Source organism: Arthrobacter cryoconiti, assembly GCF_020905375.1.
Taxonomy (GTDB): domain Bacteria; phylum Actinomycetota; class Actinomycetes; order Actinomycetales; family Micrococcaceae; genus Specibacter; species Specibacter cryoconiti.
Genome location: NZ_JAJJBU010000024.1, coordinates 1 through 57359 on the forward strand (window position 1 = coordinate 1; position 57359 = coordinate 57359).

Annotated in this window: 56 protein-coding genes and 1 tRNA gene; 42 read left to right on the forward strand and 15 right to left on the reverse strand. The window is 58.3% G+C overall.

Annotated elements, in window-relative coordinates:
* Window positions 1–207 precede the first annotated feature (207 nt).
* From LOH53_RS12575 to LOH53_RS12605, 7 genes are all read right to left on the reverse strand, one after another.
* The gene (locus LOH53_RS12575; protein WP_230068100.1) at window positions 208–1197 is read right to left on the reverse strand and encodes a WXG100 family type VII secretion target; all 990 of its coding nucleotides are present in this window, start codon (window positions 1195–1197) and stop codon (window positions 208–210) included.
* Window positions 1198–1284: 87 nt separating this feature from the next.
* Window positions 1285–1887 (reverse strand): dihydrofolate reductase, encoded by a 603-nt coding sequence (locus LOH53_RS12580; protein ID WP_230068101.1) that lies wholly within the window; start codon window positions 1885–1887, stop codon window positions 1285–1287.
* The gene (locus LOH53_RS12585) at window positions 1884–2702 is read right to left on the reverse strand and encodes a thymidylate synthase (protein WP_230068102.1); all 819 of its coding nucleotides are present in this window, start codon (window positions 2700–2702) and stop codon (window positions 1884–1886) included. Before LOH53_RS12585 ends, LOH53_RS12580 begins: the two co-directional genes overlap by 4 nt.
* 94 nt (window positions 2703–2796) lie before the next feature.
* A complete protein-coding gene (locus LOH53_RS12590) occupies window positions 2797–3765 on the reverse strand; it encodes an NUDIX hydrolase (protein WP_230068103.1) in 969 nt (322 codons plus the stop codon).
* Complete coding sequence (locus LOH53_RS12595) at window positions 3765–6008, reverse strand: RNA degradosome polyphosphate kinase (RefSeq protein WP_230068104.1); 2244 nt, start codon at window positions 6006–6008, stop codon at window positions 3765–3767. The genes LOH53_RS12590 and LOH53_RS12595 overlap by 1 nt, the downstream gene beginning before the upstream one ends.
* Window positions 6009–6060: 52 nt before the next feature.
* Window positions 6061–7041, reverse strand: coding sequence for a mycothiol synthase (gene mshD / locus LOH53_RS12600; RefSeq protein WP_230068105.1), 981 nt, complete (start codon window positions 7039–7041; stop codon window positions 6061–6063).
* Window positions 7042–7115: 74 nt separating this feature from the next.
* A complete protein-coding gene (locus tag LOH53_RS12605; protein ID WP_230068106.1) occupies window positions 7116–7814 on the reverse strand; it encodes a winged helix-turn-helix transcriptional regulator in 699 nt (232 codons plus the stop codon).
* A gap of 123 nt (window positions 7815–7937) precedes the next feature.
* Between LOH53_RS12605 and LOH53_RS12610 the strand changes: the two genes are divergently transcribed.
* The 5 genes from LOH53_RS12610 to LOH53_RS12630 all read left to right on the forward strand — a co-directional run bounded on the left by LOH53_RS12610 (window position 7938) and on the right by LOH53_RS12630 (window position 12862).
* Window positions 7938–8672 (forward strand): permease, encoded by a 735-nt coding sequence (locus LOH53_RS12610; RefSeq protein WP_230068107.1) that lies wholly within the window; start codon window positions 7938–7940, stop codon window positions 8670–8672.
* 150 nt (window positions 8673–8822) lie between these two features.
* On the forward strand, window positions 8823–9422 hold the full coding sequence (locus LOH53_RS12615; RefSeq protein WP_230068108.1) for a nitrobindin family protein: 600 nt from the start codon (window positions 8823–8825) through the stop codon (window positions 9420–9422).
* Window positions 9423–9500: 78 nt separating this feature from the next.
* Window positions 9501–10598 carry a CAF17-like 4Fe-4S cluster assembly/insertion protein YgfZ gene (gene ygfZ, locus LOH53_RS12620; protein ID WP_230068109.1) on the forward strand — a complete coding sequence of 366 codons (1098 nt, stop codon included), beginning with the start codon at window positions 9501–9503 and terminating at the stop codon, window positions 10596–10598.
* Between the two features lie 133 nt (window positions 10599–10731).
* Entirely contained in the window at window positions 10732–11337 is a 606-nt protein-coding gene (locus LOH53_RS12625; protein WP_230068110.1) for a PadR family transcriptional regulator, read from the forward strand.
* 10 nt (window positions 11338–11347) lie between these two features.
* Window positions 11348–12862, forward strand: a complete 1515-nt coding sequence (locus LOH53_RS12630) for a DHA2 family efflux MFS transporter permease subunit (protein ID WP_230068111.1) — start codon at window positions 11348–11350, stop codon at window positions 12860–12862.
* Here LOH53_RS12630 and LOH53_RS12635 read toward each other — a convergent pair.
* From LOH53_RS12635 to LOH53_RS12650, 4 genes are all read right to left on the reverse strand, one after another.
* The gene (locus LOH53_RS12635; RefSeq protein WP_230068112.1) at window positions 12807–13571 is read right to left on the reverse strand and encodes a GNAT family N-acetyltransferase; all 765 of its coding nucleotides are present in this window, start codon (window positions 13569–13571) and stop codon (window positions 12807–12809) included. The genes LOH53_RS12630 and LOH53_RS12635 overlap by 56 nt on opposite strands.
* 105 nt (window positions 13572–13676) lie before the next feature.
* The gene (locus tag LOH53_RS12640; protein WP_230068113.1) at window positions 13677–14702 is read right to left on the reverse strand and encodes a 6-phosphofructokinase; all 1026 of its coding nucleotides are present in this window, start codon (window positions 14700–14702) and stop codon (window positions 13677–13679) included.
* Window positions 14703–14837: 135 nt separating this feature from the next.
* Window positions 14838–15095, reverse strand: coding sequence for a hypothetical protein (locus LOH53_RS12645; RefSeq protein WP_230068114.1), 258 nt, complete (start codon window positions 15093–15095; stop codon window positions 14838–14840).
* 14 nt (window positions 15096–15109) lie between these two features.
* Window positions 15110–16450: a PspC domain-containing protein gene (locus LOH53_RS12650; RefSeq protein WP_230068115.1), complete on the reverse strand. Its 1341-nt coding sequence runs from the start codon at window positions 16448–16450 to the stop codon at window positions 15110–15112.
* A gap of 113 nt (window positions 16451–16563) precedes the next feature.
* Between LOH53_RS12650 and LOH53_RS12655 the strand changes: the two genes are divergently transcribed.
* The gene (locus LOH53_RS12655; protein WP_230068116.1) at window positions 16564–17853 is read left to right on the forward strand and encodes an ATP-binding protein; all 1290 of its coding nucleotides are present in this window, start codon (window positions 16564–16566) and stop codon (window positions 17851–17853) included.
* Window positions 17854–17855: 2 nt separating this feature from the next.
* Window positions 17856–18542, forward strand: a complete 687-nt coding sequence (locus LOH53_RS12660) for a response regulator transcription factor (RefSeq protein ID WP_326832789.1) — start codon at window positions 17856–17858, stop codon at window positions 18540–18542.
* A gap of 53 nt (window positions 18543–18595) precedes the next feature.
* On the opposite strand, the gene LOH53_RS12665 is transcribed toward LOH53_RS12660, so the two are convergent.
* The gene (locus LOH53_RS12665; protein ID WP_230068117.1) at window positions 18596–19828 is read right to left on the reverse strand and encodes a pyridoxal phosphate-dependent aminotransferase; all 1233 of its coding nucleotides are present in this window, start codon (window positions 19826–19828) and stop codon (window positions 18596–18598) included.
* A 247-nt stretch (window positions 19829–20075) separates the two neighbouring features.
* Between LOH53_RS12665 and LOH53_RS12670 the strand changes: the two genes are divergently transcribed.
* From LOH53_RS12670 to rplL, 8 genes are all read left to right on the forward strand, one after another.
* Window positions 20076–20148 (forward strand) — tRNA-Trp (locus LOH53_RS12670).
* A gap of 132 nt (window positions 20149–20280) precedes the next feature.
* A complete protein-coding gene (gene secE, locus LOH53_RS12675; protein ID WP_230068198.1) occupies window positions 20281–20565 on the forward strand; it encodes a preprotein translocase subunit SecE in 285 nt (94 codons plus the stop codon).
* A gap of 91 nt (window positions 20566–20656) precedes the next feature.
* Entirely contained in the window at window positions 20657–21475 is an 819-nt protein-coding gene (gene nusG / locus LOH53_RS12680) for a transcription termination/antitermination protein NusG (protein ID WP_230068118.1), read from the forward strand.
* Between the two features lie 130 nt (window positions 21476–21605).
* Window positions 21606–22037 (forward strand): 50S ribosomal protein L11, encoded by a 432-nt coding sequence (rplK, locus tag LOH53_RS12685; protein ID WP_230068119.1) that lies wholly within the window; start codon window positions 21606–21608, stop codon window positions 22035–22037.
* A gap of 169 nt (window positions 22038–22206) precedes the next feature.
* A complete protein-coding gene (gene rplA / locus LOH53_RS12690; RefSeq protein WP_230068120.1) occupies window positions 22207–22914 on the forward strand; it encodes a 50S ribosomal protein L1 in 708 nt (235 codons plus the stop codon).
* A gap of 151 nt (window positions 22915–23065) precedes the next feature.
* Window positions 23066–24145: a GNAT family N-acetyltransferase gene (locus tag LOH53_RS12695; RefSeq protein ID WP_230068121.1), complete on the forward strand. Its 1080-nt coding sequence runs from the start codon at window positions 23066–23068 to the stop codon at window positions 24143–24145.
* 332 nt (window positions 24146–24477) lie between these two features.
* Window positions 24478–25044, forward strand: a complete 567-nt coding sequence (rplJ, locus tag LOH53_RS12700; RefSeq protein ID WP_230068122.1) for a 50S ribosomal protein L10 — start codon at window positions 24478–24480, stop codon at window positions 25042–25044.
* Between the two features lie 92 nt (window positions 25045–25136).
* Window positions 25137–25511 (forward strand): 50S ribosomal protein L7/L12, encoded by a 375-nt coding sequence (gene rplL / locus LOH53_RS12705; protein WP_230068123.1) that lies wholly within the window; start codon window positions 25137–25139, stop codon window positions 25509–25511.
* A 316-nt stretch (window positions 25512–25827) separates the two neighbouring features.
* On the opposite strand, the gene LOH53_RS12710 is transcribed toward rplL, so the two are convergent.
* A complete protein-coding gene (locus LOH53_RS12710; protein WP_230068124.1) occupies window positions 25828–26307 on the reverse strand; it encodes an aminoacyl-tRNA deacylase in 480 nt (159 codons plus the stop codon).
* Window positions 26304–27503: an acetyl-CoA C-acetyltransferase gene (locus LOH53_RS12715; RefSeq protein WP_230068125.1), complete on the reverse strand. Its 1200-nt coding sequence runs from the start codon at window positions 27501–27503 to the stop codon at window positions 26304–26306. The genes LOH53_RS12710 and LOH53_RS12715 overlap by 4 nt, the downstream gene beginning before the upstream one ends.
* Before the next feature lie 432 nt (window positions 27504–27935).
* Here LOH53_RS12715 and rpoB point away from each other — a divergent pair, with 432 nt between their 5' ends.
* The 7 genes from rpoB (at window position 27936) to LOH53_RS12750 (ending at window position 44701) form a co-directional block, all read left to right on the forward strand.
* Window positions 27936–31454: a DNA-directed RNA polymerase subunit beta gene (gene rpoB / locus LOH53_RS12720; RefSeq protein ID WP_230068199.1), complete on the forward strand. Its 3519-nt coding sequence runs from the start codon at window positions 27936–27938 to the stop codon at window positions 31452–31454.
* Window positions 31455–31552: 98 nt separating this feature from the next.
* Entirely contained in the window at window positions 31553–35455 is a 3903-nt protein-coding gene (locus LOH53_RS12725; RefSeq protein WP_230068126.1) for a DNA-directed RNA polymerase subunit beta', read from the forward strand.
* Window positions 35456–35919: 464 nt separating this feature from the next.
* Complete coding sequence (gene rpsL / locus LOH53_RS12730; protein WP_038464715.1) at window positions 35920–36294, forward strand: 30S ribosomal protein S12; 375 nt, start codon at window positions 35920–35922, stop codon at window positions 36292–36294.
* A 1-nt stretch (window position 36295) separates the two neighbouring features.
* A complete protein-coding gene (gene rpsG, locus LOH53_RS12735) occupies window positions 36296–36766 on the forward strand; it encodes a 30S ribosomal protein S7 (protein ID WP_230068127.1) in 471 nt (156 codons plus the stop codon).
* Between the two features lie 69 nt (window positions 36767–36835).
* The gene (fusA, locus tag LOH53_RS12740) at window positions 36836–38950 is read left to right on the forward strand and encodes an elongation factor G (protein ID WP_230068128.1); all 2115 of its coding nucleotides are present in this window, start codon (window positions 36836–36838) and stop codon (window positions 38948–38950) included.
* A 163-nt stretch (window positions 38951–39113) separates the two neighbouring features.
* Entirely contained in the window at window positions 39114–40304 is a 1191-nt protein-coding gene (tuf, locus tag LOH53_RS12745) for an elongation factor Tu (protein WP_230068129.1), read from the forward strand.
* A 137-nt stretch (window positions 40305–40441) separates the two neighbouring features.
* Window positions 40442–44701 carry a hypothetical protein gene (locus LOH53_RS12750; protein WP_230068130.1) on the forward strand — a complete coding sequence of 1420 codons (4260 nt, stop codon included), beginning with the start codon at window positions 40442–40444 and terminating at the stop codon, window positions 44699–44701.
* A 35-nt stretch (window positions 44702–44736) separates the two neighbouring features.
* On the opposite strand, the gene LOH53_RS12755 is transcribed toward LOH53_RS12750, so the two are convergent.
* The gene (locus LOH53_RS12755; RefSeq protein ID WP_230068131.1) at window positions 44737–46029 is read right to left on the reverse strand and encodes an MFS transporter; all 1293 of its coding nucleotides are present in this window, start codon (window positions 46027–46029) and stop codon (window positions 44737–44739) included.
* Between the two features lie 426 nt (window positions 46030–46455).
* On the opposite strand from LOH53_RS12755, the gene rpsJ reads away from it, so the two are divergent.
* The 20 genes from rpsJ (at window position 46456) to rplO (ending at window position 57283) form a co-directional block, all read left to right on the forward strand.
* Window positions 46456–46764, forward strand: coding sequence for a 30S ribosomal protein S10 (rpsJ, locus tag LOH53_RS12760; RefSeq protein ID WP_038464699.1), 309 nt, complete (start codon window positions 46456–46458; stop codon window positions 46762–46764).
* A gap of 17 nt (window positions 46765–46781) precedes the next feature.
* A complete protein-coding gene (rplC, locus tag LOH53_RS12765) occupies window positions 46782–47432 on the forward strand; it encodes a 50S ribosomal protein L3 (protein WP_230068132.1) in 651 nt (216 codons plus the stop codon).
* A 5-nt stretch (window positions 47433–47437) separates the two neighbouring features.
* On the forward strand, window positions 47438–48289 hold the full coding sequence (gene rplD, locus LOH53_RS12770; protein ID WP_230068133.1) for a 50S ribosomal protein L4, sunset domain variant: 852 nt from the start codon (window positions 47438–47440) through the stop codon (window positions 48287–48289).
* Complete coding sequence (rplW, locus tag LOH53_RS12775; protein WP_230068134.1) at window positions 48286–48591, forward strand: 50S ribosomal protein L23; 306 nt, start codon at window positions 48286–48288, stop codon at window positions 48589–48591. The genes rplD and rplW overlap by 4 nt, the downstream gene beginning before the upstream one ends.
* 30 nt (window positions 48592–48621) lie before the next feature.
* Window positions 48622–49461, forward strand: coding sequence for a 50S ribosomal protein L2 (gene rplB, locus LOH53_RS12780; RefSeq protein WP_230068135.1), 840 nt, complete (start codon window positions 48622–48624; stop codon window positions 49459–49461).
* 12 nt (window positions 49462–49473) lie between these two features.
* The gene (gene rpsS, locus LOH53_RS12785) at window positions 49474–49755 is read left to right on the forward strand and encodes a 30S ribosomal protein S19 (RefSeq protein ID WP_003803803.1); all 282 of its coding nucleotides are present in this window, start codon (window positions 49474–49476) and stop codon (window positions 49753–49755) included.
* Between the two features lie 39 nt (window positions 49756–49794).
* Window positions 49795–50160, forward strand: coding sequence for a 50S ribosomal protein L22 (gene rplV, locus LOH53_RS12790; RefSeq protein ID WP_230068136.1), 366 nt, complete (start codon window positions 49795–49797; stop codon window positions 50158–50160).
* Window positions 50161–50994 carry a 30S ribosomal protein S3 gene (rpsC, locus tag LOH53_RS12795; protein WP_230068137.1) on the forward strand — a complete coding sequence of 278 codons (834 nt, stop codon included), beginning with the start codon at window positions 50161–50163 and terminating at the stop codon, window positions 50992–50994.
* Window positions 50995–51411, forward strand: coding sequence for a 50S ribosomal protein L16 (gene rplP / locus LOH53_RS12800; RefSeq protein ID WP_230068138.1), 417 nt, complete (start codon window positions 50995–50997; stop codon window positions 51409–51411).
* Window positions 51412–51413: 2 nt separating this feature from the next.
* The gene (gene rpmC, locus LOH53_RS12805) at window positions 51414–51737 is read left to right on the forward strand and encodes a 50S ribosomal protein L29 (RefSeq protein ID WP_230068139.1); all 324 of its coding nucleotides are present in this window, start codon (window positions 51414–51416) and stop codon (window positions 51735–51737) included.
* On the forward strand, window positions 51734–52030 hold the full coding sequence (gene rpsQ, locus LOH53_RS12810; RefSeq protein ID WP_376991619.1) for a 30S ribosomal protein S17: 297 nt from the start codon (window positions 51734–51736) through the stop codon (window positions 52028–52030). Before rpmC ends, rpsQ begins: the two co-directional genes overlap by 4 nt.
* A 1118-nt stretch (window positions 52031–53148) precedes the next feature.
* Complete coding sequence (gene rplN, locus LOH53_RS12815) at window positions 53149–53517, forward strand: 50S ribosomal protein L14 (RefSeq protein WP_230068140.1); 369 nt, start codon at window positions 53149–53151, stop codon at window positions 53515–53517.
* Window positions 53518–53520: 3 nt separating this feature from the next.
* Window positions 53521–53883 carry a 50S ribosomal protein L24 gene (gene rplX, locus LOH53_RS12820; RefSeq protein WP_230068141.1) on the forward strand — a complete coding sequence of 121 codons (363 nt, stop codon included), beginning with the start codon at window positions 53521–53523 and terminating at the stop codon, window positions 53881–53883.
* The gene (rplE, locus tag LOH53_RS12825; RefSeq protein WP_230068142.1) at window positions 53880–54464 is read left to right on the forward strand and encodes a 50S ribosomal protein L5; all 585 of its coding nucleotides are present in this window, start codon (window positions 53880–53882) and stop codon (window positions 54462–54464) included. Before rplX ends, rplE begins: the two co-directional genes overlap by 4 nt.
* Before the next feature lie 85 nt (window positions 54465–54549).
* Window positions 54550–54948 carry a 30S ribosomal protein S8 gene (gene rpsH, locus LOH53_RS12830; protein ID WP_230068143.1) on the forward strand — a complete coding sequence of 133 codons (399 nt, stop codon included), beginning with the start codon at window positions 54550–54552 and terminating at the stop codon, window positions 54946–54948.
* Window positions 54949–54968: 20 nt separating this feature from the next.
* Window positions 54969–55505: a 50S ribosomal protein L6 gene (gene rplF, locus LOH53_RS12835; RefSeq protein WP_230068144.1), complete on the forward strand. Its 537-nt coding sequence runs from the start codon at window positions 54969–54971 to the stop codon at window positions 55503–55505.
* 2 nt (window positions 55506–55507) lie between these two features.
* Window positions 55508–55879 (forward strand): 50S ribosomal protein L18, encoded by a 372-nt coding sequence (gene rplR / locus LOH53_RS12840; RefSeq protein ID WP_230068145.1) that lies wholly within the window; start codon window positions 55508–55510, stop codon window positions 55877–55879.
* A 26-nt stretch (window positions 55880–55905) separates the two neighbouring features.
* A complete protein-coding gene (rpsE, locus tag LOH53_RS12845; RefSeq protein ID WP_230068146.1) occupies window positions 55906–56589 on the forward strand; it encodes a 30S ribosomal protein S5 in 684 nt (227 codons plus the stop codon).
* Complete coding sequence (gene rpmD, locus LOH53_RS12850; protein ID WP_230068147.1) at window positions 56589–56801, forward strand: 50S ribosomal protein L30; 213 nt, start codon at window positions 56589–56591, stop codon at window positions 56799–56801. The genes rpsE and rpmD overlap by 1 nt, the downstream gene beginning before the upstream one ends.
* A gap of 2 nt (window positions 56802–56803) precedes the next feature.
* Entirely contained in the window at window positions 56804–57283 is a 480-nt protein-coding gene (gene rplO / locus LOH53_RS12855) for a 50S ribosomal protein L15 (RefSeq protein ID WP_230068148.1), read from the forward strand.
* The last annotated feature ends 76 nt before the right edge of the window (window positions 57284–57359 follow it).

Sequence of the window (57359 nt, forward strand, 5' to 3'; positions counted from 1 at the left end):
TTTGTCGTCATTGAGCTCGGCCTCAATGCGCAGCGCTGCAGCACTGGCAGTGCTTGCCTCGCCGCGGACCAGGTTCAACAGGGCCACGAGCTCCGCAAAACCGAAGCCGATGGCGTCAGGGAATCCTTGTTCACTCGCGGCATGTTCCGCAGTGGTTGCTTGAGTCAAAGTCTTATCTCCTTGTTGTTAGAAGCCAAAGAATTGTTGTTAGAAGCCAAAGAACTTGGCGACGTTCTTGGCACCGTCGGATACTGCGTCTCCCACGGCTACTGCACTATCGGCCACGGCACCGCCCACGGCTACTGCGCTATCAGCTATCTTTCCACCGACGTAGTTGACGGAATCGTGGATGACAGGGACGTTGTCATAGAGGAACAGGGCGCCGCTGGCAATTGCGGCTGCCGTGCCCACCGGCGGTGGAGCTAAGCTAACAAGCCCGAGGCCAGCCTTGACGGCGGAGTAGTATCCGTCAGCGGTCTTGCCTTCTGAAAAGGCGTTGAAGCTGTCCAGCGCATCCAGCCCGGCGCCGAAAACACCCAAGCCCTTGCCAGCCACGTTAAAGAATTTGGAGGCCTTGGAGCCTTCAGCCAGGCTGAAGACCTTGTTCCAACTGCCGTCAAAAAGGTCCGAGGACATATTAGCGAACTGGCTGAAGGCGCTACGGGCTTGGAAAGCCTTCCAAGCTTCTTTAGAGAAAAACCCTGCCCGGTTGGCCTTGGTGAGCATCGAGGCCGTGTCGAAAATACCAGCACGCATGTTGGGGATCAGCTTTGCCCAGTTATAGGCATTCCATCCATTTCTGAACGGTGACTTCTCATCTGCCAGCCAATCCGGACCTAGCTGGAAGGCTGGTGTCTTCCCGCCGGAGCCTGGACCGCCTGCGCCTGGGATGCCACCGCCGGGGCCGCCCGCGCTCAAGCTGGCAGAGGAGCTGGCCTGTTTTTGTTCGTCGGCGTTACGGCTGAGGTCTCCGGCTGTTGTTTCCAGCATGAGGGCGGCTCGGGAGATGACGCCGCGCTGTTGACCTCGCCAGTGCTGGGCAAAACGCTGTGCGTCAGGGCCCTGCCAGTAGCGCGGCAACTGGTTTACCGCGCCGTCGATGGTCATTTGCAGCGCCTTGAGTTTCTGGGAATTTCCAGAGAAGTCCTTAGCGAGTGCGCGTAGCTGCTCAACGTCGGCTCCAAGCATTTCAGACATTCTCACTCCGGTGTCTCAGATGGGGGTTGGCGATGCAACCACTATTTTACTTGAGTCTAAACGGGGGCAAGCATGGCGGCCATGGGGTCAACTCCCCATGGCTGACTCCGCTGCCCGAAGTTCGCCGGAACCTTTGGCCCACAGGGTGAAACGGTACTCTGTGCCATTCTTGGATGTGTGCCAGCCTTCGGACGGCGTGGCGCCTCGGAACGTCCACGCCGGGCCCAATGTGGGAGCTTGCGTGTCACCTGGTACATCTGTATTAATAACGGTGATGACGGCAACGTTGCAATCGCCCATGGCCTGCCGAAAGACCTCTCCGCCGCCAAGGACCCATACCTCCTCGCAGCCAGGAGAACGCTGTGCCTCCACGAGCGCTTGGGCTAGATCGGAGTGAACGACGGCGCCAGCCGCGTCAGGGGTACCAGCCCAGTTCTGCTGGCGGGTCACCACAATATTTGTGCGTTGCGGCAACGGGCGGAACCTCTGCGGGAATGATTCCCAGGTCCGCCGGCCCATGACCACTGGGTGGCCCGAAGTGACGCGCTTGAAGTGGGCCATGTCCTCGGGGAGATGCCAGGGCATGCCGCCGTCAGCGCCGATGATTCCCTGAACGGTCTGGGCCCAGATCATACCGACAATTGGTTGGTTGAAACTGTAAAGCTCTGGCACTGGCGTGGAATCACTCATACGGCAATCGGCGCCTTGATGGTGGGGTGATGTTGGTAGTTGACCAACTCGAAGTCCGCAAAGGTGTAATCGAAAATAGAGTCTGGTTTGCGGGAGAAGCGCAGCTGTGGAGACGAGTAGGGCTCGCGGGAAAGTTGCTCGTTGACCTGCCCTACGTGGTCATCATAAATATGTACATCCCCACCGGTCCAGATGAATTCGCCCGGCTCCATATCCAGTTGCTGTGCCATCATCATGGTCAGTAGCGCGTAGGAGGCAATATTGAAGGGAACTCCTAAGAAGGTGTCCGCGGAACGCTGGTAGAGCTGGCAACTGAGCTTGCCGCGGCCGTCTTTGGTGGGAGCCACATAGAACTGGAAGAAAGCATGGCATGGGGGGAGCGCCATGTTTTTCAACTCACCAACATTCCAAGCCGACACAATGTGGCGGCGAGAATCGGGGGATTGCCGCAAAGATTCCATGACCGCAGTGATTTGGTCGATGTGCTGTCCGTCCGGTGTGGGCCATGAGCGCCACTGGACTCCATAGACGGGGCCTAATTCTCCGGCGTCGTCCGCCCAGTCGTTCCAGATCTTCACACCATTTTCCTGGAGCCAGCGCACATTTGAATCGCCGCTCAGGAACCAAAGCAGTTCCATGGCCACGGACTTAAAATGCACTCGTTTGGTGGTGATCAGTGGGAAGCCCAATGCGAGATCGAAGCGAAGCTGGCGGCCAAAAACACTACGTGTGCCGGTCCCTGTGCGGTCCGACTTTTGTAGGCCGTTGGCCAAGACATCGCGGAGCAGGTCCTCATACGGGGTCAAAATAGTCACGCAGATAGTCTAGCGGTGAACTTCACTGCTTTGCCTGCCGGGGAAGCAGTGAGTCAAACGCCGTAGCGCCGCTGAAACAACCCTTGATTGAGACCTAATCCTCGTACGGCTTGTGCCGTTCAAGAGCCACAATTGCACCAGGTTCGGCGATGGAAACATGGGCCACCAAAACTTCGCCCGGAGCTAGATGCGGGTCGGAGAACGGCAATTTTGCCGCCAGCTCAGGGCCCATGTGGGTTGCCAGGGCCGCCAACACTGTGGGCAGCACAGGCCGGTGTGTGCACAGCGCCGCTGCAGTCGACTTGGCTAACAGCCGCTCAACCACGGCGGTAACCTTGGCCGGATTGCGTTTGTGATCCGCCTCAGTCAATGCTGGGACTACCTTCACCTTGGCTTTGGTTGCTTGGGCGTAAGGGGAAATGGTTGCAATGCAGCGCAGCCATCCACTCGTGAGAATCTTTACCGGGTGCCAGGACATCAGCAGCCGTTGCAGAAACAGCGCCTGCCGCTTCCCGGTAGCAGCCAAGGGACGTTCCCCTTCGGCCCGGGTCCAGGCTGATCGAGGCTTGGATTTGGCATGTCTGATGATCAGCAATGGCCAGGTCGCTAGCGTGCCAGCCTCGAACGCCTCCACGAGGAAGTCAAGCGGCTCCACATCCGAAGGATTGGAGAGGAGCCCGCGCGCCTTGTTGGGGCTGCACCAGACGGCCGTGTCCACTTCCTTACCGTCTGGCATGGGTGGCATGTCATCGACGGCAGCGGCCCAATAGTGCACCTCCTTGATCCCGGGCTTGACTGCATAGCGAATAAAGGGCAGCGGAATGCCCAAGGTGATGGGCAGCCCCACCTCCTCACACACTTCCCGTACGGCGCACTCGGCGAGGGTTTCGCCCCTATCCAGCTTGCCTTTGGGCCATGACCAATCGTCGTATCTCTGGCGGTGGATTATGAGTAGCTCGAGCTTCTTCTTTTTCACCCGCCAGCACAGCGCTCCGGCTGCGTACACGGAGACGCCCGTGCCGCCGTCGTCCGCGGTGTCGTCAAGGTGCTCTGTCGTACGCATTACCGGTGCAGGGCAGTGCGCACACGGGAACGGCTGGCCAGCAGCCATGACTGGACGTCCCCCAGTGGATTGCCATCGCTGTCTTGATGGTGGCGGGTCCACTGGCCGTCATTATCTAGGTGCCAGCTGGAGGTTTCGGAGTCAAGGTAGCGCTCAAGCAGATCGTTAATGTCAGCGATGTCGTCCTTGTTGCCCAGCTGCACCAGAGCCTCCACCCTGCGGTCAAGGTTGCGGTGCATCATGTCCGCTGAACCGATGTACACGATTGGATCCCCGGCATTGGCAAAGGTGAAAACCCGTGAGTGCTCCAAGAACCGTCCCAAGATGGAGCGGACTGTGATGTTCTCACTGAGCCCCGGGACGCCCGGACGCAACGAGCAGATGCCGCGGACTATCACTCCCACATCCACACCTGCCTGCGATGCCCGGTACAGGGAATCGATGATCGCTTCATCAACCATGGAGTTGACCTTGATACGTACTTTTGCTGGTATCCCGGCTCGCTGGTTCGCGATTTCCTTGTCGATGCGTTCGATCAGCCCTGAGCGCACGGAGCGTGGTGCCACCAGAAGCCGCTCAAAGTTGGACTTCGGCGCGTACCCGGAAAGTTGGTTAAAGAGTGTTGAAAGGTCCTCGCCCACCTGGTTGTCAGCCGTGAGCAGGCCCAAGTCCTCGTAGTAGCGGGCAGTGCGCGGGTGATAGTTGCCGGTGCCGATGTGGCAATAGCGGCGTAGTCCGTCCTGTTCCTGACGGACGACCAAGGAAACCTTGCAGTGAGTTTTGAGTCCCACGATGCCGTAGACAACGTGCACGCCGGCCTGTTCTAGCTTCCGGGCCCAAGAGATGTTGGCTTGTTCATCAAAACGAGCCTTAATCTCTACCAGCGCCAAGACTTGTTTTCCGGCTTCGGCAGCGTCGACGAGGGCGTCAACGATCGGGGAGTCGCCGGAGGTGCGGTACAGGGTTTGTTTGATGGCCCGGACCTTGGGATCCGCGGCAGCCTGTTCCAAGAAAGCCTGGACGGAGGTGGAGAAGGAATCGTAGGGGTGGTGCAGGAGAATATCCCGGCGTCGCATGGCAGCGAACACATTGGCGGCCTTGGACGTCTCTGATTCATTGAGGAAGCGAGAAGTATGGGCCAGGTGTTTGGGATAGCGCAGGTCGGCACGGTCTATTTGGCCGATGATGGACAGACCCCGCATGTCCAGCGGAGCCGGGAGGGCATAAACCTCTGACTCTTCGATGTCGAGTTCACGCACGAGCAAAGCCAAAATATTTGGGTTGATGTCCGTGGTGACTTCGAGGCGAACTGGCGGGCCAAAGCGCCGTCGCAACAGTTCTTTCTCCAGCGCTTGGAGTAAGTTCTCGGCGTCGTCTTCTTCGACCTCAAGATCCTCGTTGCGGGTAACACGAAAGGTGTGGTGCTCCAGGACTTCCATGCCCGGAAATAACTGGTCAAGGTGCTGTGCAATGACCTCTTCTAGCGGGATGAAGCGCGCTACGCGTCCAGGAACAGTCCCGGCACGGGGGCCATCGACGCTGACCAGCCGGTCCAGTAAGTCCGGTACTTTCAAACGAGCAAAAAGTTCTTTGTCACTCACCGGGTTACGGACTACCACGGCCAGATTCAGCGAGAGCCCCGAAATATAGGGGAAAGGGTGAGCGGGGTCAACAGCAAGTGGGGTGAGTATCGGGAAGATTTTCTCGCCGAACATCCGGCTCAATTGTGCTTTGGCACTTTCGTCAAGCTCGTCCCAGTGAACTAAATGGATATGTTCGTACGCCAACGCGGGGCGAATCTGGTTGGCGAAGGCGTAGGCATGACGGGCCTGAAGTTGATGTGCTGCCTCGCTGATCTGTTCCAGTACCTCAATGGGGCTAAGGCCTGCTGGAGACGGAACGGCGAGTCCAGTGGCAATGCGACGTTTGAGACCGGCCACGCGGACCATGAAAAATTCGTCCAGATTGGAGGCAAAGATAGAGAGAAAGTTCACGCGTTCCAGAAGGTGCGTCTCCGGGTCCTCGGCCAGCTCAAGTACGCGTGCGTTGAATGCCAGCCAGCTCAGTTCCCGGTCCAGGAATCTGTCGGGGCCTATGGGCCCCTCTGGCATGACGTTCGGCTCAAACTCCGGGATTTCGATCCTGTCCTGGGTGGCCCGGGCTGATTGGGCTTCGCCAGTGCCAAAGCGGTCCCGCCCAAAGGGGGCTGAACTGCCGGACTGTCCCGTGTATTCGCGTTTCATCGGTAAATCCTCATGATCGGGGCTGCTTGGGTTCAACATTACAAGCCGGCCCTTATGAGGCGGACATCGGTCCGTACATGACATCCGAATCCCACTTGGTAAAGCCCAAGTTGCGGTACAGAGCGACGGCGGCCTCATTGTCAGCATCGACGTACAACATGATGGAGTGCAAGCCACGACTTTGGAGGTGCTCAATGCCCTGCAAAGTCAACGTTTTGCCCAGGCCCAGCCCCTGTGCTGCCGGAATGACGCCCACAACGTAAACCTCACCCAGGGTGCACTGGCCAGAACGTGCGGGGTGGACCTTGGTCCAGTGGAAGCCGAGGATCTCATCGGCATCATTGACGGCTAAAAAGAATCCGGCCGGATCAAACCATGGCTCATCGATCCGGGCACTTAAATCCGCCAACGTCATGGCGCCCTGTTCGGGGTGATGCGCAAAGGCGGCAGCGTTCGCCGCTAACCATGGTGCCTCGTCCTGGTTCGGGACAAAAGTGCGCAGATGTACGCCCTTAGGCGTTGGCAACGTGTTCCCTTCACGATGAACCTCCGCTCCGGCTGGCCGGACCAGGCGCATGCGCCACAAATCCCGGATGGCACGGTACCCGTAGCTCGCGGCGAGATCTGCGGCGGCTTCATGATCGCCATGAGACCAGGCTTTGATACCTTGCAGGCCGCGCACCTCTAGAAGTTTGTCCACGACCATGGCGCCGACGCCTTCGTTGCGATAGTTGGGGTGGACTACGATCTCCAGCACGCCTTCGCTGCCGTTGAGTACGACGACGGCCACCGCGGCAAGATCTTCGCCTTCAGTGGGAGACTTTTCTTCGGGCGCATGTGTCAGGAGCACGAGGACGTTGTGAGGCCCCGCCGAGTCCGACTTGAGTTCTACGAGAGTCTGCTCGGACAGGGGAGGGTTGCCGTCTTGGTCTTCCGCAGCGTTAACCAGATCTATGATTTCACGCAAGGTATCGGGTTCGGGGGCACCCGTAATTACCGTCACTGGCCAACGTTCGGTCTTTGCTGCACTCATGAGAACAGCCTAGTGGCCCCATGGCTCACAATGCGAGAGACTCGGGGCGAATGGGCATTTGATGCTTCTCTTGCTTAGGCGTCGGCTAATTCGTCGTTGGGCATCTTTGTGATCGTAAGCCGGTAGCCCACATTGCGCACCGTGCTGATGAGGCTTTCATGATCGGACCCCAGCTTGGCGCGTAGGCGCCGCACATGCACGTCCACGGTCCGCGTTCCCCCGTAGTAGTCATAGCCCCAGACCTCGTTGAGTAGTTGGGCTCGGGTGAAGACCCGGCCGGGGTGCTGCGCCAAATACTTCAGTAACTCAAACTCTTTGTATGTCAGGTTCAGCGCTTTGCCGTGTACCCGGACCGTGTAGCTGTCTTCATCAATGACTACACCGGCAGCTTGGATCTCCGTATGGGTCTGCTCATCGCCACCGGCGGCCCTGGTCAGTGCAAGGCGGATGCGGGCTTCGACTTCTGCAGGGGCCGCCGAATCGATGATCACGTCATCTACTGCCCACGACGCCGAAACGGCCGCCATTCCGCCCTCAGTGAGGACCAGAAGCAGCGGGACGCTGATACCGGTCGCGCGGAGAAGTTGTGTTAGGGAGCGGGAACCGATCAGATCTTTGCGCGCGTCAACCATAATGAGCTCGCACGGTCTGGCGTCGAGCAGGGCTGTGGGGACCGCCGGGAGGATGTGCACGCTGTGATTCAACAGGCCCAAAGCAGGCAAAATCTCCACGGAGCTTCCGTGGTTACCGGTCAGCATGAGTATCTGCGACATGACTTCCTCCAAAGTGCGGGATGCGCATCTTTGAGCGACGAACCACAGGGAACCCGCTACTGGCAACGCACCGGCCGCAGGTTGTTTCACAGTGTACAGCGCGGTATAAGGCAGGATTGAAGTGTGAAGTCATCAATTGTAGGACTCGTGGGAATCGTGGCGCTCGCAGCCATCGTGGCAGGGCACTACCTTGGCCTCGGCAGTGTGGTGGTCGTGGTGGTTATTCTGTGCGCCGTGTTTGGCTATGGCTGGCCGCATTATTTGGGCATCCCGGCAAAAAAGACGCTTGGCACGGTCATTGCTGCCACGGGCGCGGGATCTGCCTTGACCGCAGGGCTGAGTGGGAATTCAAACTATTTGGTCTGGACGCCGCTCTTGATCGCTGTCGGGTTTGGCGCTGTGATGGTGGTCCAGATTATCCGTGGAACGGGTCAATCCCACCGGCTTGAGTCCACCCTTGGAGCCGGTGCCGGCGTGGCAGTTGCCGGTTTCGCGGGCGGCTGGGTCGGCTCCTACCGGTTCCTCGGCGACCCAGGCATGACACTGATTACAGCCATCAGTGCCCTGGTGGCCTTGGTCGTTTGTATGCTGCCGTGGCCGGATCGGGTCACATCACTTCTGGCGATGGCGTTGGCAGCGTTGGCTGGTCCCCTTGCGGCGCTGCTCTTTTCGGATCTGCGGATCATCCCGGCCGCTGTATTGGGAGTTCTGGTGGCGGCCGTGATCGCAAGTTTTCGGCGTCTGCGCACACTTTCTGGACCCTTGCGAGGCATGGGCGGTGCCAGCGCGGCCGCATTAGCGCCTGTCCTTGCCCTTGGAGCACTGGTCTATTTCCTGGACAGGCTGCTGTTGACCTGACAGCGCCGCGGATCACGGTAGGATGACACCATGAGCGTACTTGCCTTAGAAATTTTCTTTATCTGCCTACTGGTACTTGCCGGCATCACCATGGCGTGGTTTGCGGCTCTTGTGGTGTGGCGGTTGTTCAAGGGCCAGCAGTAAACTGCCGTGGCCATTGAAATCCCCACAGATCTGACACCCGAGCTCGTCCCGCTGTCATGGTTGCTGGGTACTTGGACCGGTTCTGGCCGGCTGGGGGCTGGTGAGGGTGATGACGAATATTTTTCCCAAACAGCCACGTTTTCCTCCAATGGTCTGCCATATCTGAGGTACACCGCAGAAACTTTTCTTACGGATCAAGACGGCGTAGTTTTGCGCCCACTTTCCGTGGAGACCGGTTTTTGGCAACTGGACCGTACCCTGAACGACGCCGATGGTGGACCGGGATTGACTCCTGCGGACATCGTGCCTGCGTTGCGGACCGCCGACGACGTCGAAGCTCTGCGCAACGCAGATGACGGCTTTGACATCGTTGCCACAATCGTCCATCCAGGCGGTATCTGCGAACTTTATTACGGCAGCATTAAAGGCCCTCAAATTCAATTGTCAACGGACGCCGTCATGCGTGGCGCCGGATCAAAGGACTACAAGGCAGCAACCCGGATCTTCGGCCTGGTTAATGGTGACCTTTTCTGGCGTTGGGATATTGCCGCTGACGGCAAGTCTCTGGCAGCTCACGCCTCTGCTGCTTTACACAAGGTTCGCTAAAACGTTCCCGTTGACTGCAGGCCCTCTCCTTTGCCGATTGCACGGAATACTCCATCCAGTGAAGGTGTTGAACCTGTTATGAGCTATCTGAGTCCCCTGCTATCCCGCCACGGTGCCGTCCAGGCTGGTGGTCTTGATGCCGGAGTGGCTGCCCACTATGGCGACCCGAACCGAGAGCAGAGAGCGCTGGCTGGGTACAACGGACGGCCGGGAACGGCCGTGGTGGATCTTTCCCACAGGGGAGTCGTTACGGTGACCGGAGAAGACCGGCTCAGTTGGCTCAACACACTTTCGTCCCAGAGTCTCACCGGCTTGAAAGCAAATGTCGGGACTGAACTGCTATTTCTCAGCATTCAGGGTCGAATCGATTTTTTGGCGAGGGTCGTAGACGACGGGGCCACCACGTGGTTGCTTGTGGAAACACAAGAGGCACAGCCGCTTGCGCAGTGGCTGAATTCAATGAAGTTCATGCTCCGCGTGGAGATTGCTGACGTTTCTCAAGACTGGGCCGTAGTGGGTTCAGTCAATGAGGTGGAGGGCTGGGATAAATTACTCAAATGGACCGACCCGTGGCCGCACATTGGGGAAGGCGGTTATAGCTACGCAGCCATTGACGAAGCTGAGCATCCGGGACTGGAAAGGCCCTGGCATGAGTATCTTGTGCCTGCAACGCAGTTGGTAGCCATGGTAGGGGATCGTCCGTTGGCGGGTGTATGGGCCGCTGAGGCCTTGCGAATCGCCGCCTGGCGTCCGCGCCTTGGTGCTGAGACAGATGAGAAGACCATTCCGCACGAGCTTGACCTGCTCCGAACAGCTGTGCATTTGTCCAAGGGCTGTTATAAGGGTCAGGAGACGGTGGCCCGTGTCCATAATCTTGGGCATCCGCCCCGTCGGCTCGTCTTTTTGCAGCTAGATGGCTCTCAGCACACCATCCCAGCGCCGGGCAGCGAGGTATTCGCCGGTGATAAGAAGGTGGGTGTCGTGACATCTGTTGCTCAGCATTATGAGATGGGTCCGATCGCACTGGCCCTGATCAAGCGGACCGTACAAACAGATGTTGTCCTGACCGTGAACGATTCCGACGAAAAGTACGTGGCAGCCCAAGAAACGATTGTGGCCACCGACGCTGGACAGGTAGTGGGGCGAGCCAAAGGGTTTCTTCGTGCACCTCGTTGAGCTAACGCGTTCCCCGGCAGTGGTTTCGAGCTAGAAAACTTATTAACAAATATGGTGCGGTTTCTTGCCCCCAAGTAGTCCACCTGGAATAATCCTTTAGGGATAGCGGCTATGTCGGTGGAAGGTGGATGGGTTGGCTCGGGATAAACAGTTGACATCGTTGGGGATGGCTGCGCTTGGTTTGTTGGCTGAGCGTTCCATGCATCCTTACGAGATGTACCAGTTGCTGATTTGTCGTCGTCAGGACCGCCTGGTCAAGGTCAAGCCGGGAACGCTTTACCACACCGTCGGGCGGCTCGCGGAGGCGAATCTGATCCATGCCGTGGGTACGGAGCGGGAAGGAAAGCGGCCAGAGCGGACCAGTTACGCCATCCTCCCGGCGGGTCGTGAGGCTCTGGAACATCGACTCAAGGAATTGCTGGCTCGACGCGCCAGCGAATACCCCAGTTTTCCGCAAGCTGTCGCCGAAGCTCATAACCTGCCATCCGGCGTCGTGGTTGAACTCCTGCACAGCCGCCTGGTGGAGTTGGGAACCTACCTGAACGAATTAGATGGGGACGCCAAAAAAATGCAAGACAAGAGCGTGCCAATGAAATTTTGGATTGAGTCCTCTTATCAGCAAGCCCTGACCCGGGCCGAGATTCGTTGGATCGAGCAGCTTCGCGCTGACATCACCACCGGGGCGCTCCCCTGGCAGCCACACAAGAGCAATGACTTAATGAAACACAGCGAACTTTAAGGAACACAGCATGGAAACCGTGGCAAAACCTTGGCCAGCGCTATGGGCGCTGGTACTAGGCTTCTTCATGATTCTGGTCGATTCAACCATCGTCTCGGTGGCCAATCCGAAGATCATGGAGGGCCTACACACTGATATTAACTCCGTTATCTGGGTGACCAGCGCATATTTGCTGGCCTACGCCGTCCCGTTGTTGGTCACGGGCCGGATGGGTGACAAATACGGTCCGAAGAACCTGTACCTGGTGGGTCTGAGCGTCTTCACGCTATCTTCGCTGTGGTGTGGATTCTCCGGCGATATCGGCATGCTGATCCTTGCCCGTGCCGTGCAAGGGCTTGGTGCGGCCATGATGACGCCGCAGACAATGGCAGTGATCACTCGCATCTTCGCCCCGGATAAGCGCGGCCCCGCCATGGGTCTGTGGGGCGCCACAGCTGGAGTTGCAATGTTGGTCGGACCTATCCTCGGCGGAGTGCTGGTGGACGGCTTGGGCTGGGAATGGATCTTCTTCGTCAACGTACCCGTGGGCATCGTTGCGTTCGCCATGGCCTGGCGCCTAGTGCCCAGTCTAAAAACTCATGATCATAAATTCGATCTGCTCGGTGTTGCTCTCAGTTCCGTTGGTCTGTTCCTACTCGTTTTCGGTATCCAGGAAGGGGAAAAATACAACTGGGGCACTATCGCCGGTCCGCTCTCGGTCTGGTCGATGATCATTGCAGGTGTGGTCTTCCTCATCTTGTTCGTTGTCTGGCAGGCTGTTACCAAGGGTGAAGCGCTGGTGCCGTTGCACTTGTTCAAAGTGCGCAACTTCTCCCTTGCCAACGCGTCCATTACCACCATGGGCTTCAGCGTCACTGCCATGAGCCTGCCGTTGTTCTTCTACTACCAGCTAGTCCGGGGCATGACACCCACGCAGTCGGCCCTGATGATGGTACCCATGGCTCTGTTCTCAGGTGTCTTGGCTCCGTTCGTGGGCAAGCTCGTTGACCGCGTCAATCCCCGATCGGTAGCAGTCGTAGGATTCATTCTTATGTCCGTTTCCTTACTGTGGACGTCGTCGCTGATGAATCCAAGTACCCCTATCTGGTTGTTCCTCCTGCCCAGCGGGCTTTTGGGTATAGCCAGCTCTGGTATTTGGGCTCCGTTGTCCACCACAGCGACACGCAACCTAGGGCCTAGCGAAGCTGGTGCCGGAGCTGGAATCTACAACACCACCCGACAGATCGGTTCCGTGTTGGGCTCGGCTGCCATTGCAGCTTTGATTGCGGCTAGGCTCAGTGCCGAAATGCCAGCTGGTGCCTCTGCAGGTGCTAGCGGAGCGGGCGGACAGCTACCTCAGTTCCTTCAGGCAGGCTTTTCCACGGCTATGGGACAGTCCATGATCTTGCCGGCAGCAGTGGTGCTTCTAGGTGGCGTAGCGGCTGCGTTCTTCGCAAGGCCGCGTGCCGTGGATGCCATATACGCCGGATTTAGTGCCCCGGAAGGTGCGCCAGAGCAACTGAAGTCAGCAAGCCAGCAACACTAAATCCGGTTGAGATCGCGAGGGTGTGGGCTGCGGCGTTGTTGAGGTCAGCTTGCCACTGCAGGACTAGCCCATCTGCGAGGGCCTCGTGGGCGGCGATGTTCGTCGCTAGCAGACCGAATCCTTGACCGCGGTGTTTCGGGGCCACCAAGGTCCTTAGGTGGGCCAGCAATCCCTGGTATTCGGCATAAGCGCTGGTGGCAATTGGTCTGCCGTCGCCGACTGGATCCTCCCCGTCGTGATCGGCTTGGAAGTCCTGTGCGGTGACGTCCATGAGGGTGAACTTGTAAGGTAGGTCCCTGAGCCCGACGTCGTTGACGTCATCTGGTGGGCACAGGGCCTCCAAAGCCACGGCCTCCGGGTTTCCGCGCGAGACCGTGATTGTGCTGGCCGGTTGGCGTAGCGGGAGGTCGTCAGCGTAGTAGAGAGTCTGGGTGCCCCCGCCCCGCCCACCGGAATCCCGGCTCAGGCGCAACATCGTTGCGTGATCACTAAGCTCATCATCCGTGAAAGCCGACGCAGCTTGCAACAAAGGAGCCGGGCCGGTCAGGACGGCTTGGTTCCACAATCTGAGAAAAGTTAGCCCACCGTTCTCTCGCTCCGCCGTGATACGCGCGCTGTCCGTGCCACTGACCAATGCACCCTTGGGCAGGCCCAGGCCGCGTTCCCAAGCTAGGCGGACAATTGGCGCTGCGCTGTAATCGAAACTCATGTACCAACGCTAGTCCCCACGCCCTCCCAGACCGGCGCTGGCGCGCCGGTCTGGGTCCCTCGGGCGTGTGGGCCCACCCGCGTTTGGCTTCCGTGTCTGGCGCTGCTAGCCGAACAGGATGGCTGCCTCGTCATAGCGATGTTGCGGGACGATTTTTAGGTTACCCAAGGCTGCTTCAAAGGGAACATGCTCAATTTCGGTGCCTTTGAGCGAGACCATTGTGCCCCAGCGTTCCTCTACCACGGAGTCCACTGCTGCCATGCCGAGACGGGTGGCTAATACGCGATCAAAACTGGAAGGAACACCACCTCTCTGGATGTGGCCAAGGATAGTGGCACGGGTTTCAATGCCGGTGCGGGATTCGAGCTCGGGGGCCAGCTGCTCGCTGATGCCACCCAGACGGGGGCGGCCAAACGTGTCCAGACCGCGTTCGGAGTGTGCCGAGTCTTGGTGGTCGGGGACAAAGCCTTCCGCCACGACCACTAGGGGTGCACGGCCGCGATCGTGGGCCTCACGGACCCACTCGGCGATCTGCTCAATGCTGGTCTTCTGCTCAGGAATTAAGATCGCGTGGGCGCCCGTGGCCATCCCCGCGTGCAACGCAATCCAGCCCACATGACGGCCCATGACTTCAGCGATCATGCAGCGGTGGTGAGATTCGCCGGTCGTGCGCAGCCTGTCGATCGCCTCCGTGGCAATTTGCACTGCGGTGTCAAAACCGAAGGTGTAGTCAGTGGCGTCAAGATCATTGTCAACGGTTTTGGGAACACCTACAATCTTGAGCCCGGCATCTGTGAGGCGTCGAGCCGCAGCAAGAGTGCCTTCACCACCGATCGCGATCAGCGCATCGATGCCCAACCGTTCCATGTGCGCCTTGATGACATCGGGGCCGCCGTTGCCTTCAAAAGGATTGGTGCGGGACGTGCCAAGGATGGTACCGCCCTGTTTGGAGATGCCGCGAACCATTTGGCGTGGCAGATCCATAATGTCGCCTTCGACGACGCCGCGCCAACCATCGCGGAAGCCTACGAATTCATGGCCATAAACCTTAATGCCTTTGAGTACGATGCCGCGGATCACAGCGTTGAGTCCGGGACAATCGCCGCCGCTGGTGAGGATACCAATCTTCATGTGTGGGGATTCCTTCGAGGGAGGGTTCAATGGGTTTCGGGCGCACCATTGAGCTCCGTGTCTACGCCAGTCTAGACGACCATGTGACGGAGGCAACTTTTACACGCATTACTGTTACATGCCTAGCCGCGCATATTACCTTCTTGTCAACAGATGAATCGCACCTCCAACGACCATGGCGACTCCAGCACCAAAAAGGAGCCACATTGCTGTTTGGCCGGGAGGCAGGGAAAGGCCTGTTGCTCTGGACAGAATTACAAGGACACCAAGGATAACGACGACGGCGCCCCAGACGATGGTGCCGACTCGCACCTTATGGGTGGAACCAAGGGGTGTGTTGGTCTTCGGGTCGGGGATGTCGGGGATATTGATGGGCTGTTCGCCAGTACTCATATTCGGCTCCATATTCATTGTTTCGCACCAACCGTGGCTACTGTGACCTTGCCAGCGAATCCGGACAGAGTCACCACCAGCCCGTAGCCCGTAGCTGAGGGGTTAAGATACGTACTGCTACTTTGTTTGACGGAACTGTCGGCGTTGCTTGCCTGGTCTTGGATGTGCACCGATGCGCCGGCTAGATCGCTCTTGATGGTTACTGGAATATCCGTGGGAACGTTGATGAGCACCCGGGAACCAGCCAACTCCAAGGGAATGTTGACGTCCTGAGTAAGGGCGGCTGGATCGCTGATCCCGGTCAGGTCTATGGTGGCGCGTGTCAACACCATGGAGAACCCGTCGTGGGCTGCGCTGACACTGGTGGGAGTCCACGAGTGTTTCGACAAGACGCTCCAAGATCCCGTGGTCGGAGCGACGCTCAGAGCTGTGGCAATCAGGAGGGCGACGACGGCAAAAGCACCCACTCCGCCGGCGCTCCGAGCTCGAAAACCGGAAACCATGATGGCCAACCCCGCGACGATGGCCGCGACGGCTGCTGCTGCGGCCAGGGAGTACCGGTTCAGAGAAAGAATCCCGGACGCATCCAAGATCAGGACCAAGGCACCTGCAACGACGGCAAGACCGACGGAGAGCCAACTGGCGTCCGCCCCCATCCGCGGGACACGCTTGAATGCGGGCTTCATCTCATGCCACGCATCCCGGCTCGGACCAGCAGACCGGTAGGGGCCGGCAGGGGGAGAGGACCAATCCTGGCCTTCCCACGCTTTGCTGCCAGCAGATGGAGCAAAAGCGGGATGTTGCCCTGAGGCTTGGGCGCCCGAGCGTTTTTTTCGGTTGCTGGCCCACACGATAAGCCCCACGATCCCGGCAATCCAGAATAGCGGCCACGGGAGCCAGCCACTGTTGCCATTCCAAGCGCTTTGTCCGGGGCCCACCGTGCCCAAGAAAATGCATAAGGCTGCTCCGGTCATACCCGTGGACCAGTGACCACGGAAGAGCTGTTCAACGTGAATGCGGCCATCAGGTTCGGGCAGGAGGGCCCAGGCCGCGCCGTAGGCAAGGAGGCCGAACCCAAAGAAAAGGGTGAGCACCACGGCCAGTCCACGCAAAATTACCGGGTCGATTCCCCACTTTTCTCCCAGACCACTGCACACTCCGCCTACCCAGCGGTTGTTTCCACGGAGAATCCCTAACGAACGTAACCATACGAAGAACTTCGAGCTGTCTTCGCGCGGGGGCGCCATCCCCGGAGCAAAGTCTTGCTGGTCGGGGGAGTTGGAAGGTGGGGCAAACGGCGGCGGCTGAATTGGGTCGGGATCTGGTGGCTGCTGATCGTGAGGAGTGTCTTTCATGATTCAATCGTGCCGCTTGACGGCGTTCACCGCTATCGGGGTGCACCCTGAATGAACCCTGATATGGGCCAAGAAATCGCGCCGAAGCTCCGCCGTCGTGCTTGGATTGGACCATGAGCCCAAAGATGTACCGGTCCACGGACCGCAGAGTAGCCGGTGTCTGTGCTGGCCTGGCAGAACACCTTGGTCTGCGCGTAGGGCTCGTCCGCGCCATCATGGCAGCTTCGTGCTTCGTCTTTGGTGCCGGGGTGGTCTTCTATGCGTGGCTGTGGATTCTGGTGCCTTTGGAAGGTGAGGAACAATCGCTCGGGACACCGTTGCTGGACGCGGATGGCACCCCCTATCTGAAACTCTTCCGTCCGGCACCAGAATCCTCGTTCATCGCCAATTCCGATACGAGAGAAGCTACGGCTACGCAGGCTGGACGCTCACTTGGTATCCGGGAAATTATGGTGGGAGCGGTCTTGGTTGTCGCTGCCTTCGCCTTGTTTAGCGGGCCACTGATCCGGACCGTCAACGTTGGTACTTTGATTCCGATAACGGTGATAGGCATTGGTGCGGTATTGGCTTGGATGCAACTGGACGCGACCCGACGAGCTGGGCTACTCAACGCAGCCAACATTGGGACGCCTTTGGCAATAGTGAGGTTTAGTGCCGGCATAGGGCTGGTGATTGCCGGGGTGCTGATAGCCGTTAGCGGTTCGGGATCGTGGTCGCTAGCGTGGTCCTCGGCGATGGCGTCGCTTGCAGTGCTGGCTGGTGTGGGGCTCGTTTTGGCGCCGTGGGCATTGAAGTTCTGGAGGGACTTTCAGAAGGAGCGAACGGGACGGATTCGACAGACGGAACGGGCTGAGATTGCGGCTCACCTACACGACTCAGTGCTTCAGACGCTGGCATTGATCCAAAAACGGGCTGATTCCCCGCAAGATGTCACGCGTCTTGCCCGGGCGCAAGAACGTGAACTACGTGAGTGGATTTACCACGACGCCGACGAGACCAGCGGTGCGTTGGTGGCACGCATCAAGTCCGTGTGTGCAGAAATTGAGGACTTGCACGGACTGGCAGTTGAAGTGGTAGCCGTCGGAGATGCGGAACTGACCGAGCAAAGACAGCCGCTGGTTCAGGCAACTCGCGAAGCGGTGCTGAATGGCGTGCGGCACGGGGGCACAACGGTTTCAGTCTATGTTGAGGCCGGAGTCAAGGGTGTGGAAGTGTTTGTGCGGGACCGTGGTTCCGGCTTTGATGTGGAAAGCATGCCTGCCGACAGGCTCGGCGTGCGCGAATCTGTGGTTGGACGCATGCAACGCAATGGTGGCACGGCGGGGATCATGAGTTCATCGGAAGGGACGGAAGTGCGCCTTTATCTGCCTATCGGCGAACCAACCATGGAGGACATGAAGTGAGCGTGCCAGACTCAGCGAACCTGACAGGACCACCGACCGAAGCTGCAGCGGCCATCAGGGTTGTGATTGTGGATGATCATGCCATTTTCCGCTCGGGGCTCAAGGCTGATCTCGACGCTGATATCCAGGTTGTTGCCGAGGCGTCCACCGTAGAAGAAGCCGTGGCGGCCGTTACCGCGCAAGCCCCAGATGTGGTGTTGCTGGACGTGCACTTACCCGGAGGCCGTGGCCAAGGTGGCAGGGAAGTCGTCGCCGGGTGCACTGCACAGTTGGGGCACACTAAATTTTTGGCGCTCAGTGTCTCCGACGCGGCAGAGGACGTGGTCTCCGTGATCCGCGCAGGTGCACGTGGTTACGTCACCAAGTCCATCTCCGGAGCGGAGATTTCGGACGCCGTGCGAAGGGTGGCCGGGGGAGACGCTGTTTTCTCGCCCAGACTAGCTGGTTTTGTGCTGGATGCCTTCGGCACTTCCGAGGTCGCCGTGGAAGATGAGCTGGATAAGCTCTCCGTTCGAGAGTTGGAAGTCATGCGACTTATCGCCCGTGGCTATTCCTACAAAGAAGTGGCGAAAGCGCTATTCATCTCCATCAAGACAGTGGAAACCCATGTTTCCGCGGTCTTGCGAAAACTCCAGCTTTCTTCTCGTCACGAACTGACCCGCTGGGCCGCCGAGCGCCGCTTACTCTAACCCGGTGTCCAGACCAGCGAAATAACTCTGGCCTGGACACCGTGCCGCACACATTATTTGGCGGCTCCCAGGAACTCGGCCAGACGCCCAACACCGGTGGCGAGGTCGTCGTCTCCCAAAGCGTAAGAAAGGCGCAGGTAGCCGCTGGGACCGAAAGCTTCCCCAGGCACTACGGCAACTTCAGTCTTCTCCAAGATCAGCGCCGCGAGTTCAGCAGAGGTTGCTGGACGAATCCCGCCAACCTCGCGTCCTAGTAAGGCACGAACATCTGCATATGCGTAGAACGCGCCGTGCGGGGTGGGGCAGACGACGCCTTCAATGGCGTTGAGCCCGGCCACCATGGCTTTGCGGCGGCGGTCAAACGCCACCTTCATGGTGTCCACGGCGTCCAACGGTCCCTGAACTGCGGCCAAGGCGGCCATCTGTGAGACGTTGGCAACGTTAGAGGTTGCGTGCGACTGCATGTTGGTGGCGGCTTTTGCCACGTCAAGGGGGGCAATCATCCAACCAACCCGCCAGCCGGTCATAGCGTAGGTCTTGGCCACGCCGTTGAGGATGACCACACGATCGCCAAGCTCGGGGGCGGCGGTAGCAATCGAAGTGAACGGTACGCCGTCGTATGTCAAGTGCTCGTAGATCTCGTCCGTGAGGACCCACAAGCCCTTAGAGGCAGCCCACAGTCCGATTTCCCGAGTCTGTTCCGGGGAATACACGGCGCCTGTGGGGTTGGATGGGGAAACAAAGAGCAGAATTTTGGTTCTCGGGGTCAAAGCCGCTTCCAGCTGATCCACCGTGACCAGGTAGTTCTGCGCAGGTCCGGCGAAAACCTCCACGGGAACTCCGCCCGCTAGCCGAATAGCCTCCGGATAAGTGGTCCAGTACGGCGTCGGAATGATGACCTCGTCGCCTGGGTCGAGCAGGGTTGCAAAGGACTCGTAGACGGCTTGCTTGCCGCCGTTGGTGACAACAACCTGCGCGGGATCGACGGCGTAACCGGAATCGCGAAGAGTCTTAACCGCAATGGCGGCCCTTAGTTCGGGGAGTCCCGCAGCCGGAGAGTAGCGGTGAAACTTGGGATTCCGGGCCGCGGCGATGGCGGCCTCGACGATGTAATCGGGGGTGGGAAAGTCCGGCTCCCCGGCGCCAAAGCTGATGACCGGACGGCCGGCGGCCTTAAGAGCCTTGGCTTTGCTGTCTACAGCTAGGGTGGCGGATTCGGCAATGGCGGAGATTCGAGCGCTGATACGGCGCCCGGTGGCGTGGTCAGCTGTTAGTTCGGCAGACATCAAGACACTTTCTTCAAAAGGAGGCGTGAGTGGAGAAACTTCGTCACGCTCCAGCTTAGGCGCTTGCCGGTCTTGGTTCGACGAACAGGACAATGAATGCGTAGAATGGACTCTTGGTGCAAAAACACCATGATGAATCACGCCTTGAAACCGGGCTTCAAGTCCGGCGTCGGTTTGGAATTCGGCGACTCGAGACGGTAGATTGCTCATGGCGTAAAGCGCCGCGAGCTTTCTTGTGAAGCTTCAAAGGGTAGTGGCGCAATTGGTAGCGCAGCGGTCTCCAAAACCGCAGGTTGCAGGTTCGAGTCCTGTCTGCCCTGCGTTTAGGCGTAGAGGGTTTGGTTCAGAGCAAGTAACGAACCAAACCCGTCTCCGTCTGGCGAATAACATGCACGAATAACATGAATAAGGCACGGTATCGGGCTATTTGCCCGGGTGTTTCCCAACAAGTGATGAGTGAGGCAGTGGTGACCGAATCTGCGGCAAGCCGCTCCAAAGGCCGCTCTGGCAAAAAAGCTGGCAAGCCCGGTCTTTTTGCGCGCATAGCGATCTTTCTCCGCCAAGTCATTGGTGAGATGAAAAAGGTTGTGACACCCACTCGCCAGGAGTTGGTCAATTACACGGTCGTTGTACTTGTATTCGTGGCAATCGTAATGGGGATCGTCACCGTCTTGGACTTTGGTTTCGGCAAGGCCGTGCTGTGGGTCTTTGGCGGTAACGTCTCCGTGGAGCAGTAAAAGCTCGACTTTGGCCGGCCCCGTAAAATGAGCATTATCTTCGGGGACGGTTTGAGCCATTTAAGTAACGCACAAGGAAAGCAGGAAATTCGTGTCTGAGCAGGAGCCCGAGACAACTTTCAGTGAGCAGGATCAGGACACTGTGGTTGTTGATGCTGCCATCAGTGCTGACCTTGATGTGCCCGTGGAGGACGTTGTAGCTGACGACTCAACGGAAAATGAGCCTGACCAGGTGCCTGAAACGGATGAGGATGCAGAATCAACTGATGCTGATGCTGATGCTGATGCTGTGTCGACTGAGCCTGAGGTAGATCCCGCCGAGGAATTCAAGGCAATGCTGAGGCGCCAAGAAGGTGACTGGTACGTCATCCATTCTTACGCTGGGTATGAAAATCGCGTCAAGGTCAACCTTGAGTCCCGTAGCTTGTCGCTGAATATGGAAGATTACATCTTCGAAGTTCAGGTCCCCATGGAAGAAGTCGTGGAGATCAAGAACGCGCAGCGCAAGGTCATCAATCGCGTGCGCATCCCCGGCTATGTCCTTGTTCGCATGGACCTGACAGACGCCTCCTGGGGCGTTGTCCGTCACACCCCTGGTGTTACCGGTTTCGTAGGCAACGCGCACAACCCGGTTCCGTTGCGCCTGAGCGAAGTGTTCTCCATGCTTGCCCCCATCTTTGAGGAGCAGCAGGCAGAAGAAAGCGGTATCCCGCTACGTCACGACCCGATCGATGCTGAGATCGACTTTGAGGTTGGTGAGGCCGTCATCGTTAGAGACGGTCCATTCGAGACTCTCTCCGCAACGATCTCCGAGATCAAGCCCGAGTCCTCCCAGCTGGTTGTGCTGGTTTCGATCTTCGAGCGTGAAACCCCCGTCACGCTCGCGTTCAACCAGGTCTCTAAGATCTAGTTGTCCCACTGATTTCGCTGGGCAGCACACAGCTTTTGTACTGCACAGCGTCCGGCCGGACGCCATTCGGCCACCCACCTTGGACGCGCTCCGTCGTCCTAGGAAAAGATATTGAGAGAAGGACCCTACATTGGCTCCCAAGAAGAAGGTCACCGGCCTTATCAAGCTGCAGATCCAGGCAGGCGCCGCTAACCCGGCACCGCCCATCGGTCCCGCGCTTGGTCAGCACGGCGTGAACATCATGGAATTCTGCAAGGCGTACAACGCTGCAACAGAATCCCAGCGCGGAAACGTAGTCCCCGTTGAAATCACGGTTTACGAAGACCGTTCATTTACATTCATCACCAAGACCCCGCCGGCTGCAGAGCTCATCAAAAAGGCTGCAGGCGTCGCCAAGGGTTCAGCTACCCCGCACACCGTCAAGGTTGCTCAGCTGACCAAGGCGCAGGTCACCGAGATCGCCACACAGAAGCTGGTTGACCTCAACGCCACCAGCATTGAAGGCGCCGAGAAGATCATCGCAGGCACAGCCCGCTCCATGGGTATCACCGTCGAAGCGTAAGTCTTTTCATAGCTTTTGCTTTACCGTTCGCAGTGCTCATGCGCCGCGGACATCAATAAAAATCATAAAGAGCGACGCCGGCACGCACAGTTATGTGGCTACCGGCGGCGACAGTGGCAGGGCCCGCGCGGTCCTCACGACCACAACTGCACAAGGAGAACCAAGCAGCATGGCAAAGCGCAGCAAAGCATATGAGGCAGCCCTCGCCAAGATCGATGCGGAGAAAGTATACGCACCGTTCGAGGCCATCAAGCTCGCCAAGGACACCAACCCGTCCAAGTTTGACGCCACAGTAGAGGTCGCCTTCCGTTTGGGAGTTGACCCCCGCAAAGCGGATCAGATGATCCGTGGCACCGTCAACTTGCCGCACGGCACCGGCAAGACCGCCCGCGTCCTCGTTTTCGCAACGGGTGAGCGTGCCGAAGCTGCTCTCGCAGCCGGCGCTGACTTCGTGGGTACAGACGACCTGATCGAAAAGATCCAGGGCGGCTGGACCGACTTCGACTCAGCCGTTGCTACCCCGGACCTCATGGGTAAGGTGGGGCGCTTGGGCAAGATCTTGGGCCCGCGTAACCTCATGCCGAACCCGAAGACTGGCACCGTGACCAACGACGTGGCCAAGGCCGTGAATGACATCAAGGGCGGCAAGATCGACTTCCGCGTTGATAAGCACTCCAACCTGCATTTCATCATCGGCAAGGTGTCTTTTGACGCTCTGAAGCTGGCCGAGAACTACGGGGCTGCTCTGGAAGAGGTTCTTCGCTTGAAGCCCTCTGCTTCCAAGGGCCGTTACGTGCAGAAGGCTACCGTCACCACGACGTTCGGCCCGGGTATCTCGATTGATCCCGCAGCAACCAAAGTTGTTACCGAGGTTTAAGTTAGAAACCTGACTTACGTGAGGGGCTGGTGTAGCGCATAGCTACACCAGCCCCTCGCTTTTTGCTTAGAGTTGATCACGAACCGAGGTCAACACTCCAAGAACAGCGGACCTGGTGACTATCAGGGCTAAGGGCTCACGGGGAGAGACAATGAGCGAGATTCGTATTGAGCAACTACGCGTTCCAGACGCGTTGGACAGCGAGAGCGCTGGAGATTTTCGCAGTGCCGTCGAGGTTTCCCGGGCAGTCCGGATCGAGACCTGGGGCAACGATGACCTTGCCTACACTGCCGAGGAGATGCTGGCCCTGTGCCACGATCCCTACGAGTGGTACGTGGCTTTGATCGCCCGTTTGGACGGGGAAATCGTTGCCCGTGCAGGAATTGCCATGCCGTTGGACGAGGAAACTGACCTGGCCCACGTGACACTGGACGTGCTCCCGTCAGCGCAGGGACACGGACTAGGTCGGGAGCTCCTTGAGGCGGCAGAAGTTTTTGTGCGCGGGGAAAACCGAAGGATCGTCATGGTGGAGACCAACCATGCGGCAACTTGGCTAGGGCACGTCGATGAAGACGCGCTTCCGGCTGCCAGTGGGGTTGGATCGTTGCCTGTCAGCAGTAGGGAAGCAAGATTTGCGCACAACGCCGGCTATGGGCTCGAACGGGTGGAACAGTTCAGTTCCTGCGCTGTTCCGCTGGATTCTGCCGGAGCGAAGAAGCTGAGTGAGTGGGCCAGAGAAGCCAACGGCGGCGGATATGCACTCCACCAATGGACGGACCGTTGTCCGAAGCGCTGGGCGGCAGACTTTGTCCGCTTGGAGAACTCAACGGGTAACAATGGTGAAGCGGGTGAAATCTGGGATGAGACCAAGTTGCGCGAGTCTGAGGAGTTGTCGCTACAGACTGGACGCCACACACTGGTCAGTGCGGCCGAATGCCTCGCGACGGGACATTTAGTGGCGTTCACCTCTATCTCTGTCTTGGGTGCCCGTGCTGACATCGCGTTTCAAGATGAGACTGTGGTCCAGCTTGATCACCGCGGGCGCGAACTCGGCCTTGACATTAAGGTGGCCAACTTGGAACTCTTGGCGCGAGAATTTCCAGGCGTCGGCACTGTGTATACCTGGAACGCGGCGGACAACGAATACATGCTTTCCGTCAATGCAAAGCTGGGATTTGCCCCAGCGGGGATCACCGGTCAATGGCAAAAGAACTTGGAGAACGTGCTGTAGTTTCCCCGATTTGGAACCAGCGGCTCATTGGATCTACACTGGAATAACCAAAGACCGTCGGTCGATGGAAACCATCCCCATGTAACAGGCACAGCGTGTGCCCTGTGACATGGATCAGGAGAAGTTTTCATTCGAAAGTCCTCATGCAGGACGGCCAACGCAGGTGCACAAAGCTTACGCAACGTGGAACGACGGAAGAAAATCCGTCGATACGCTGCGGATAACGCCCCGTACATCTGTGCGGGGCGTTTTGTTTGTCCTGATTCGCTTCCCTTTGTGGAGGCTACAGGGCAGGGCCGAACAGACCGGCACCAATTCCCGGAAGGAGGGTTATGGCAACGCCAACAAAAGTGGCAGCAGTTGCGGAGCTCAAAGCAGATTTTGCAGACTCCAACGCAGCAGTCCTAACCGAATACCGTGGGCTCACCGTCGCTCAGCTCAAGGAGCTGCGCGTTTCTCTCGGCCAGGACACCAAGTTCGCGGTCGTTAAGAACACTCTGACTGCCATCGCGGCCAAGGAAGCTGGTGTTGATGCTTTCGACGGTCAGCTCTCCGGCCCCACCGCGATTGCATTCATCAAGGGTGACGCTGTTGCGGCAGCAAAGAGCCTGACGGATTTTGCAAAGAACAACAAAGCGCTGGTTATCAAGACCGGTTTCTTTGAAGGCAAATCCATGGATGCTTCCCAGGTTGCCGCACTGGCTGCCTTGGAATCCCGCGAGCTGCAGCTGGCCAAGGTTGCCGGCATCCTCAAGGCTCCGATGGCCGCCGTCGCGCGCACCATCGAGGCCCTGCGAGTCAAGCTTGCCGAAGACGCCCCTGTTGAAGAGGCTCCCGCGGAAGTTGCTGCCCCTGTTGACGAGGCTCCGGCCGCAGAAACAGCAGCAACCGAGGCTTAGTCTCTACCCCATAGTTTTACCCCGGGTCCAGCAGGACAAGGGATATTAGATTTGGCCCCGATAGGGCCAAGAATACAGAAGGAGCGCCACCCATGGCTAAGCTCACCAATGACGAGCTCATCGCAGCTTTCAAAGAACTGACCATCATCGAGCTCTCCGAGTTCGTCAAGCTCTTCGAAGAGACCTTTGAAGTAACCGCTGCTGCTGTTGCAGTTTCCGGCCCCGCCGGCGGCGCCGCTGAAGCCGAAGAGGAGCAGACGGAATTCGACGTCGTCCTCGAAGCTGCAGGCGACAAGAAGATCGCAGTGATCAAGGAAGTTCGCGCCCTGACGTCCCTCGGACTGAAGGAAGCCAAGGACGTTGTTGACTCCGCTCCCAAGGCTGTTCTGGAAGGCGTCACCAAGGAAGCCGCAGAGAAGGCAAAGGACGCTCTCGAAGCTGCCGGCGCCACGGTTACCGTCAAGTAATCTTCTCGCTTTTTTCAAAGAAGCCCCGCACCGATTGGTGCGGGGCTTCTTTGTGTCCGGCGGGGTATCTGACGCGGTACCGGACAGGCTTTCACCGGCATTTTTCCGGCGTCTATCCGACGCGCCGGCCGCCTGGGGCCTTTAGCGTCTCCTTTACGTCGCCTACAAAAGATGCCGGCCGAACGTTCTCGGTCATCCTGCGGTGGCGCCGGTATTCCCTCGGTCGCTATCCGACTGACGGCCGCAGGCGGCCTTACAGTCTCCTTTACGCGACCTACGGAAACACCGGCGCCACCGCAGACCGCCAACAGCCCTGCTAGTCGAGCACCGAGATATCGGCCACTGTGGCACCCAAGGCTTCAATAAGGGAATCAGCATCTACGAACATGCTGTAACCGTGTTCCCCTGCACCCATGGCGACCCGACGCCCACGAATCGTTTCGTCAGCGAACACGGGCCACGGCGTCGTACTCCCCAAGGGGGTGATGGTGCCGCGCTCATAACCTGTAGCATCACGGGCCGCCTGGGGTGCCGGTAGTTGGAGCTTGTTCACACCCACCACAGCACGCAGTTTCGGCCAGGAGATGGCCCGCCCACCCGGGATCAGCGCAAAGAGGAACGATCCGTCGCTGCGTTTGACCACAAGAGATTTGAGGATCTGTTTGGGTTCGATCCCCAGCACCGCAGCGGCCTCGATGAGTGAGTCCGCGGGCGGACGCGCAAGAATCTCCACCTTTAGCCCTTTGTCACGGGCATCAGCCAGAACGCGGGCGTGTCCGTGGAGTTCTATGCTCACTCGGCGTCGCGGAAGAGCAGAAGCGCTTCGCCTTGACCGCCACCGCCGCACAGAGAGACAGCAGCCTTACCGGAGCCACGGCGCTGTAGTTCGAAGGCCGCGTGGAGTGCCAGTCGTGCACCTGAAGCTCCGATTGGGTGCCCCAGGGCTATGGCGCCGCCATGAATGTTGCACTTCTCCAACGGGTAGTCCAAATCGCGAAGGGACTGCACTGCCACAGACGCGAAAGCTTCGTTGATTTCGATGAAGTCCAGCTCCTGCGCTGTCCACCCAGCCCGTGTCAGCGCAGCCGTTATGGCGTGCGAGGGCTGAGAGTGAAGTGAATTATCGGGTCCAGCGACTTGCCCGGGTGCGCCCACTACGGCTAGCCAGCTCAGGCCGTGTTCATCCGCGTAGGCACGTGAAGTGAGTACCAGCGCGGATGCGCCGTCGGAAAGGGGGGAGGAGTTTCCAGCCGTGATGGCTCCGTCAGCAGAAAACGCTGGGCGTAGGGGGGCGAGTGTCTCCGCGGTGGTTCCGGCCCGTACGCCCTCGTCCTGTGTCAGTATCAGGGGTTCACCTTTGCGCTGAGGGACTGTGACGGGGACGATCTCGGCGTCAAAAACCCCGGCTTCATGGGCTGCTGCGGCACGCTGATGTGACGCGGCTGCCACCTCGTCCTGTGCGGAGCGGGTCAAATTCAACCTAATATTGCCTCGTTCCGTAGAGAGGCCCATAGATTCACCGTCAAAGGCGTCTGTGAGCCCGTCTCTGGCAGCGGCGTCCAGTGCCTGTACAGAACCATAGGTCCAGCCCTGGCGGGACCCTGGCAGCAAATGGGGGGCCCGAGTCATCGATTCCTGCCCACCGGCTACCACCACGCGGGCGTCACCGCTGCGGATCATCCGAGCAGCATCAATGACGGCAGTCAAACCGGAGAGGCAGACCTTATTGATGGTCACGGCTGGCACGTTCCAACCGATGCCTGCCCCAATGGAACTTTGGCGTGCCGGATTCTGGCCAGCACCGGCTTGGAGTACATGCCCCATGATCACGTGGTCTACGTCGCGGGCGTCGACTCCTGAGCGATCCAAGGCCGCCGAAATTGCCTTGGCTCCAAGTTCTACACCGGTGAAAGCCGACAATTGCCCGTTCAAGCGTCCTTGTGGAGTGCGGGCTCCGGAGAGAATTACCACATCGTTTGCTTGTGCCCTCATGTTGGCGCTCCTTAGCAGTTTGTTAGCACCAGTCATCGTTGACTAGAGGCGCTTTCTCTATTGAATCTAACAGTAGGGGAGGTGTCGAATTATTCGTTTTTTGCGGAGGCGCGGTTTGTGCGGGCGTGGCTCCCGGAGTTGAGTCAGCAAAGATCAATACTTGCGCAATCTCGTAACGTGGGGTAGACACGCGGGCAATATTGGTTGTAGAGTAGATCTTTGCGTATCCCTCTAAACCTTAAGCCTTCATATAGCGGTGGGCTTTGCTCGGACAAGAGTTGAGATCTTGCACATCCCTAGGGTAGCCACTTTAGGCCTCTGGGTGTGCAAGATGGAGCTTTCTTGGCCAGCGATCGCGGTGGTTTGATGACCACCGTCGAATCGGGTGAGGGTTCACAAGAACAAGCCTGCAGGTCTGTGGAAGGATCCCTCTTGGTCGCCTCGAGCACCTCTAATATAAATAACGCTGCAACCGCTATCGATTCAAACAGCACGGACGGTGCTAAGAGTCGCCTCTCATTCGCAAAGATTCACGAGCCGCTTGACGTCCCGAATCTGCTTGCGCTCCAGACCGAGAGCTTTGACTGGCTCGTCGGCAACGGACGCTGGCAGGACCGGATGGAAGCTGCCGTCAATACTGGCGATGACAGTGTGGCTGTTACGTCCGGTCTGTCCGACATCTTCGAGGAAATCTCCCCGATTGAGGATTTCCAGGGCACGATGTCCCTGTCCTTCACGGAGCCGGAGTTCTCCGACCCCAAGTTCACAGTTGACGAATGCAAGGACCGCGACGCCACGTTCGCCGCTCCGCTGTACGTCAAGGCTGAGTTCATGAACAACCTCACGGGCGAAATAAAGCAACAGACTGTCTTCATGGGTGATTTCCCGCTCATGACAGATAAGGGAACATTCGTCATCAACGGCACTGAGCGCGTTGTTGTCTCCCAGCTGGTGCGCTCTCCAGGTGCCTATTTTGAGCGCACAGCAGATAAGACCAGTGACAAGGAAATCTTCACCGCCAAGATCATCCCCTCGCGTGGTGCTTGGTTTGAGCTGGAGATCGACAAGCGCGATCAGGTCGGTGTCCGCCTTGACCGTAAGCGCAAGCAGTCAGTGACGGTTCTGCTCAAGGCCCTCGGCTGGAGCGAAAGCCAGATCCTGGAGGAATTCGGCGAGTTCGATTCCATCCGTGCCACATTGGAGAAAGATGCAACCACCGGGCGTGAAGACGCCTTGCTGGACATCTACCGCAAGCTGCGTCCGGGCGAGCCGCCCACCGTTGATGCAGCCGATGCTCTGCTGAACAATCTGTACTTCAACCCCAAGCGCTACGACTTGGCAAAGGTTGGCCGCTACAAGATCAACCGCAAGCTCGGGATCGATTTGCCCTTGAGCGACGAGAAGGCTTCAGTGCTGAGCGTGGATGACATCGTCGCCATGATCAAGTACTTGGTCACCTTGCACGCTGGTGGCAAGACCACCAAGGGCCAGCGCGACGGCGTCGAAGTTGACCTGCGCGTTGACGTCGATGACATCGACCACTTCGGCAACCGTCGTATCCGCGCCGTAGGTGAGCTCATCGAAAACCAGATCCGCACGGGTCTTTCCCGTATGGAGCGTGTTGTGCGGGAGCGCATGACCACCCAGGACGTGGAGGCGATCACGCCGCAGACGTTGATCAACATCCGTCCCGTGGTTGCTGCGATCAAGGAATTCTTCGGAACCTCCCAGCTTTCGCAGTTCATGGACCAGAACAACCCACTTGCTGGCCTCACACACAAGCGTCGCTTGTCCGCTCTGGGCCCGGGCGGTTTGTCCCGTGACCGTGCAGGCATGGAAGTTCGTGACGTTCACCCGTCCCACTATGGCCGCATGTGCCCCATTGAAACTCCTGAAGGCCCCAACATTGGTCTGATTGGTTCGTTGGCTTCCTACGGTCGAATCAACCCCTTCGGTTTCATCGAGACCCCGTACCGTCGTGTGAAAGACGGCGTCGTCTCAGATCAGGTGGACTATCTGACAGCAGATGACGAGGTTGACGTGGTGATCGCCCAGGCGAACGCGCCCTTGGACGATAACAACCACTTCACCGAAGACTCCGTTCTGGTTCGCCAGCGCGGTGGTGGTGGCGAGCCCGTCCTAATCCCAGCCGATGAGGTTGAGTACATGGACGTTTCCCCGCGCCAGATGGTGTCCGTGGCCACTGCCCTGATCCCGTTCCTCGAGCATGACGATGCCAACCGTGCCCTCATGGGTGCGAACATGCAGCGTCAGGCAGTGCCGCTGGTCCAGTCCGAAGCTCCCTTTGTGGGCACCGGTATGGAGCGCGCAACGGCTGTTGACGCCGGCGACGTCGTCATTGCCAAGAAGGCTGGCGTGGTTTCCGAGGTGTCCGCTGACATCGTTGTCATGCTCAATGATGACGGCACCGAGACGAACTACCCGATTGCCAAGTACCAGCGTTCCAACCAGGGCACCGCCTACAACCAGCGCGTTCTAGCCTCCGAGGGCCAGCGACTGGAAGTTGGCGGCATCATTGCCGACGGTCCCGCAACGGACATGGGCGAGCTTGCCTTGGGTAAGAACCTCCTGGTTGCCTTCATGTCCTGGGAAGGCTACAACTACGAGGACGCGATCATCCTCTCGCAGCGCATTGTTGCCGAAGATGTGTTGTCCTCGATCCACATTGAAGAGCACGAGATCGATGCTCGCGACACCAAGCTTGGTGCCGAGGAAATCACGCGGGACATCCCCAACGTTTCTGAGGAAATCCTTGCTGGTTTGGACGAGCGTGGAATCATCCACATCGGTGCAGAGGTTGAAGCTGGCGACATCCTCGTTGGCAAGGTAACGCCCAAGGGTGAAACCGAATTGACCCCTGAGGAACGCCTGCTGCGTGCCATCTTCGGTGAGAAGTCTCGCGAAGTGCGTGACACCTCATTGAAGGTTCCCCACGGCGAGTCCGGAACCGTCATTGGAGTCCGCGTCTTTGACCGCGACTCCGACGACGATCTGCCTCCCGGAGTGAACCAGTTGGTTCGCGTGTACGTGGCCAACAAGCGCAAGATCACCGATGGCGACAAGCTGGCTGGTCGTCACGGTAACAAGGGTGTTATTTCCAAGATCTTGCCGATCGAAGACATGCCCTTCCTTGCTGATGGCACACCTGTGGACATCGTTTTGAACCCGCTGGGTGTTCCTGGGCGCATGAACGTCGGACAGGTTTTGGAAATCCACCTGGGCTGGGTTGCCAAGACCGGTTGGAAGGTTGAAGGCGAGCCGGATTGGATCAAGAACCTCCCGAATCTGCCCCGCGAGAGCGGTCAGACCAAGGTTGCCACCCCGGTCTTCGACGGTGCCCGCGATGCTGAAATCACAGGCCTGCTCGATTCCACCAATGTCACCCGCGACGGCGATCGCTTGATCGACTCAACCGGAAAGACCCGTCTGTTCGACGGTCGCTCCGGCGATCCGTTCCCGGACCCGATTTCCGTGGGCTACATGTACATCTTGAAACTTCACCACTTGGTGGATGACAAGATTCACGCCCGCTCCACGGGGCCGTACTCCATGATCACCCAGCAGCCTCTGGGAGGTAAGGCTCAGTTCGGTGGCCAGCGCTTCGGTGAGATGGAAGTTTGGGCTCTTGAGGCTTACGGTGCCGCGTATACGCTGCAGGAACTGCTCACGATCAAGTCCGATGACATCCATGGCCGCGTGAAGGTCTATGAGGCAATTGTCAAGGGCGAGAACATCCCTGAGCCTGGTATCCCTGAATCCTTCAAGGTGCTAATCAAGGAAATGCAGTCGCTGTGCCTGAACGTGGAAGTTCTTTCCACCGACGGAACCACGATTGAAATGCGTGACTCGGACGAAGAAGTCTTCCGGGCCGCGGAAGAGCTAGGCATCGACCTTTCACGGGCCGAGCCGAACTCTGTCGAAGAGGTTTAGTGAGTCGACGGCGGCAACGCTTCCGTGCCGCCGTCGCACTTCTTCCCGTACCCCACAAGACTTTTTGACCTAAAAGAATTAGAGAGAACAGGACCCATATGTCCAGCGAATCTTCCTTCGGCCTCATGCAGATCGGCCTGGCCACCGCGACTGACATTCGCGATTGGTCACACGGTGAAGTAAAGAAGCCGGAAACCATCAACTACCGCACACTCAAGCCTGAAAAGGACGGCCTCTTCTGCGAGAAGATCTTCGGCCCGTCCAGGGATTGGGAGTGCTACTGCGGTAAGTACAAGCGCGTACGTTTCAAAGGCATCATCTGTGAGCGTTGTGGCGTTGAAGTCACGCGCGCCAAGGTGCGCCGCGAACGCATGGGCCACATTGAGCTTGCTGCCCCCGTGACCCACATTTGGTACTTCAAGGGCGTTCCCTCGCGCTTGGGCTACCTGTTGGACCTGGCACCGAAGGACCTTGAAAAGGTCATCTACTTCGCTGCGTACATGATTACCAGCGTTGACGAAGACGCCCGCCATGCCGAACTGCCGAATCTTCAGACCGAGCACGACCTGGAGAAGAAGCGCATGGTTGACACGCGTGATTCTGACATTGCAACGATCGCCCGCAACCTTGAAGGTGAGCTTCAGCGTCTTGAAGGCGAAGGCGCTAAAGCTGCCGAGAAGAAGAAGGCCCGCGATTCCGCGGACCGCCAGATGGCAAATGTGCGCAAGCGTGCGGATGCTGAGATCGATCGCCTCGAGCAGGTCTGGGATCGTTTCAAGGCCCTCAAGGTTGCAGACCTCGAAGGTGATGAGGCCCTGTACCGCGAATTGCGTGACCGTTACGGCATGTTCTTCGAAGGCTCCATGGGCGCCGAGGCCATCAAGAAGCGTCTTGAGACCTTTGATATGGCCGGTGAAGCTGAGATTCTGCGTGACATCATTCAGAACGGCAAGGGCCAGCGCAAGACCCGCGCCATCAAGCGTCTGAAGGTTGTTAATGCTTTCTTGACCACCAACAACAGCCCGCTGGGTATGGTTCTGGATGCTGTCCCGGTGATCCCGCCGGAACTGCGCCCCATGGTTCAGCTCGATGGTGGCCGTTTCGCCACCTCGGACTTGAATGATCTGTACCGTCGGGTGATCAACCGCAACAACCGTCTGAAGCGTTTGCTTGACTTGGGCGCTCCGGAGATCATCGTCAACAATGAAAAGCGCATGCTCCAAGAAGCTGTGGACTCGCTCTTCGATAACGGTCGTCGTGGCCGCCCTGTGACCGGACCGGGCAACCGTCCGTTGAAGTCGCTCTCTGACATGCTCAAGGGCAAGCAGGGTCGATTCCGTCAGAACCTCCTGGGTAAGCGCGTTGACTACTCGGGCCGTTCGGTTATTGTGGTTGGCCCGCAGCTGAAGCTGCACCAGTGTGGTCTGCCTAAGCAGATGGCTTTGGAGCTCTTCAAGCCGTTCGTGATGAAGCGCTTGGTTGACTTGAACCATGCGCAGAACATCAAGAGCGCCAAGCGCATGGTGGAGCGTTTCCGTCCCCAGGTGTGGGATGTACTCGAAGAGATCATCACCGAACACCCGGTATTGCTCAACCGTGCACCTACCCTGCACCGTTTGGGGATCCAGGCGTTCGAGCCTCAGCTTGTTGAAGGTAAAGCAATCCAGCTTCACCCGCTGGTTTGTGGTGCTTTCAACGCTGACTTCGACGGTGACCAGATGGCAGTTCACCTGCCGCTGAGCCCCGAAGCTCAGGCTGAAGCGCGCATCTTGATGCTGTCCTCGAACAACATTTTGAAGCCTTCGGATGGCCGCCCGGTTACCCTGCCTTCGCAGGATATGATCATCGGCTTGTACCACTTGACGACCAAGCGTGAGGGTTCAGCCGGAGAAGGAAGAGTCTTCTCGACCTCGGCTGAAGCCATCATGGCCCACGACGCCGGTGCCTTGCACCTGAACTCGCAGGTTAAGATCCGCTTGACCGATTTCGTGCCCAATGCAGGGTGGGAGGCTCCGGAAGGTTGGGAGCCCGGCATGCCCGCCATCGTGGCTACCTCGCTGGGACAGGTCATCTTCAACGAAACTCTGCCTGCGGACTACCCGTGGGTTGAGGAAGTTGCGGACAAGGGCCAGCTCTCTGAGATCGTCAACGACCTAGCGGAGCGCTACCCCAAGGTTATTGTGGCTGCGACGCTGGATAACTTGAAGAATGCAGGCTTCTACTGGGCCACCCGATCCGGTGTCACCGTCGCGATCTCGGACATTAAGGTCCCTGACGAGAAGCCGGCAATTCTGGAAGGCTACGAAGTCAAGGCCGCCAAGGTTCAGGCTCAGTTCGACAAGGGTCTGATTGCCGATGAGGAGCGTCGTCAAGACCTCATTGACATCTGGAACCAGGCAACGAATGAGATCGCTGACGTCATGCGAGCGTCTTTCTCGGTATCGAACACCATCAACCGCATGGTTTCCTCGGGAGCCCGTGGTAACTGGATGCAGGTTCGCCAGATTGCTGGTATCCGTGGCTTGGTGGCAAACCCGAAGGGTGAGATTATCCCTCGCCCGATCAAGTCCTCATACCGTGAGGGCCTGTCGGTTTTGGAGTACTTCATTGCTACTCACGGTGCCCGTAAGGGTCTGGCTGATACTGCTTTGCGTACGGCTAACTCCGGTTACTTGACGCGTCGTTTGGTTGACGTTTCGCAGGATGTCATTGTTCGTGAAGACGACTGTGGCACCGAGCGCGGACTGACACTGCCGATCGCGGTTGTTAGTGAAGATGGCGAGATCAAACTGCATGAGGAAGTCGAGAATAGCGTTTACGCGCGGACCTTGGCTGCCGACGTCGTTGACTCTTCGGCTAAAGTCCTGGCCCGCGCTGGCGACGACGTCGGAGACGTGCTGATCAACAAGCTCTTTGCTGCAGGAATCGAAGAGATCAAGGTCCGTTCAGTGCTCACGTGTGAGTCGACTGTTGGTACCTGTGCGCTTTGCTACGGCCGTTCCTTGGCCACCGGCAAGACAGTGGACATTGGTGAGGCCGTCGGTATTATTGCCGCACAGTCCATTGGTGAGCCCGGCACGCAGCTGACCATGCGTACTTTCCACACCGGTGGTGCTGTTTCTGCCAGCCGTGGCGAGGACATCACCCAGGGTCTGCCACGTATCCAGGAGCTATTCGAAGCCCGTACGCCTAAGGGTGTTTCACCGATCGCAGAGGCTGCCGGACGCATCAACATTGATGAGTCTGAACGCACCATGCGATTGATCCTCACTCCGGACGACGGCACCGAAGAGATCGCCTACCCGGTCTTGCGCCGAGCTCGTTTGCTGATTGCCGACGGTGAGCACGTAGTGGTTGGCCAGAAGCTGATCGTTGGTGCTGTGGACCCGAAGCAGGTTCTGCGTATCCTGGGCCCGCGTGCTGCTCAGAAGCACCTGGTTGAGGAAGTCCAGCGCGTTTACCGCAGCCAGGGTGTGGGCATTCACGACAAGCACGTGGAAGTCATCGTCCGTCAGATGCTCCGTCGTGTGACGGTCATTGAGTCCGGCGACTCGAACCTGCTGCCCGGCGAGCTTGCCGAGCGCGGTCGCTTCGAAACGGAAAACCGTCGCGTGGTTTCTGAGGGTAAGAAGCCGGCATCGGGCCGTAACGAGCTCATGGGTATCACGAAGGCCTCGCTTGCTACCGAGTCCTGGCTCTCTGCGGCTTCCTTCCAGGAAACCACCCGCGTTTTGACGCAGGCGGCCATGGAAGGCAAGTCGGATCCGCTCTTGGGTCTGAAGGAGAACGTCATCATCGGTAAGTTGATCCCGGCTGGTACGGGTCTTCCGCGCTACACCAACGTTACGGTGGAGCCGACCGAAGAGGCCAAGGCCAACCTGTTTACCGGTCCAAGCGCTTTCAGCGACTTTGACTACGTGGGCGGCGCTGGAGACCTTGGTGCTGAGTTCCGGGCCATCCCGTTGGATGACTATGATTTGGGCACCAACTTCAGCGGCTAGCGCCTAAGGGAGCTGCAGAGGGTCCCAAACCGAGCTTTTGAGGTTTGGGAGGCAGTGAATGTGCGACGGCGGTTGGCCGGCTTCCCCGTGAAGCCCGCCAACCGCCGTCGCACGTTTAAGAGCGTGGCGTAAAGAATCCAATAGCCTACGCTCTTGGCTGCACGCTTACTGCGCACCCGATTCGTGTGGCGGCTTAACACGTGGTAACGTAATAAGCAATTGTTAGTGTGGCAGTGGATAAGAGCATCCAGCTGACCGGCCAAGGCCAGTTCAGTAGATGCGGGTCCGGGTTGTACGGTTCTTGTACAGCGAATGCCACATTTTTGCATGCCTAGGCGCTGTGAAGTCGCCAAGCCTGCGGCTACCAGTAAAAGGCTTTTCCCGTCTCCGTCGCCATTGCGCGGCCGGCAGGAGGGGAAAGCGACACGAGAAGCATCGTCAAGAAAACAACGGAGAACACGAAAGTGCCTACGATTAACCAGCTGGTCCGAAAGGGCCGGACACCCAAGGTCACTAAGACCAAGGCTCCCGCACTAAAGGGTAGCCCCATGCGCCGCGGCGTTTGCACGCGCGTTTACACCACCACCCCGAAGAAGCCGAACTCGGCTCTGCGTAAGGTTGCCCGCGTGCGCCTTAACGGCGGCGTGGAAGTCACTGCCTACATCCCCGGTGTTGGCCACAACCTTCAGGAGCACTCCATCGTGCTCGTCCGTGGAGGCCGAGTGAAGGACCTTCCCGGTGTTCGCTACAAGATTGTTCGCGGCGCATTGGATACCCAAGGCGTTAAGAACCGCAAGCAGGCTCGCAGCCGCTACGGTGCAAAGATGGAGAAGAAGTAATATGCCTCGCAAGGGTCCGGCCCCCAAGCGGCCGCTAGTAGTAGATCCCGTATACGGGTCCCCCCTGGTCACTCAGCTGATCAACAAGGTACTCGTTGACGGTAAGAAGTCCACGGCTGAGCGCATCGTTTACGGTGCACTCGAAGGTGTTCGCGAGAAGACCGGCAGTGATCCCGTAGTTGCCTTGAAGAAGGCCATGGAGAACATCAAGCCGAGCCTTGAAGTAAAGTCCCGCCGTGTTGGTGGAGCCACTTATCAGGTCCCCGTTGAGGTCAAGCCGGGTCGTCAGACCGCTTTGGCCCTGCGCTGGTTGGTTGGTTACTCGAAGGCTCGCCGCGAGAAGACCATGACTGAGCGTCTGCGCAACGAGGTTTTGGATGCTTCCAATGGCCTTGGTGCCGCTGTCAAGCGTCGTGAAGACACCCACAAGATGGCTGAATCCAACAAGGCCTTCGCCCATTACCGCTGGTAACTAGAGCCGTTCGAGTCCCCCGCATTAAACCGGGGTACTCGCAAGCTCATCTCTAGAAAGGGAGACAACGTGGCACAGGACGTGCTTACTGACCTTAACCGGGTCCGCAACATTGGCATCATGGCCCACATTGATGCTGGCAAGACCACTACTACTGAGCGCATCCTCTTCTACACGGGTGTGAACCACAAGCTCGGCGAAACACATGACGGTGCTTCGACGACTGACTGGATGGAACAGGAAAAGGAACGCGGCATCACCATCACGAGCGCCGCCGTGACTTGCTTCTGGGACAATAACCAGATCAACATCATTGACACTCCCGGTCACGTTGACTTCACGGTGGAAGTTGAGCGTTCCTTGCGTGTGCTCGACGGTGCCGTAGCTGTCTTCGATGGTAAGGAAGGCGTTGAGCCGCAGTCTGAGACTGTATGGCGTCAGGCTGATAAGTACCACGTACCACGGATCTGCTTCGTCAACAAGATGGACAAGCTCGGGGCCGACTTCTACTACACGGTCGACACCATTGTGAGCCGTCTAGGTGCCAAGCCTCTCGTTATGCAGCTGCCTATTGGTGCTGAAAGCGAATTCGTTGGCGTCGTCGACTTGTTGACCATGAAAGCCTTTGTTTGGGCTGGCGACTCCAAGGGTGACGTCACCATGGGTGCCAACTATGACATCTTGGAGATCCCCGCGGATCTGCAGGAAAAGGCTGAGGAATACCGTGCAGCACTCGTTGAGGCAGCTGCAGAGGCTTCTGAAGAGCTCATGGAGAAGTACCTTGAGGGCGAAGAGCCCAGCATTGAGGAACTGAAAGCTGGCATTCGCAAGCTGACTGTCAACTCTGAGATCTACCCTGTCTTCTGTGGTTCTGCATTCAAGAACCGCGGCGTTCAGCCGATGCTCGATGCTGTCATCGACTTCCTGCCGAACCCGTTGGACGTCGGAGCGATGATCGGTCACGATCCTCGCGACGAGTCCATCGAAATCAAGCGCGAACCGAATGAAGACGAGCCGTTCTCGGCTCTTGCTTTCAAGATCGCAACGCACCCGTTCTTCGGCCAGTTGAACTTCATCCGCGTGTACTCGGGCAAGGCAACTCCCGGTACTCAGCTCTTGAACTCGACCAAGCAGAAGAAGGAGCGCATTGGCAAGCTCTTTCAGATGCACGCCAATAAGGAAATGCCTGTCAGTGAAGTCCATGCCGGTCACATCTATGCTGTGATTGGTCTCAAGGACACCACGACAGGTGACACCTTGTGCGATCCTGCACACCCGGTCGTATTGGAGTCGATGACTTTCCCGGATCCCGTGATCTTCGTGGCCATCGAGCCCAAGACCAAGGGTGACCAGGAGAAGCTCTCCACGGCTATCCAGAAACTCTCCGCAGAGGACCCGACGTTCACCGTCAACCTCAACGAAGATACCGGGCAGACCGAAATTGGCGGCATGGGCGAGCTTCACCTGGATATCCTGGTGGACCGCATGCGTCGCGAATTCAACGTTGAAGCTAACGTTGGCAAGCCGCAGGTTGCGTACCGCGAAACCATCAAGCGTGCCGTTGCTAAGCACGACTACACGCATAAGAAGCAGACCGGTGGTTCGGGTCAGTTCGCAAAGATTCAAATTGCGATCGAGCCCATGGACACTGCCGAAGGTGCCGTGTACGAGTTCGAAAACAAGGTCACCGGCGGGCGTGTTCCTCGTGAATACATCCCCAGTGTTGATCAGGGCATCCAGTCCGCACTGCCTGATGGCGTGCTGGCCGGTTACCCGATGGTCGGCATCAGGGCTAAGCTGCTTGACGGCGCGTCCCACGATGTTGACTCTTCCGAAATGGCTTTCAAGATCGCCGGTCGCATGGCGTTCAAGGAAGCTGCTCGGATGGCCAACCCAGTCTTGCTTGAACCGTTGATGGAAGTTGAAGTCCGCACCCCTGAGGAATACATGGGTGAAGTCATCGGTGACATCAACTCTCGCCGAGGCCAGATGCAGTCCATGGAGGATGCAAGCGGCGTCAAGGTCATTAAGGCACTTGTCCCGTTGTCCGGCATGTTCGGCTACATCGGTGACCTGAGGTCCAAGACCCAGGGTCGCGCGGTGTACTCGATGAAGTTTGACAGCTACTCCGAGGTCCCCAAGGCAGTTGCCGACGAGATCATTCAGAAGGCTCGCGGCGAGTAATCGTCCTTTTGCAAGGGATCACATTCAGTCCTTATGATGGATGCGATCCCTTGCAACCAGCAATTTCTTAAAAATCAAAAGCCCCCAGTAGACTTGCTAAGGATTTCAGCGACGAACAGCGTCGCTGAAAGTAAGTCAACAAAAAACGTTCTAGGAGGAACCCGTGGCGAAGGCAAAGTTCGAGCGGACCAAGCCGCACGTTAACATCGGCACCATCGGTCACGTTGACCATGGTAAGACCACGTTGACGGCAGCCATTTCCAAGGTACTTTACGACAAGTACCCCACACTCAACGAGCAGCGTGATTTCAGCTCCATCGACTCGGCTCCCGAGGAGAAGCAGCGCGGCATCACGATCAACATCTCCCACGTTGAGTACCAGACCGAGAAGCGCCACTACGCACACGTAGACGCCCCCGGTCACGCTGACTACATCAAGAACATGATCACCGGTGCTGCGCAGATGGACGGCGCTATCCTGGTGGTTGCTGCGACTGACGGCCCTATGGCTCAGACTCGCGAGCACGTTCTGCTGGCCCGCCAGGTTGGCGTTCCCTACCTGCTGGTCGCACTGAACAAGTCCGACATGGTTGACGACGAAGAACTTCTCGACTTGGTCGAAATGGAAGTTCGCGAACTGCTCTCCTCACAGGGCTTCGATGGCGACGAGGCACCTGTTGTGCGCGTTTCCGGCTTGAAGGCTCTGGAAGGGGACCCCAAGTGGGTCAAGTCCGTTGAGGACCTGATGGATGCAGTTGACGAGCACGTTCCGGACCCGATCCGCGACAAGGACAAGCCGTTCTTGATGCCGGTTGAAGATGTTTTCACCATCACCGGTCGTGGAACTGTTGTTACGGGCCGCGCAGAGCGTGGAACGTTGAAGATCAACTCGGAAATCGAGATCGTCGGCATCCGTCCGGTCCAGAAGACCACGGTTACCGGTATCGAAATGTTCCACAAGCAGCTCGACGAGGCATGGGCCGGCGAGAACTGTGGTCTGCTGTTGCGCGGAATCAAGCGTGAAGACGTTGAGCGTGGCCAGGTTATTGTCAAGCCTGGTTCCATCACCCCTCACACTGACTTCGAAGCCAACGTCTACATCTTGGCTAAGGATGAAGGCGGGCGTCACAACCCGTTCTACTCCAACTACCGTCCCCAGTTCTACTTCCGCACCACGGATGTTACCGGTGTCATCACCTTGCCTGAGGGCACGGAAATGGTTATGCCTGGCGACAACACCGAAATGACTGTCGCGCTGATCCAGCCGATCGCCATGGAAGAAGGCCTCGGCTTCGCTATCCGCGAAGGCGGCCGCACCGTTGGTTCAGGTCGTGTCACAAAGATCATCAAGTAGGCTTTGACTACTTAGGTTCTTTCTAAGGAGGCTCCCAGCTTTTGCTGGGGGCCTCCTTTTTCCATTTAGTGGTGTTAATCGCCGATTTGGTGAATGTGTCGTCTAAGCTGGTGGTTCACCATGAGTTAGGGAAGAACATGAATTACCCACTGCAGCCTCCAACCAGTCAGCAGCCAGGATCATTCGCCACTGAACTCAATGACGCGTACCGAGTGGGTTACCTCCAGGGACACTTGGCTGGATGGCGTGATGCTGTGGCCCAGAGCGCGCAGCCAGCGCCCCAGGTGCCGCGAACCCAGCAAGAGCCGCAGGCCCAGAGCGCGCCCCAGGCCCGGCAAATCCCGCAGGCCCGCCAAATGCCCCAGGCCCCGCAAATCCCGCAGGCCCCGCAAATCCCGCAGGCCCAGAGCGCGCCCCAGTCCCCGCCTGTGCCGTTGATGCCGCAACAGGCTCCGAACTTGCGCAAATCTGCGAACTTCACTGCACCGCAACGTGCTCGCGTTGCGCAGAGTGGCCCCGTCTCCGCATCTCCGCGTTACCCTGCTGCTCGCGCGCTCACGCTGGCGAACCCCCATGAACTGGCGAGAAGAAAAGCCAGGCGTGAGTCGCAGAATATCAACATCACACTTTATATTGCAGCTTTGCTGATGGTGGCAGCAGCTGCCCTGTTCATTGCCAGTTCAGCGCCCACGGCCGTACGACTCATCGGCGTGTGGAGCGTAACGGCATTGTTCTACGGCGTTGGACTGGTACTCCATGCAAAGATTATTCGGCTCCGTCCAGCTGCCGTTGCCTTTGCTGGAACTGCGCTGGCACTTGTGCCGTTTGCCGGGCTGGCTACCTACAATCTTGGCTTTCCGGATGCACCAGTTGTCTGGCTGATTACTTCGGTGGTTGGCGCCGTTGCCTACGTTGTTACTGCCATACGACTCTCCAGTAGGTTGATCGTTTACCTCTCGATGGGTTTCTTTCTCTCCACGGCATGGTCCTCGGTCGCCGTTTTTGGTGCCGCTTTGGCATGGTACTTCACCATCTTGATTGTCTTCTCCGCGGTGCTCGTCTTGATCGGCAATTTGTTGGGTAAGCAGGGCGTCGGCCCTCAGGGCAGGGCAAATCTCTATGCCAGGCCGTTGGCCGCTCTTGGCCCGTGGTTCGCTCCGCTGGGGCTCATTGCTTCGCTGGTGTTCTCGCTCGCGTTGAATGCGGCCGACCACACTCTGGTGCTGGGTGCCGGAGTCTTCTACTACGCAGTCATGGCCATATTTGATAGCGCATCCATGCGTCGCTGGAACTACGTTGGTCTGCGGCTCTCTCTGACGTTGGCAGCGCCTTTCGCTGGCTGGCTTGTGGGGGAGTCCTGGGCATCCTCTGCGGGGACGATGACTGTTGTCTTGGCCGTTCAGCTTGTCCTGGTGGCACATAACCGCAGGTCTTTGGGGACGTGGCTGCGTACGTTGACGGGGCCTGATCTGGATGTGCAGTTCGGTGTTCCACTCACAGCTTTGTTGGCCCTGGTGTGGAGTGTGGGTCTAAGCGTTTCCCGGCACGACGCCGGAGCGTGGGTTTGGAGCCCGGCCTTGCCGTTCGTCGTTGCCTTGCTAACCGCGGTAGCCGTGGTTCCGGCATTGTCCCCACGGGGTGAATGGCTGCCACTGCCCTCGCTTGGCGGCATGCTCATGGCCTTCAGCTTGCTGAAGGCCAGTGACTGGACTATTTTTCTTGCTGTCGCTGCTGCATGTTCTCTGCTGAGATTCGTCACGGCGAGAGCAGCGGAGGTGCGCCAGGTCATGCTGATGGCTACCCGCTTGCTGGCCACTGCATTGGTTGCGTCGGCAATGGTTGCCTATGTTCCGTCACAACCAAGCAAAACTGCGGTGATCGTCGCCGTCTTGGCTGTGATCGCGGCTGGCCAATTGTTCGCTGATACCATGATGGGTCGTTATGGAGTGCCCAGTCGCGTCACGGCGCTCTCTGGTGCTGCGTGGGCTGTGATCGGCGCCGTACTTGTTGTGGCACTCGCCGTGCTGCATACGAACGCGCAGCTCATGGCAACAGGTGGACTGGTGGAAAGGGTGCAGGGTCCCTTCGTTTTGGCGGCCGTTGCGATGACAGTCAGTGTTTGTCTGCATTCTTGGCTCAATCTGCCAAAGACAGGTCAGTATGTGCCGGCGGAAATAATGGCGCCAGCCTACTTGGTTGTTGCCGGATTCAGTGCGGGGTTTGTCTTTGCGGCGAGCGGTGCTGTGGTGGCTTGGGGAACCGTGGTGGTGTTCCTAGTGGGCATGGCCCTGTGGGTGCCGGCACAAGCGGCCAGTGGGCACCGTTGGTTGTACTGGCGCAGTGCTAGGGCTGCCTCACTTTTGCTCGTGATCGGCCTTTTCCAGTTGTGGCAGGAGCATGTGCGCGTTCCAACGCTTTGGGGGAGCGAAGTAACACTGTCGATGATGTTAGTCGTTGTCCTGGTGGCCCATATTTTGATTCTTGCTGGAGCGCTGGTTCGAAAACGTACACAGACTTCCTTGGGCATCGATGTCCTGATGACGTTGGTGGTCGCAGTTCTTGCAGCGGGTACAGAGTTGCTCACGGGAGCTAATGAGACTTGGACCGGTGGCACTGTCATCGCCATGCTCGCAGTCTCCACTGCGGTGTTGGGCTGGTGCGCGGCTCGACGTTCACCAGCTGGCGATGACATGCACTCGCCATTGCCCACGTCTAATTCAGGAACCCACACTGAGGCATGGAACGCATTTTGGGCCCAGGCTGTCCTTGCAGCACTCGTGATTCCTTCGATCGCACGTGATCACGGAAGCACGAATTCGCAGGTGCTGCTGGGCCTGACGAGCGTGGCGACTCTTCTTCTTGCCGTGAGGGCAAGCCAGCCGTACTTGCGCGGCGCCTATTTCTTGCTGGCGAGGATCGTCGTGACGATCTTAGTTGCCGCGATGGTCATGGACTTTACCCGGAATCGCACCACATTGACGTTGACGTTGAGTGCGGTTTTGCTGGGCCAGTTGCTAGTGCAGTGGTTGGCCAGCACGTCTGCGGAGTCACGCTTGGTGGGAGAACCCAGAGTGCTCCGTGCGAGTCTCTGGCTGCTCCTTGCCGCTCAGATGATTATCCCCGTAGCCTATGTAGCTGACGCAGGTGGCTTCGACTATGGATCGGCCCAGCGCTGGGTGGTGGTCGTAGAAGTAGCCGTGCTTGCTGTCTCTTCCGTGGTGGCCCAAGTCGTACTCAAGCAGCGTGGTGCGTCCTATTTGGCGATCATTTCCGTGATGGGCGGCGCTGCCATCATGGCTCCGGTTCTGTGGCCAGGAACCATTGCATTAGCTATGGCGGGCCTGAGCGTGTGCGCCGTTCTCTGGCGTTATGTTCAGACGCCGCGAACCGCTGACATGCGTTGGTACTGGTTGATTGCAACCACAGCATTCCTGTGCACCGGCGCTCTAGTGGACTACGCCGCCGATCCGGGGATTCTGGCTATCATGTGGATCGTTGGCGGTGTGGCACTGATCGTGGGCGCCCATGTGCAAAACGTACCGTGGCTAACCCTGCCGGGCGCCTTGATGGTGGTTTTGGCAGCGGCTCTCATTCGAGCTCAAGTCTTTGAGCTGACACAACTTCTAGGCGGGGCCGCGCTTGCTGGTTTTGTGGTGGTTCTTTGCACACTGTATTTGGTCCGCCTGGTCCTGTGGGGTCTTGCTGACGTGGCCTCCATCCAACGCTGGAGCCTAGTGGGTGTGGCCATATGTGGCGGATTTGTCTTCGCGCTGATGGCTATGACAGAGCGAGATGTAATTCTGCTGGGTGCACTTGCCTTCACCATCACGGCTGTTCTGGCAGTCTTTGAGGCGCCGAGGGCACGACGGCGGATTATCGGCGACGTTGCCATTCTTGCCTGTGCACTTATTTGGTACTGGGCGAGTTCCATCTACGTGGATTTGGGACTCTTCTGGCTGGTGCAGTGGCTTGCAGCAGCGTTCGGGGCGCTGGCCGTCATCCGCTACGCCGCGAAACAGCCCGCTGTGGGCCGAGGACTCATGATGATCGCGGCCGGATTGGCTACGTTTGGAGCACTACTGACGTTCTTCAGCGCAGATGTTCTTGAGCAGCTCGTCTCACTCCTGCTATTTGTTGCTCTGCTGCTAGTGGGGATGATTGTTGACAACCGCGTTTTCACTATTTGGGGTGCTGCCGGGGTCGCCACCGCGGTTCTCTGGTACCTGCGAGGATTCACTTATGTTCTTCTAGCTGTCCTGGCTCTAGCCCTTATAGGCTTTGCGCTCTGGCGTCTGAACCGCAAGAAGCCTCCTACTCAGGCGCCCGGCTTACCCCACGGCGGCTCACCTCACACAGGTGCACCCAACGCCATGGGTCCGCCTGCTCCGCCGCAGTGAAGCCACTCTCGCTAGTGGCCATGGGAGCCTGGGCGTTATCTGACGCCGCGGACTCGGCCAACGGCAACTGCTCCGGCCAAAGCTGTTAAACCAGAGGCCAGGAACAGCCACGTAAAACCACCGGTGGCACTGACTAGCAGCGCACCCAGCATCGGGGCGAAAGCCTGTGGGACAGTCAGCGCAATGTTCATGATCCCCAGGTCTTTGCCGCGGGTGAGTTGGTCAGGAAGTACCTCTGTCGCGAGCGCCTGGTCCACGGAGAGGAAACATCCGTAGCCCAGTCCAAGGAGAGCTGCGGCAACAATGGCCGCTTCAAAGCTGGGAATGAACGCCAGTATCAGTGCCGCGGCGGCCTGCAGTACGGAGGCAGCAAACACGAATACGCGACGTCGGCCCAATTTATCGGATAAGCGTCCTAACCATAATGAAGCAATGACAACAAAGACCATGTAGACCAAGGTCAAGATGATCAAAGAGTCTGCAGCATCGACAACGTGCAGGCCGTACATCAGAAAATATAGCAGCAGACTAGTGCCAAAAGCATTGCCCAGATTCACGAGGATGCGGCTCAAAAGTGTCCAGCCAAAATCCGGGAACGCTTTGGGACTGATCCACATGCCTTCGCGCAGCGATCGGAAAGTCAACGGTGGCATCACACCGGGTGGGAGCACCTGATCGGGGACGAGCAAGAGAAAAGGAAGCCCCAGCAAGACCAGCAGTGCCGCCATCAACGCATACCCGGAAAAAGTGCCCAAGGCCAGTACTGTCACCAAGACCAGCCCGGCAATGATGCCGATGGCTTGAGGGGCGGAAATCCACCCGGAGACGTAGCCGCGTTGGTTTACCGGAACTTGATCACTAATGGCAGCAGTGAGGGCGGCCGTGAGTACGCAGAAAAAAGTGCTCGCGGCTACCCAGCACGCACCGATGCCGGGCAGTGTGGTTTGGAGCCCAAGGACCAGCAGTGAGATCCCAAACCCTGCTGTACCAACCGCGATCCAAGGTCGGCGCCGCCCAAAACGAGACGTCGTACGGTCCGAAAGCGCTCCCGTAAGCGGATAAGCAATGACGGCAAAGGCTCCAGCAATTCCGGAAATATAGCCGAACCCTAAAACGTTCGCCACCCAATCCTCGGTGTTGAGGAACTTCTCGATTTGCAACGGCAATAGCAGTTGCACGGGAGTTAACTGGGCAATCCACACGCCGAACCAGCTCAGTGCGAAGAGGGCTATCCACTTTCCGCTAACCCGTTGACTTGGAACCGCGGCAAGGGAGGTGGCGTCGCCCGCCGGTAGCACAGGGCCATTACTATTGGTGACATTGCTCACCCTTGTACCTTCTCATACCCGTCAACAGCGTGAAAGAGGCTCCCGCTCCGTCCGGAAATGTGCGCGAACAGCGCCAGATGGGCGGGCGTGATTGGCGTTTGAGGGCGTATTCGGGCATACTTATTGAGTTGTTCAAGTGCCTTTTCGTGTCCCGGTCGAGATAATGCTCGTCGCAGGGTCCAAGTCAAGGACCAAACATAACCTCTCCTTCGCATTCAGTGCGGGTACGTGCGCGACTTGTCGCGACACGCCCGACCGCGGGGGTCGGAGCTTCGGCGGATTGAGGAACCCGGAAATATCCGGATTCAGTTCGTTGGGAGCGTGGCTGTAAGTGCCACATTGAACAGGTAAAAGTAAACAGCGTTTACGTCCACAGCATCGCTCGGTCTTAGGGTGCTTCGTTACAGGAAAGAGAGTCACGACGCCATGGCGGGACAAAAAATCCGCATCCGGCTGAAGTCATATGACCACGAGGTCATTGATGTTTCAGCCCGGAAGATCGTTGAGACGGTCACGCGCGCAGGCGCAACGGTAGTAGGCCCCGTGCCGCTGCCCACCGAGAAGAACATTTACTGCGTAATTCGTTCTCCTCACAAGTACAAGGACAGCCGCGAGCACTTTGAAATGCGCACGCACAAGCGTCTAATCGACATCATTGATCCCACGCCGAAGGCAGTTGACTCGCTTATGCGTCTTGACCTGCCGGCCGACGTGAACATCGAAATCAAACTGTAGGGAGGTGCTGAGAAACTATGACCGCGACCCGAAACACTAAGGGCATCCTGGGCACGAAGCTCGGCATGACCCAGGTCTGGGATGAGAACAACAAGCTTGTTCCCGTAACTGTCGTCCAGGCTGATTCCAATGTCGTCACGCAACTGCGCAATGCAGACGTTGATGGCTATGTAGCGATCCAGATCGCCTACGGTGCGATCGATCCCCGTAAAGTCACCAAGCCTTTGGCCGGTCACTTCGAAAAGGCAGGCGTCACGCCTCGCCGCCACGTCGTCGAGCTGCGCACAAGCGATGCTGACACATACGCCCTCGGCCAGGAGCTCTCAGTTGAGATCTTCGAAGCCGGCCAGAAGGTCGACGTCGTCGGCACTTCAAAGGGTAAAGGCTTCGCCGGTGTCATGAAGCGTCACGGCTTCCATGGTGCCCCGGCATCGCACGGTGCTCACAAGAACCACCGCAAGCCCGGTTCCATCGGTGGCGCGTCCACCCCCGGCCGCGTTTTCAAGGGTGTCCGTATGGCTGGCCGTATGGGCGCTGAGCGTGTCACGACCATGAACCTCACGGTTCACGGCGTCGACGCCGAGAAGTCGCTGCTGCTGATCAAGGGTGCCGTCCCCGGCGCCCGCGGTTCGGTCGTCTTGGTACGCACCGCCGTGAAGGGAGCATAACAAAAATGGCAACTGTAAAGGTTGACCTGCCTGCAGAAATCTTCGACGTACAGACCAACGTGCCGCTCTTGCACCAGGTCGTCGTTGCACAGCTCGCTGCTGCACGCCAGGGTACGCACAAGACAAAGACCCGCGCTGAAGTATCTGGTGCAGGCCGCAAGCCGTTCGCTCAGAAGGGTACCGGCCGTGCCCGTCAGGGTTCCATCCGTGCTCCCCACATGACCGGCGGTGGCGTTGTCCACGGTCCGACTCCTCGTGACTACAGCCAGCGCACCCCCAAGAAGATGAAGGCTGCTGCACTGCGCGGCGCTCTCTCCGACCGGGCACGCAACGGACGTATCCATGTTGTTGCGCAGCTGGTGAATGGCACTAAGCCGTCCACCAAGGCTGCCAAGGAACTTCTCGCCGGCGTGTCCGAGCGCAAGAACCTGCTGGTCGTCATCGAGCGCGCCAACGACGTAGCCGCCTTGAGCGTTCGCAACATCCCCAACATCCACGTTCTGTACGTTGACCAGCTCAACACCTACGACGTGCTTGTTAGCGATGACATTGTGTTCACGCAGGCGTCTTACGAAATCTTCGTTTCCGGGCGCGCAAGTGCAGAAGCATTTGCTTCTAGCTTGCTGCTGGTCGAAGACGTTGTAGGCGTTGAAGCCGCTGAAGGCGCCGAAGGCACCATCAAGGGCAACAAGGACTCCATGAAGTACCACGTGCCTGGTTCACGCTGGTACGACGCCACTGTGGCCGAGGTTTGGTTCGCAACTGTTGAGGACGCCAAAGCCGCTGGCTTCGTTCCCGCCGGTGGCGAGTCGGCGCAAGCCATCTCAAACACCACGAATGAGGAGGACGCCAAGTGAGCGCCGTCACCATCAAGGATCCGCGCGACGTAGTACTTGCACCCGTCGTCTCGGAAAAGAGCTATGGCTTGATCGATGAAGGTAAATACACCTTCCTGGTCGACCCTCGCTCGAATAAGACCGAGATCAAGTTGGCTGTGGAGAAAATCTTCTCCGTCAAGGTTGACTCGATCAATACCATCAACCGTGTCGGTAAGCGCAAGCGCACCAAATTCGGATGGGGACAGCGCAAGAGCACCAAGCGTGCAATTGTCTCCCTCAAAGAAGGCACAATCGACATCTTCGGCGGTCCGCTTTCTTAAGCGGAGACCACTTTAACGAGGAAATAAACTATGGGAATCCGTAAATACAAGCCGACAACCCCGGGCCGTCGTGGCTCGAGCGTTGCCGACTTCAGTGAAATCACGCGGTCGACGCCGGAGAAGTCTCTGGTCCGTCCTCTGCCCAAAAAGGGTGGCCGTAACAACACCGGTCGTATCACGACTCGTCATAAGGGTGGTGGCCACAAGCGGGCCTACCGTCTGATTGACTTCCGTCGTCACGATAAGGACGGCGTCAATGCACGCGTAGCTGAGATCGAATACGATCCCAACCGCACAGCGCGCATTGCCCTCCTGCACTATGTTGATGGCACCAAGCGTTACATCATCGCTCCAAACAAGCTCAAGCAGGGTGACTTTGTTGAAGCCGGTTCTTCGGCCGATATCAAGCCCGGCAACAACTTGCCGTTGCGCAACATCCCCGTGGGTACAGTTATCCACGCTGTGGAGTTGCGTCCCGGGGGAGGGGCCAAGATGGCCCGTTCCGCTGGAGCTTCTGTTCAGCTAGTCGCCAAGGAAGGCCGATTCGCTCAGTTGCGTCTGCCTTCAGGTGAAATCCGCAACGTTGACGTCCGCTGCCGCGCGACGATCGGCGAAGTTGGCAACGCTGAGCAGTCCAACATCAACTGGGGTAAGGCTGGCCGCATGCGCTGGAAGGGCGTTCGCCCGACAGTGCGTGGTGTCGTCATGAACCCGGTTGACCACCCGCATGGTGGTGGTGAAGGTAAGACCTCCGGTGGACGTCACCCGGTCAACCCGAACGGTAAGCCTGAAGGCCGTACCCGCCGTCCCAACAAAGAGAGCGACAAACTTATTGTTCGTCGCCGTCGTACTGGCAAGAACAAGCGATAGGAGCCTCGAGACATGCCACGTAGCCTGAAAAAGGGTCCTTTCGTTGACCAGCACCTCTTTGTAAAGGTAGCTAGGGAAAACGAAAAGGGCACCAAGAACGTCATCAAGACCTGGTCCCGCCGTTCGATGATCATCCCGGACATGCTGGGTCACACGATCGCCGTACACGATGGTCGCAAGCACATTCCCGTGTTTGTTACTGAGTCGATGGTCGGGCACAAGCTCGGCGAATTCGCCCCCACGCGGACTTTCCGCGGCCATGTCAAGGACGACCGCAAGGGCAAGCGCCGCTAGGCGCTTGGCACTTACGGCTAAGACGAGAGAAGGATAGCAATGGAAGCCAAGGCAAGTGCGCGTCATCTGCGCGTAACGCCTATGAAGGCCCGGCGCGTCGTCAACCTGATTCGTGGCAAGCAGGCGAATGAGGCATTGGCGATTTTGAAGTTTGCCCCCCAGGCAGCTTCGGAGCCGGTATTCAAGGTAGTCCAGTCCGCAGTGGCTAACGCCCGCGTTCTGGCGGATCGCGACAGCGTCGCGTTCAACGAAAATGATCTGTACATTAGCGAAATCTTCGTTGATGACGGCCCCACCATGAAGCGGTTCCAACCGCGAGCACAGGGCCGTGCGTTCCAGATCAAGAAGCGCACCAGCCACGTCACAGTGGTTGTCGCTACCCCCGAGAAAGAGGAGGCTCGCTAAGTGGGACAGAAAGTAAACCCGCACGGGTTCCGTCTCGGGATCACTACGGACCACCGTTCACATTGGTTCGCGGACAGCAATAAGCCCGGCCAGCGGTACAAGGACTTCGTAAAAGAAGACATCCAGATCCGCGCACTCATGTCTACGGGCATGGACCGCGCCGGCATTTCCAAGGTTGAAATTGAGCGCACACGTGACCGTGTTCGTGTGGATATCCACACAGCACGTCCGGGTATCGTGATCGGCCGTCGTGGAGCAGAAGCAGACCGCATCCGCGGCGAGCTTGAAAAGCTCACCGGTAAGCAGGTCCAGCTGAACATCTTGGAAGTCAAGAACCCGGAAGCTGATGCTCAGCTTGTTGCCCAGGGCATCGCCGAGCAGCTGACTTCACGTGTGGCTTTCCGCCGCGCAATGAAGAAGGCCATGCAGTCCGCACAGCGCACCGGCAGTGTCAAGGGCATCCGTGTCGCTTGTGCCGGTCGTTTGGGTGGCGCTGAAATGTCACGCACCGAGTTCTACCGCGAAGGTCGTGTGCCTCTGCACACCCTGCGTGCCAACATCGATTACGGCTTCTTCGAAGCTAAGACTGTGTTCGGCCGCATCGGTGTCAAGGTCTGGATCTACAAGGGTGACGTCACGAGCAAGGAATTGGCTGCTCAGGCAGCTGCTGCACCTGCTCGAGGCCGTGGCCCCCGTCGTGACGGCGATGACCGCGGATCCCGCGGCCCCCGCGCCGGTGGCGACCGTCGTCGTAACGAGCGCACCGAGGCTCCGGCCGCGGCTGCGCCAGCTGCAGAGACTGTAGCTGTGGCAGTAGAAGGAGGGCAGGCTTAAATGCTTATCCCACGTCGAGTAAAGTTCCGCAAGCAGCACCACCCGGGTCGCTCCGGGCAGGCTACTGGCGGTACCACAGTGTCGTTTGGCGAATGGGGTGTACAGGCTTTGACGCCTGCCTACGTCACCAACCGTCAGATTGAGTCCGCTCGTATCGCAATGACTCGTCACATCAAGCGTGGCGGAAAGGTGTGGATCAACATCTACCCTGACCGTCCGTTGACGAAGAAGCCTGCCGAAACCCGTATGGGTTCCGGTAAGGGATCCCCCGAGTGGTGGATTGCGAATGTCAAGCCCGGTCGTGTTCTCTTCGAACTCTCCGGTGTATCAGAAGAGGTAGCTCGCGAGGCACTGCGCCTGGCAATCCACAAGCTGCCGTTGAAAGCACGCATCGTGCGTCGCGAAGGTGGTGAGTAGAGATGTCAGTTGGATCTAAGGATCTGGCCCCCGCACAGCTTGACGGGTTCGACAACGAGCGTCTTGTTGAAGAACTCCGGAAGGCCAAGGAGGAGCTGTTCAACCTGCGTTTCCAGTCCGCCACCGGTCAGCTGGAAAGCCACGGCCGTCTGCGCGTTGTTAAACGCGACATCGCCCGAATCTACACAGTGATGCGTGAGCGCGAGCTGGGCATTCGTCCAGACGTCGTTGCGCCCGCACCGGTGGAGAAGGCCTCCAAGAAGGCTGACAAGGAAGCCAAAAAGGCCTCCAAGAAGGCTGACGAAACAAAGGAGGACGCCAAGTGAGCGATTCTGTAAGCAACATTGAAGAAGGCGCCGGCACCGTGGTTCGCCACGAACGCAAGAAATTGCGTGGCTATGTCGTCTCCGACAAGATGGAAAAAACCATCGTCGTCGAGGTTGAGGACCGCGTAAAGCACGCCCTCTACGGCAAGGTTCTTCGCCGTACCTCGAAGGTCAAGGCTCATGATGAAGAGAACAGCGCCGGCATCGGCGACCTGGTCCTCATCAGCGAGACTCGTCCGCTCTCCGCCACCAAGCGGTGGCGCCTAGTCGAGGTAATCGAAAAGGCTAAGTAAGCTTCTTCAACGTCCGCGTTGAGATTGTGAACTAAATTGCTGGGCCCGGCACCGTTTACGGTGGCGGGCCCAGCGTCGTTTAATACCCGGAACTGGCGCGAGGACTCTGGCATTCCCTCGGCGACTATCCGACACACGGCCGCGGGCGGCCTTTGTGTCTCCTTTACGTCGCCTACGTGAACACCAGAGTTTTACCCCCGGAACTGGCGCGTAGACTCTGGCATTCCCTCGGCGACTATCCGACACACGGCCGCGGGCGGCCTTTGTGTCCCCTTTACGTCGCCTACGTGAACACCAGAGTTTTACCCCCGGAACTGGCGCGTAGACTCTGGCATTCCCTCGGCGACTATCCGACACACGGCCGCGGGCGGCCTTTGTGTCCCCTTTACGTCGCCTACGTGAACACCAGAGTCTTACCCCCGGAACTGGCGCGTAGACTCTGGCATTCCCTCGGCGACTATCCGACACACGGCCGCGGGCGGCCTTTGTGTCTCCTTTACGTCGCCTACGTGAACACCAGAGTTTTACCCCCGGAACTGGCGCGTAGACTCTGGCATTCCCTCGGCGACTATCCGACACACGGCCGCGGGCGGCCTTTGTGTCTCCTTTACGTCGCCTACGTGAACACCAGAGTTTTACCCCCGGAACTGGCGCGTAGACTCTGGCATTCCCTCGGCGACTATCCGACACACGGCCGCGGGCGGCCTTTGTGTCTCCTTTACGTCGCCTACGTGAACACCAGAGTTTTACCGTGGTGGTATCGACAGTCTTGGTCTGTGCTCGGTGTGGGGTAGGCAACGCTTTTGGTGAGACCACGACGTCAGGTGTGGTAGCGCCGCCGTGCTAGGATAGTCTATTGCTGCGCCTTTTCTGTGCCGCCATTTTGGTGGAGGCAGTGGTGCGCAATTACCTCGTAAATGCTCGTGCCACTACAAACTGCCGTCCTCGTTCTGGAGAAATTCAGTCACAGGTGCGGAAAGTGCAGTTGGCATGAGACATTTAGGCGCGTTCTGGCAAAATCCAGGCGCGTCAAGAGACATCCCGATCAATACGTTCCGCAAGGCTTATCCACAGCGGTTTTTGTGGCCAAGAACCGGCGCGACGAACAGGAGACACTAGTGATTCAGCAGGAGTCGCGGCTTAAGGTCGCCGACAACACGGGTGCCAAGGAAATCTTGACCATTCGCGTTCTCGGTGGATCTGGGCGCCGCTACGCAGGCATTGGCGACACGATTGTCGCAACCGTCAAGGATGCAATCCCTGGCGGCAACGTAAAGAAGGGTGACGTCGTTAAGGCTGTCATCGTTCGCACAAAGAAGGAACGCCGTCGCTCGGATGGTTCCTACATCAAGTTCGATGAGAATGCCGCTGTGCTTCTCAAGACTGACGGGGACCCTCGTGGTACCCGTATCTTCGGCCCGGTCGGCCGTGAACTTCGTGAAAAGAAGTTCATGAAGATCGTCTCGTTGGCTCCGGAGGTGCTCTAACTTATGGGAAAGATCAAGCAGGGTGACCTGGTTCAGGTCATCACAGGTGGCAAGCCTGAGCGTGGCGGAGATCGTGGCAAGCAGGGCAAGGTCCTGAAGGTCTACACCGAAACCAACCGCGTGTTGGTTGAAGGCGTAAACCGTATCACGAAGCACACCAAGGCTGGCCAGACGGAACGTGGCACCACTACTGGTGGTATCGAAATCGTCGAGGCACCCATTCACGTTTCCAACGTTGCTGTGGTGGACCCGTCCACCAAGAAGCCGACTCGCGTTGGCTACCGCATCGAAACCGTTGAGCGCGACGGCCGCGAGCGTCAAGTACGCGTCCGCGTTGCCAAAGCCTCGGGGAAGGATCTGGCATGAGCGCCGAAGTTGCAGAGAGCACACCCAAGATCACGCCGCGCCTAAAGACCCGCTACGCAGCGGAAATCAAGGCGGCACTGGTTGAAGAATTCAAGTACGCGAACGTCAACCAGGTTCCGCGCCTGGTCAAGGTCGTTGTCAACATGGGTGTTGGAGATGCCGCTAAGGACTCCAAGATCATTGACGGCGCCGTCCGCGACATGACAGCCATCACCGGCCAGAAGCCCCAGGTTTCCAAGGCCCGCAAGTCGATCGCCCAGTTCAAACTGCGCGAAGGCATGCCGATTGGTTGCCACACCACGTTGCGTGGAGATCGCATGTGGGAATTCTTGGACCGTTTGGTCACCCTCGCACTGCCCCGTATCCGCGACTTCCGCGGCCTAAGCGGCAAGCAGTTCGATGGCAATGGTAACTACACCTTCGGTTTGACCGAGCAGGTTATGTTCCACGAGATCGATCAGGATTCCATTGACCGCGTTCGCGGTATGGATATCACGGTTGTGACCACCGCTAAGACCGATGACGAAGGCCGTGCTTTCTTGAAGGCACTTGGTTTCCCGTTCAAATCCGAAGATAAATAATCTACGTAAAAGGTCCCACAGCACTCTCACCGGCATTAGCCAGTGTGAGTGAAGGAAACCGTTACGAGGAAGGGCAAGCGCCCAAATGACAATGACAGATCCTGTCGCAGACATGCTTACGCGTCTGCGCAACGCAAACTCGGCACACCACGACACCGTGTCCATGCCGTTTAGCAAGCTTAAAGGCCACATCGCCGACATCCTCAAGGCACAGGGCTACATTGCTGCCTGGAAGGTCGAAGACGCCGAAGTTGGCAAGAAGATGACCATCGACTTGAAGTACGGTCCCACACGCGAGCGTTCAATCGCTGGCTTGCGCCGCATCTCCAAGCCGGGACTGCGCGTTTACGCAAAGTCCACAAACCTTCCCAACGTGTTGGGTGGTTTGGGTGTGGCTATCTTGTCGACGTCCTCCGGTCTGCTGACCGATCGCCAGGCTGCCAAGAAGGGCGTGGGTGGGGAAGTCCTCGCCTACGTCTGGTAGTAGAGAGAAGGGAAAGAATAATGTCACGTATTGGACGTCTCCCCATCTCCGTGCCTGCCGGCGTCGAAGTTAAGGTTGAAGAGAACCTAGTTTCCGTCAAGGGCCCGAAGGGAACGCTGGCACTCACTGTCGCCAACCCCATCACGGTAGCTCTCGAAGAGAACACCATCACGGTTAGCCGCCCCAACGATGAGCGCAACTCGCGTTCACTCCACGGCCTCACCCGTACCCTGATTGACAACCTGATCGTCGGTGTCACAAAGGGCTACGAAAAGAAGCTGGAAATTGTTGGAACTGGTTACCGTGTACTCGCCAAGGGCAGCAACCTAGAGTTCGCTCTGGGCTTTAGCCACCCGGTTGTCGTTGAGGCACCCGAGGGCATCACACTGACGGTTGAGAGCCCCACCAAGCTCTCCGTTTCAGGTATTGACAAGCAGCAGGTGGGCGAAGTTGCTGCCAACATCCGCAAGCTGCGCAAGCCCGACCCCTATAAGGGCAAGGGCGTTCGTTACGCTGGCGAGATCATCCGCCGCAAGGTCGGAAAGGCTGGTAAGTAACCATGGCACTATCCGTACGAGGAAAGTCCAAGGCCGCAGCACGCGGCCGTCGTCACCTGCGAGTTCGCAAGCGCGTTAGCGGTACAACCGTTCGCCCGCGTCTTGTGGTCAACCGTTCGGCCCGCCACGTATTCGTGCAGGTCATTGATGACACCAAGGGTCTGACCCTGGTGTCGGCATCGACTTTGGAAGCCGACATGCGCTCCTTTGACGGTGACAAGACCGCTAAGGCCAAGCGTATTGGTGAGCTCGTTGCCGAGCGTGCCAAGGCTGCAGGTATTGAAGCTGTTGTCTTCGACCGTGGTGGTAACCGCTACCATGGCCGTGTCGCAGCCATTGCCGATGGCGCACGTGAAGGTGGTCTGGCACTGTGACCGAGAACATTAACAAGGAGAACACTGTGTCAGAAGCAACTGCCGCTGACGGTGCCGCCGTAAAGACTGAGACTGCTGCTGCTGCAACCGATGGCGGCCGTGGCCGTGGCGGTCGCGATGGTGGCCGTGGAGGTCGCGAAGGCGGTCGTGACGGTGGCCGTGGCCGCGGTCGCGATGGTGGCCGCGAGGCCGAGAAGAACCAGTTCATCGAGCGTGTTGTCAACATCAACCGCGTTGCCAAGGTCGTTAAGGGTGGTCGTCGCTTCAGCTTCACCGCCCTCGTGATCGTCGGTGACGGCAACGGAATGGTTGGCGTTGGCTACGGCAAGGCTAAAGAAGTACCTGCAGCCATTGCCAAGGGTGTGGAAGAGGCCAAAAAGTCCTTCTTCCGTGTTCCTTTGATTGGCAAGACCGTTCCGCACCGCGTTCAGGGTGAGGCCGCTGCTGGCGTCGTCATGCTGCGCCCGGCTGCTGCCGGTACCGGTGTTATTGCAGGTGGCCCTGTTCGTGCCATCTTGGAATGCGTCGGCATCCATGATGTCCTCTCGAAGTCACTGGGATCCTCCAACGCCATCAACATTGTTCACGCAACTGTTGACGCACTCAAGCGCTTGGAAGACCCCAAGGCTGTCGCGGCTCGCCGCGGTTTGCCGTTGGACGAGGTTGCCCCAGCCGTGCTGTTGCGCAATATGCAAAAGGCAGGTCTGTAATGACGACACCGAAGAACATCCAGGTTTCTGAAAAGAAGCTGGAAATCACTCAGATCAGGGGCGTCGTTGGCGTCAAGCAGAACCAGAAGGATTGCCTTCGTTCACTGGGCCTCAAGCGCATCGGTCATACCGTTGTCCGCACGGCTGACTCAGTGACCACAGGGATGATCAACACGGTTCCGCACCTAGTCAAGGTTGAGGAGGCTAAGTAAAAGTGGCTACTGAAAAGACTGTCGAAACTGCGCAAAAGCAGAATGCACTAAAGGTCCACCACCTGCGCCCCGCGCCCGGATCCAAGACGGCTAAGACCCGTGTTGGCCGTGGTGAGGGTTCCAAGGGTAAGACCGCCGGTCGCGGTACCAAAGGTACTAAGGCTCGTTACCAGATCAAGGCTGGCTTTGCCGGCGGCCAGTTGCCGTTGCACATGCGCCTGCCGAAACTGCGTGGCTTCAAGAACCCGTTCCGCGTCGAGTTCCAGGTTGTAAACCTGGACAAGCTGAACGAGCTCTACCCCGAAGGTGGCGTTGTCACCGTTGAGACACTGGTTGAAAAGGGTGCCGTTCGTAAGAACCAGCCTGTGAAGGTTCTGGGCACCGGTGACATCTCCGTCAAGGTTGACGTCACCGCCCACGCTTTCTCCACCAGCGCAGCGGAAAAAATTGCTGCTGCAGGTGGCTCCACTACTGAACTCTAAAGTTCTCTAGTGTGCACATCTAACGACTAGACTCTTGGTGGGCGGATCAAATGTTCCGCTCACCAAGAGTCTTTTC

What these genes read in the sequence shown, in the direction of transcription:
- LOH53_RS12575 (WP_230068100.1), bottom strand. Translation starts at nt 1,197, where the DNA reads ATGTCTGAAATGCTTGGAGCCGACGTTGAGCAGCTACGCGCACTCGCT.
- LOH53_RS12580 (WP_230068101.1), bottom strand. Translation starts at nt 1,887, where the DNA reads ATGAGTGATTCCACGCCAGTGCCAGAGCTTTACAGTTTCAACCAACCA.
- LOH53_RS12590 (WP_230068103.1), bottom strand. Translation starts at nt 3,765, where the DNA reads ATGCGTACGACAGAGCACCTTGACGACACCGCGGACGACGGCGGCACG.
- LOH53_RS12595 (WP_230068104.1), bottom strand. Translation starts at nt 6,008, where the DNA reads ATGAAACGCGAATACACGGGACAGTCCGGCAGTTCAGCCCCCTTTGGG.
- mshD (WP_230068105.1), bottom strand. Translation starts at nt 7,041, where the DNA reads ATGAGTGCAGCAAAGACCGAACGTTGGCCAGTGACGGTAATTACGGGT.
- LOH53_RS12605 (WP_230068106.1), bottom strand. Translation starts at nt 7,814, where the DNA reads ATGTCGCAGATACTCATGCTGACCGGTAACCACGGAAGCTCCGTGGAG.
- ygfZ (WP_230068109.1), top strand. Translation starts at nt 9,501, where the DNA reads ATGAGCTATCTGAGTCCCCTGCTATCCCGCCACGGTGCCGTCCAGGCT.
- LOH53_RS12630 (WP_230068111.1), top strand. Translation starts at nt 11,348, where the DNA reads ATGGAAACCGTGGCAAAACCTTGGCCAGCGCTATGGGCGCTGGTACTA.
- LOH53_RS12635 (WP_230068112.1), bottom strand. Translation starts at nt 13,571, where the DNA reads ATGAGTTTCGATTACAGCGCAGCGCCAATTGTCCGCCTAGCTTGGGAA.
- LOH53_RS12640 (WP_230068113.1), bottom strand. Translation starts at nt 14,702, where the DNA reads ATGAAGATTGGTATCCTCACCAGCGGCGGCGATTGTCCCGGACTCAAC.
- LOH53_RS12645 (WP_230068114.1), bottom strand. Translation starts at nt 15,095, where the DNA reads ATGAGTACTGGCGAACAGCCCATCAATATCCCCGACATCCCCGACCCG.
- LOH53_RS12650 (WP_230068115.1), bottom strand. Translation starts at nt 16,450, where the DNA reads ATGAAAGACACTCCTCACGATCAGCAGCCACCAGATCCCGACCCAATT.
- LOH53_RS12655 (WP_230068116.1), top strand. Translation starts at nt 16,564, where the DNA reads ATGAGCCCAAAGATGTACCGGTCCACGGACCGCAGAGTAGCCGGTGTC.
- LOH53_RS12665 (WP_230068117.1), bottom strand. Translation starts at nt 19,828, where the DNA reads ATGTCTGCCGAACTAACAGCTGACCACGCCACCGGGCGCCGTATCAGC.
- secE (WP_230068198.1), top strand. Translation starts at nt 20,281, where the DNA reads ATGAGTGAGGCAGTGGTGACCGAATCTGCGGCAAGCCGCTCCAAAGGC.
- rplA (WP_230068120.1), top strand. Translation starts at nt 22,207, where the DNA reads ATGGCAAAGCGCAGCAAAGCATATGAGGCAGCCCTCGCCAAGATCGAT.
- LOH53_RS12695 (WP_230068121.1), top strand. Translation starts at nt 23,066, where the DNA reads ATGAGCGAGATTCGTATTGAGCAACTACGCGTTCCAGACGCGTTGGAC.
- rplJ (WP_230068122.1), top strand. Translation starts at nt 24,478, where the DNA reads ATGGCAACGCCAACAAAAGTGGCAGCAGTTGCGGAGCTCAAAGCAGAT.
- rplL (WP_230068123.1), top strand. Translation starts at nt 25,137, where the DNA reads ATGGCTAAGCTCACCAATGACGAGCTCATCGCAGCTTTCAAAGAACTG.
- LOH53_RS12715 (WP_230068125.1), bottom strand. Translation starts at nt 27,503, where the DNA reads ATGAGGGCACAAGCAAACGATGTGGTAATTCTCTCCGGAGCCCGCACT.
- LOH53_RS12725 (WP_230068126.1), top strand. Translation starts at nt 31,553, where the DNA reads ATGTCCAGCGAATCTTCCTTCGGCCTCATGCAGATCGGCCTGGCCACC.
- rpsG (WP_230068127.1), top strand. Translation starts at nt 36,296, where the DNA reads ATGCCTCGCAAGGGTCCGGCCCCCAAGCGGCCGCTAGTAGTAGATCCC.
- LOH53_RS12750 (WP_230068130.1), top strand. Translation starts at nt 40,442, where the DNA reads ATGAATTACCCACTGCAGCCTCCAACCAGTCAGCAGCCAGGATCATTC.
- rpsJ (WP_038464699.1), top strand. Translation starts at nt 46,456, where the DNA reads ATGGCGGGACAAAAAATCCGCATCCGGCTGAAGTCATATGACCACGAG.
- rplC (WP_230068132.1), top strand. Translation starts at nt 46,782, where the DNA reads ATGACCGCGACCCGAAACACTAAGGGCATCCTGGGCACGAAGCTCGGC.
- rplD (WP_230068133.1), top strand. Translation starts at nt 47,438, where the DNA reads ATGGCAACTGTAAAGGTTGACCTGCCTGCAGAAATCTTCGACGTACAG.
- rplB (WP_230068135.1), top strand. Translation starts at nt 48,622, where the DNA reads ATGGGAATCCGTAAATACAAGCCGACAACCCCGGGCCGTCGTGGCTCG.
- rpsS (WP_003803803.1), top strand. Translation starts at nt 49,474, where the DNA reads ATGCCACGTAGCCTGAAAAAGGGTCCTTTCGTTGACCAGCACCTCTTT.
- rplV (WP_230068136.1), top strand. Translation starts at nt 49,795, where the DNA reads ATGGAAGCCAAGGCAAGTGCGCGTCATCTGCGCGTAACGCCTATGAAG.
- rplP (WP_230068138.1), top strand. Translation starts at nt 50,995, where the DNA reads ATGCTTATCCCACGTCGAGTAAAGTTCCGCAAGCAGCACCACCCGGGT.
- rpmC (WP_230068139.1), top strand. Translation starts at nt 51,414, where the DNA reads ATGTCAGTTGGATCTAAGGATCTGGCCCCCGCACAGCTTGACGGGTTC.
- rplX (WP_230068141.1), top strand. Translation starts at nt 53,521, where the DNA reads ATGGGAAAGATCAAGCAGGGTGACCTGGTTCAGGTCATCACAGGTGGC.
- rplE (WP_230068142.1), top strand. Translation starts at nt 53,880, where the DNA reads ATGAGCGCCGAAGTTGCAGAGAGCACACCCAAGATCACGCCGCGCCTA.
- rpsH (WP_230068143.1), top strand. Translation starts at nt 54,550, where the DNA reads ATGACAATGACAGATCCTGTCGCAGACATGCTTACGCGTCTGCGCAAC.
- rplF (WP_230068144.1), top strand. Translation starts at nt 54,969, where the DNA reads ATGTCACGTATTGGACGTCTCCCCATCTCCGTGCCTGCCGGCGTCGAA.
- rplR (WP_230068145.1), top strand. Translation starts at nt 55,508, where the DNA reads ATGGCACTATCCGTACGAGGAAAGTCCAAGGCCGCAGCACGCGGCCGT.
- rpmD (WP_230068147.1), top strand. Translation starts at nt 56,589, where the DNA reads ATGACGACACCGAAGAACATCCAGGTTTCTGAAAAGAAGCTGGAAATC.